Annotated in this window: 53 protein-coding genes (2 of these 53 cut by a window edge); 25 read left to right on the forward strand and 28 right to left on the reverse strand. The window is 60.9% G+C overall.

From position 1 onward, the window contains the following. From IFT59_RS18220 to IFT59_RS18230, 3 genes are all read right to left on the reverse strand, one after another. Window positions 1-878, reverse strand: the 5' portion of a protein-coding gene (locus tag IFT59_RS18220) for a sensor histidine kinase (protein ID WP_192087722.1). Its footprint begins 505 nt before the window's first position; only the first 878 of its 1,383 coding nucleotides appear in the window; the start codon lies at window positions 876-878; its stop codon lies beyond the left edge, outside the window. After that, complete coding sequence (locus IFT59_RS18225) at window positions 875-1,552, reverse strand: response regulator transcription factor (RefSeq protein ID WP_062454226.1); 678 nt, start codon at window positions 1,550-1,552, stop codon at window positions 875-877. The genes IFT59_RS18220 and IFT59_RS18225 overlap by 4 nt, the downstream gene beginning before the upstream one ends. Window positions 1,553-1,636: 84 nt before the next feature. After that, entirely contained in the window at window positions 1,637-2,143 is a 507-nt protein-coding gene (locus tag IFT59_RS18230; RefSeq protein ID WP_062454227.1) for a DUF1993 domain-containing protein, read from the reverse strand. A gap of 165 nt (window positions 2,144-2,308) precedes the next feature. Between IFT59_RS18230 and IFT59_RS18235 the strand changes: the two genes are divergently transcribed. From IFT59_RS18235 to IFT59_RS18250, 4 genes are all read left to right on the forward strand, one after another. Then, complete coding sequence (locus tag IFT59_RS18235; protein ID WP_092664027.1) at window positions 2,309-3,376, forward strand: ABC transporter substrate-binding protein; 1,068 nt, start codon at window positions 2,309-2,311, stop codon at window positions 3,374-3,376. A gap of 230 nt (window positions 3,377-3,606) precedes the next feature. Then, window positions 3,607-4,551, forward strand: coding sequence for a Bug family tripartite tricarboxylate transporter substrate binding protein (locus IFT59_RS18240; RefSeq protein ID WP_062454229.1), 945 nt, complete (start codon window positions 3,607-3,609; stop codon window positions 4,549-4,551). Next, the gene (locus IFT59_RS18245; protein WP_062454230.1) at window positions 4,548-5,036 is read left to right on the forward strand and encodes a tripartite tricarboxylate transporter TctB family protein; all 489 of its coding nucleotides are present in this window, start codon (window positions 4,548-4,550) and stop codon (window positions 5,034-5,036) included. The genes IFT59_RS18240 and IFT59_RS18245 overlap by 4 nt, the downstream gene beginning before the upstream one ends. A gap of 22 nt (window positions 5,037-5,058) precedes the next feature. Continuing rightward, a complete protein-coding gene (locus tag IFT59_RS18250; protein ID WP_062454231.1) occupies window positions 5,059-6,576 on the forward strand; it encodes a tripartite tricarboxylate transporter permease in 1,518 nt (505 codons plus the stop codon). An 80-nt stretch (window positions 6,577-6,656) separates the two neighbouring features. Here IFT59_RS18250 and IFT59_RS18255 read toward each other — a convergent pair whose 3' ends face one another. Genes IFT59_RS18255 through IFT59_RS18280 form a run of 6 tightly spaced genes read right to left on the reverse strand, consistent with a single transcriptional unit; the run spans window position 6,657 to window position 12,078 of the window. Continuing rightward, window positions 6,657-7,589, reverse strand: a complete 933-nt coding sequence (locus IFT59_RS18255; RefSeq protein ID WP_113165751.1) for a glutaminase — start codon at window positions 7,587-7,589, stop codon at window positions 6,657-6,659. Window positions 7,590-7,592: 3 nt separating this feature from the next. Continuing rightward, window positions 7,593-8,276, reverse strand: coding sequence for an ABC transporter ATP-binding protein (locus IFT59_RS18260; protein ID WP_446737843.1), 684 nt, complete (start codon window positions 8,274-8,276; stop codon window positions 7,593-7,595). Continuing rightward, window positions 8,276-9,025 (reverse strand): ABC transporter ATP-binding protein, encoded by a 750-nt coding sequence (locus IFT59_RS18265; RefSeq protein WP_192078019.1) that lies wholly within the window; start codon window positions 9,023-9,025, stop codon window positions 8,276-8,278. The genes IFT59_RS18260 and IFT59_RS18265 overlap by 1 nt, the downstream gene beginning before the upstream one ends. After that, complete coding sequence (locus tag IFT59_RS18270; RefSeq protein ID WP_192087723.1) at window positions 9,018-9,995, reverse strand: branched-chain amino acid ABC transporter permease; 978 nt, start codon at window positions 9,993-9,995, stop codon at window positions 9,018-9,020. The genes IFT59_RS18265 and IFT59_RS18270 overlap by 8 nt, the downstream gene beginning before the upstream one ends. A 13-nt stretch (window positions 9,996-10,008) precedes the next feature. Beyond that, window positions 10,009-10,932 carry a branched-chain amino acid ABC transporter permease gene (locus IFT59_RS18275; protein ID WP_192087724.1) on the reverse strand — a complete coding sequence of 308 codons (924 nt, stop codon included), beginning with the start codon at window positions 10,930-10,932 and terminating at the stop codon, window positions 10,009-10,011. A 9-nt stretch (window positions 10,933-10,941) separates the two neighbouring features. Next, complete coding sequence (locus IFT59_RS18280; protein WP_192087725.1) at window positions 10,942-12,078, reverse strand: ABC transporter substrate-binding protein; 1,137 nt, start codon at window positions 12,076-12,078, stop codon at window positions 10,942-10,944. Window positions 12,079-12,300: 222 nt separating this feature from the next. Here IFT59_RS18280 and IFT59_RS18285 point away from each other — a divergent pair, with 222 nt between their 5' ends. Beyond that, a complete protein-coding gene (locus IFT59_RS18285; RefSeq protein ID WP_192087726.1) occupies window positions 12,301-13,125 on the forward strand; it encodes an alpha/beta hydrolase in 825 nt (274 codons plus the stop codon). Window positions 13,126-13,135: 10 nt separating this feature from the next. On the opposite strand, the gene IFT59_RS18290 is transcribed toward IFT59_RS18285, so the two are convergent. From IFT59_RS18290 to IFT59_RS18305, 4 genes are read right to left on the reverse strand one after another with little or no spacing between them, the layout of a single operon-like run. After that, window positions 13,136-13,657 (reverse strand): winged helix DNA-binding protein, encoded by a 522-nt coding sequence (locus tag IFT59_RS18290; RefSeq protein WP_062454239.1) that lies wholly within the window; start codon window positions 13,655-13,657, stop codon window positions 13,136-13,138. A 55-nt stretch (window positions 13,658-13,712) separates the two neighbouring features. Continuing rightward, complete coding sequence (locus IFT59_RS18295) at window positions 13,713-14,696, reverse strand: TRAP transporter substrate-binding protein (RefSeq protein WP_192087727.1); 984 nt, start codon at window positions 14,694-14,696, stop codon at window positions 13,713-13,715. A 20-nt stretch (window positions 14,697-14,716) separates the two neighbouring features. Next, window positions 14,717-16,030, reverse strand: a complete 1,314-nt coding sequence (locus tag IFT59_RS18300; protein WP_062454241.1) for a TRAP transporter large permease — start codon at window positions 16,028-16,030, stop codon at window positions 14,717-14,719. 3 nt (window positions 16,031-16,033) lie between these two features. Continuing rightward, window positions 16,034-16,618, reverse strand: coding sequence for a TRAP transporter small permease (locus IFT59_RS18305; RefSeq protein WP_062454242.1), 585 nt, complete (start codon window positions 16,616-16,618; stop codon window positions 16,034-16,036). Window positions 16,619-16,815: 197 nt separating this feature from the next. On the opposite strand from IFT59_RS18305, the gene IFT59_RS18310 reads away from it, so the two are divergent. The 3 genes from IFT59_RS18310 to IFT59_RS18320 all read left to right on the forward strand — a co-directional run bounded on the left by IFT59_RS18310 (window position 16,816) and on the right by IFT59_RS18320 (window position 22,526). Further along, window positions 16,816-20,442 carry a hydantoinase B/oxoprolinase family protein gene (locus IFT59_RS18310; RefSeq protein WP_192087728.1) on the forward strand — a complete coding sequence of 1,209 codons (3,627 nt, stop codon included), beginning with the start codon at window positions 16,816-16,818 and terminating at the stop codon, window positions 20,440-20,442. Window positions 20,443-20,458: 16 nt separating this feature from the next. Continuing rightward, complete coding sequence (locus IFT59_RS18315) at window positions 20,459-21,670, forward strand: TIGR03862 family flavoprotein (protein ID WP_192087770.1); 1,212 nt, start codon at window positions 20,459-20,461, stop codon at window positions 21,668-21,670. 67 nt (window positions 21,671-21,737) lie between these two features. Further along, complete coding sequence (locus IFT59_RS18320; protein ID WP_192087729.1) at window positions 21,738-22,526, forward strand: YdcF family protein; 789 nt, start codon at window positions 21,738-21,740, stop codon at window positions 22,524-22,526. A gap of 18 nt (window positions 22,527-22,544) precedes the next feature. Here IFT59_RS18320 and IFT59_RS18325 read toward each other — a convergent pair whose 3' ends face one another. Further along, on the reverse strand, window positions 22,545-23,009 hold the full coding sequence (locus IFT59_RS18325; RefSeq protein ID WP_092664052.1) for a hypothetical protein: 465 nt from the start codon (window positions 23,007-23,009) through the stop codon (window positions 22,545-22,547). Window positions 23,010-23,130: 121 nt separating this feature from the next. Here IFT59_RS18325 and IFT59_RS18330 point away from each other — a divergent pair, with 121 nt between their 5' ends. Next, window positions 23,131-23,784 carry a trimeric intracellular cation channel family protein gene (locus IFT59_RS18330; protein WP_192087730.1) on the forward strand — a complete coding sequence of 218 codons (654 nt, stop codon included), beginning with the start codon at window positions 23,131-23,133 and terminating at the stop codon, window positions 23,782-23,784. Here IFT59_RS18330 and irrA read toward each other — a convergent pair. After that, window positions 23,781-24,197, reverse strand: a complete 417-nt coding sequence (gene irrA, locus IFT59_RS18335) for an iron response transcriptional regulator IrrA (protein WP_062454247.1) — start codon at window positions 24,195-24,197, stop codon at window positions 23,781-23,783. The two genes, IFT59_RS18330 and irrA, sit on opposite strands and share 4 nt — an antisense overlap. Before the next feature lie 306 nt (window positions 24,198-24,503). On the opposite strand from irrA, the gene fabA reads away from it, so the two are divergent. From fabA to fabI, 3 genes are read left to right on the forward strand one after another with little or no spacing between them, the layout of a single operon-like run. Then, the gene (gene fabA, locus IFT59_RS18340) at window positions 24,504-25,019 is read left to right on the forward strand and encodes a 3-hydroxyacyl-[acyl-carrier-protein] dehydratase FabA (RefSeq protein WP_062578496.1); all 516 of its coding nucleotides are present in this window, start codon (window positions 24,504-24,506) and stop codon (window positions 25,017-25,019) included. A 46-nt stretch (window positions 25,020-25,065) separates the two neighbouring features. After that, window positions 25,066-26,289 carry a beta-ketoacyl-ACP synthase I gene (gene fabB, locus IFT59_RS18345; protein ID WP_062454249.1) on the forward strand — a complete coding sequence of 408 codons (1,224 nt, stop codon included), beginning with the start codon at window positions 25,066-25,068 and terminating at the stop codon, window positions 26,287-26,289. 4 nt (window positions 26,290-26,293) lie between these two features. Beyond that, window positions 26,294-27,100 carry an enoyl-ACP reductase FabI gene (fabI, locus tag IFT59_RS18350; RefSeq protein ID WP_192087731.1) on the forward strand — a complete coding sequence of 269 codons (807 nt, stop codon included), beginning with the start codon at window positions 26,294-26,296 and terminating at the stop codon, window positions 27,098-27,100. A 37-nt stretch (window positions 27,101-27,137) separates the two neighbouring features. Here fabI and IFT59_RS18355 read toward each other — a convergent pair whose 3' ends face one another. The 7 genes from IFT59_RS18355 to IFT59_RS18385 form a co-directional block, all read right to left on the reverse strand. After that, on the reverse strand, window positions 27,138-27,785 hold the full coding sequence (locus IFT59_RS18355) for a tetratricopeptide repeat protein (protein WP_192087732.1): 648 nt from the start codon (window positions 27,783-27,785) through the stop codon (window positions 27,138-27,140). Window positions 27,786-27,868: 83 nt separating this feature from the next. Further along, entirely contained in the window at window positions 27,869-28,876 is a 1,008-nt protein-coding gene (locus IFT59_RS18360; protein WP_184654309.1) for a class I SAM-dependent methyltransferase, read from the reverse strand. A gap of 92 nt (window positions 28,877-28,968) precedes the next feature. Next, on the reverse strand, window positions 28,969-31,101 hold the full coding sequence (gene pnp / locus IFT59_RS18365) for a polyribonucleotide nucleotidyltransferase (RefSeq protein ID WP_192087733.1): 2,133 nt from the start codon (window positions 31,099-31,101) through the stop codon (window positions 28,969-28,971). Window positions 31,102-31,440: 339 nt separating this feature from the next. Continuing rightward, window positions 31,441-31,710, reverse strand: coding sequence for a 30S ribosomal protein S15 (gene rpsO / locus IFT59_RS18370; protein ID WP_062454254.1), 270 nt, complete (start codon window positions 31,708-31,710; stop codon window positions 31,441-31,443). A gap of 144 nt (window positions 31,711-31,854) precedes the next feature. Next, window positions 31,855-32,784, reverse strand: coding sequence for a tRNA pseudouridine(55) synthase TruB (gene truB, locus IFT59_RS18375; RefSeq protein ID WP_192087734.1), 930 nt, complete (start codon window positions 32,782-32,784; stop codon window positions 31,855-31,857). 16 nt (window positions 32,785-32,800) lie between these two features. Then, window positions 32,801-33,211: a 30S ribosome-binding factor RbfA gene (rbfA, locus tag IFT59_RS18380; RefSeq protein WP_062454256.1), complete on the reverse strand. Its 411-nt coding sequence runs from the start codon at window positions 33,209-33,211 to the stop codon at window positions 32,801-32,803. A 170-nt stretch (window positions 33,212-33,381) separates the two neighbouring features. Beyond that, window positions 33,382-35,070 (reverse strand): chemotaxis protein, encoded by a 1,689-nt coding sequence (locus tag IFT59_RS18385; RefSeq protein ID WP_192087735.1) that lies wholly within the window; start codon window positions 35,068-35,070, stop codon window positions 33,382-33,384. 349 nt (window positions 35,071-35,419) lie between these two features. Between IFT59_RS18385 and yghU the strand changes: the two genes are divergently transcribed. Both yghU and IFT59_RS18395 read left to right on the forward strand, forming a co-directional pair. Then, the gene (yghU, locus tag IFT59_RS18390) at window positions 35,420-36,319 is read left to right on the forward strand and encodes a glutathione-dependent disulfide-bond oxidoreductase (protein ID WP_192087736.1); all 900 of its coding nucleotides are present in this window, start codon (window positions 35,420-35,422) and stop codon (window positions 36,317-36,319) included. Window positions 36,320-36,355: 36 nt separating this feature from the next. Further along, the gene (locus IFT59_RS18395) at window positions 36,356-36,733 is read left to right on the forward strand and encodes a hypothetical protein (protein WP_062454259.1); all 378 of its coding nucleotides are present in this window, start codon (window positions 36,356-36,358) and stop codon (window positions 36,731-36,733) included. A gap of 76 nt (window positions 36,734-36,809) precedes the next feature. On the opposite strand, the gene IFT59_RS18400 is transcribed toward IFT59_RS18395, so the two are convergent. Next, window positions 36,810-37,928, reverse strand: coding sequence for a mandelate racemase/muconate lactonizing enzyme family protein (locus IFT59_RS18400; protein ID WP_192087737.1), 1,119 nt, complete (start codon window positions 37,926-37,928; stop codon window positions 36,810-36,812). A 29-nt stretch (window positions 37,929-37,957) separates the two neighbouring features. Next, window positions 37,958-38,950 (reverse strand): GntR family transcriptional regulator, encoded by a 993-nt coding sequence (locus IFT59_RS18405; protein ID WP_192087738.1) that lies wholly within the window; start codon window positions 38,948-38,950, stop codon window positions 37,958-37,960. 110 nt (window positions 38,951-39,060) lie between these two features. On the opposite strand from IFT59_RS18405, the gene IFT59_RS18410 reads away from it, so the two are divergent. The 8 genes from IFT59_RS18410 to IFT59_RS18445 all read left to right on the forward strand — a co-directional run bounded on the left by IFT59_RS18410 (window position 39,061) and on the right by IFT59_RS18445 (window position 47,775). After that, window positions 39,061-40,161, forward strand: coding sequence for an Ldh family oxidoreductase (locus IFT59_RS18410; protein ID WP_192087739.1), 1,101 nt, complete (start codon window positions 39,061-39,063; stop codon window positions 40,159-40,161). 63 nt (window positions 40,162-40,224) lie between these two features. Beyond that, window positions 40,225-40,938: a FadR/GntR family transcriptional regulator gene (locus IFT59_RS18415; protein WP_192087740.1), complete on the forward strand. Its 714-nt coding sequence runs from the start codon at window positions 40,225-40,227 to the stop codon at window positions 40,936-40,938. A gap of 65 nt (window positions 40,939-41,003) precedes the next feature. After that, window positions 41,004-41,975, forward strand: a complete 972-nt coding sequence (locus IFT59_RS18420; protein WP_062454264.1) for a sialic acid TRAP transporter substrate-binding protein SiaP — start codon at window positions 41,004-41,006, stop codon at window positions 41,973-41,975. Window positions 41,976-42,045: 70 nt separating this feature from the next. Beyond that, a complete protein-coding gene (locus tag IFT59_RS18425; RefSeq protein WP_062454265.1) occupies window positions 42,046-42,624 on the forward strand; it encodes a TRAP transporter small permease in 579 nt (192 codons plus the stop codon). Between the two features lie 4 nt (window positions 42,625-42,628). After that, window positions 42,629-44,035, forward strand: a complete 1,407-nt coding sequence (locus IFT59_RS18430; protein WP_113109244.1) for a TRAP transporter large permease — start codon at window positions 42,629-42,631, stop codon at window positions 44,033-44,035. 73 nt (window positions 44,036-44,108) lie between these two features. Further along, window positions 44,109-45,173: an L-idonate 5-dehydrogenase gene (locus IFT59_RS18435; RefSeq protein WP_192087741.1), complete on the forward strand. Its 1,065-nt coding sequence runs from the start codon at window positions 44,109-44,111 to the stop codon at window positions 45,171-45,173. Then, complete coding sequence (gene uxuA, locus IFT59_RS18440; protein WP_192087742.1) at window positions 45,170-46,369, forward strand: mannonate dehydratase; 1,200 nt, start codon at window positions 45,170-45,172, stop codon at window positions 46,367-46,369. The genes IFT59_RS18435 and uxuA overlap by 4 nt, the downstream gene beginning before the upstream one ends. Continuing rightward, window positions 46,366-47,775 carry a mannitol dehydrogenase family protein gene (locus IFT59_RS18445; RefSeq protein WP_192087743.1) on the forward strand — a complete coding sequence of 470 codons (1,410 nt, stop codon included), beginning with the start codon at window positions 46,366-46,368 and terminating at the stop codon, window positions 47,773-47,775. Before uxuA ends, IFT59_RS18445 begins: the two co-directional genes overlap by 4 nt. Window positions 47,776-47,866: 91 nt before the next feature. Here the strand turns inward: IFT59_RS18445 and IFT59_RS18450 are convergent, their stop codons facing one another. Together IFT59_RS18450 and IFT59_RS18455 are read right to left on the reverse strand one after the other, a co-directional pair. Further along, entirely contained in the window at window positions 47,867-49,453 is a 1,587-nt protein-coding gene (locus IFT59_RS18450; protein ID WP_249407642.1) for a gamma-glutamyltransferase family protein, read from the reverse strand. Between the two features lie 844 nt (window positions 49,454-50,297). After that, window positions 50,298-51,095 (reverse strand): hypothetical protein, encoded by a 798-nt coding sequence (locus tag IFT59_RS18455; protein WP_192087744.1) that lies wholly within the window; start codon window positions 51,093-51,095, stop codon window positions 50,298-50,300. A 155-nt stretch (window positions 51,096-51,250) separates the two neighbouring features. Between IFT59_RS18455 and IFT59_RS18460 the strand changes: the two genes are divergently transcribed. After that, window positions 51,251-52,720, forward strand: a complete 1,470-nt coding sequence (locus tag IFT59_RS18460; RefSeq protein ID WP_192087745.1) for a metal-dependent hydrolase family protein — start codon at window positions 51,251-51,253, stop codon at window positions 52,718-52,720. Between the two features lie 59 nt (window positions 52,721-52,779). On the opposite strand, the gene IFT59_RS18465 is transcribed toward IFT59_RS18460, so the two are convergent. Further along, the gene (locus IFT59_RS18465; RefSeq protein ID WP_192087746.1) at window positions 52,780-54,417 is read right to left on the reverse strand and encodes an alpha/beta hydrolase; all 1,638 of its coding nucleotides are present in this window, start codon (window positions 54,415-54,417) and stop codon (window positions 52,780-52,782) included. Between the two features lie 129 nt (window positions 54,418-54,546). Here IFT59_RS18465 and IFT59_RS18470 point away from each other — a divergent pair, with 129 nt between their 5' ends. After that, a complete protein-coding gene (locus IFT59_RS18470; RefSeq protein WP_192087747.1) occupies window positions 54,547-54,708 on the forward strand; it encodes a hypothetical protein in 162 nt (53 codons plus the stop codon). 267 nt (window positions 54,709-54,975) lie between these two features. Here the strand turns inward: IFT59_RS18470 and IFT59_RS18475 are convergent, their stop codons facing one another. Then, window positions 54,976-55,986: a zinc-dependent alcohol dehydrogenase family protein gene (locus IFT59_RS18475; protein WP_192087748.1), complete on the reverse strand. Its 1,011-nt coding sequence runs from the start codon at window positions 55,984-55,986 to the stop codon at window positions 54,976-54,978. A gap of 148 nt (window positions 55,987-56,134) precedes the next feature. Here IFT59_RS18475 and IFT59_RS18480 point away from each other — a divergent pair, with 148 nt between their 5' ends. Further along, window positions 56,135-56,490: the 5' portion of a LysR family transcriptional regulator gene (locus IFT59_RS18480; RefSeq protein WP_192087749.1), read on the forward strand. It continues 541 nt past the right edge of the window; the window shows 356 of its 897 coding nt (coding positions 1-356); its start codon is at window positions 56,135-56,137; its stop codon lies off the right edge, out of view.

Raw genomic sequence — 56,490 nt, forward strand, 5'->3', positions numbered from 1 at the left:
AGGATATGTTCGGCACCGGCGACCGCTTCATCCGCCTTGCGGACCGCCGTCTTTGCCGTGGCCAGATCGTCCGCCCGGTCCGCAAGTGCGAGCTGTGTGCGCACGATTGCGAGCGGAGTTCGGAGCTGGTGGCTGGCATTGCCGGTGAAGTGGCGCAGGGCATTCAACGCGCCTTCGAGCCGCACCATGAACGAATTGACGGTATCGACCAGGCCCTGAACCTCGTTCGGCACTCTTTCTCCGATCGGATGCAGATCGTCCGGGCTGCGTTCGGCGATCGCTTCGCTGAAGCGATAGAGGGGCCGGAGCGACAGCGTGACGGCGATCCAGACGATCACGGCGGCACCGATGATCATGAACAGGATTCGCAGCGCCGACCGGATCAGGATGGTGCGCGTCAATTGTTCGCGGGCCATGGTGGTTTCGGCGACCGTGACGACGAAGGGCACAGACCGGATGCCGGTCGAGGCGGATCTGGCGAGCACCGCCACGCGGATGGGCTCGCCGCGGAAGCTGGCGTTCTCGAACGCCACCGCCTGGCCCTCGCGCCGCGCGATTGAGGGAAGGTTCTGGTAGCCGGTGATGAAGGTGCCGGGCGGCCCGTCGACGCGGTAAAAGACCCTGTCCTGCGCAGCAGAGGTCAGCATTTCCAGCGCCACATAGGGGATGTCGACCTCGAGCGCACCGTCTTCCGCAACGATCACCCGTTCGGCGATCGCCAAGGCCGAACCCGCAAGCACACGATCGGACACTTCGTTGGCCGTATCGAGAGCCTCATCCCATGTATCGAACATGGCGACGCCACCGATCAGCGCCGTGGAGAGAAGGAGCCATGCAAGAAGGCGGCGGCGGAGCGAATAGGCGGCTGTCGGCGTCATTCCGGAGAGGCCATTTTCTCGAGATAATAGCCAATGCCGCGCGCGGTCTTGACGGTCAGACCATAGACGGCAAGCCGCTTTCTTAGTCGGCTCACATACTGCTCGATCGCATTGGACGAGAGGTCGTCGTCGAAGCCTGTCAGCGAACGAATGATCGCCTCCTTGGAGACCACCTTTCCGGCCCGCATGAAGAGGAGTTCGAGAAGGGCCACCTCGCGCGCCGGGATATCGAGCGGCACGCCCTGGCTCGAAAAGGTTCGGGAGGTCAGATCGAAAGTGACGCCGCCATAGGTGATGACAGAGCTTCGAAGGCCCGCCTGGCGGCGAAGAAGGACGCGGATGCGCGCCTCGAACTCCGGTACGTCGAACGGTTTCGTCATGTAATCGTCGGCGCCGAGATCGAGGCCTTTGACCCTCTCTTCCGGCGTGCCGCGGGCGGTGAGGATCATCACCGCCGCCCGGTTCTGGCGGGCGCGCATGGCTTTGAGGACATCGAGACCATCCATTTCGGGAAGGTTCAGGTCGAGGATGACCAGATCGTAGCTTTCGGCGGCGACCGTGGCTTCAGCCGACGTTCCATCGGCCACGAGATCCACCACATAGCCGCTGCCGCGCAAAATCGCGGCAAGGCCCGATGCGAGCGTCTGATTGTCTTCGACAAGAAGGATACGCAAACCGTCATTTCCCCGTTCCGGCTGACTCTTATCGCCGGGACGCGGGGTTGTCACTGGACAGAGCAGCGTCTGCCGATAGCTCGCCTAGCTACGGCCGAGATAATCGGTCTTGCCGATGGGTACGCCTTTGTGGCGGAGGATCGCGTAGGCGGCGGTGAGATGGAAATAGAAGTTGGGCAGGGCAAACCCGAGAACGTAGTCGGTGGCTGTGAATTTCATCTCGCCGGACCGGGTCTTCAGCACGACCTCGGCCTCGTCGCGACCGGACATGCTGGCGGGAACGACGGTCTTCAGGAAGGCGACCGTCTTGTCGATGCGGGCATGGAGATCCGCAAACGTGACTTCGTTATCCTCCATCGCGACGTTTTCGAGCTGGCCGACGCGCACCGGGACGAACTTGGCCGTGTCGCTAGCGCGCTGGATCTGACCCGTCAGCGGCAGCATGTCCTCGATCAGGCACGCTTCGAGAAGCTGGCTGTGGGGAATGCCCTTCTCGTCGGCGAAGGCTTCGGCCTTCTTCAGGATCTCGGAGAGATTGGCAAATCCACGGATAAAGGCCGGGACGGAGACGTCGTAGAGGGAAAGCGACATGGTTATGACCTCAAAGGGCTGGTGGGGAAATCGCCATTGACAGGTAATAACGACGACCGGCAATACAACAGGGGAGCGGTAAACCGCGAGCCCTGCATTCCGGACGCCAGTGATGGATTTCCAACGGCTTGCCGCAAGCGCCCGGGTCGGGCATTCTTGCCCGCAATGAAAAAGCTTCTCCTCTGTCTTTGTCTCATCGCTGCGCCGCATCTGGCCGTCGCGGAAGTGCTGATGTTTCCTGCCCTTTCGGGCAACAAGGATGCGCCTGTCCTTACCGTCTATTCGTCGCTGGACGAGCCTCTTGCCAAGCCGATGATCACAGGCTTCCAGTCGTCCAACCCAGATGTGGCGGTGTCCTACGAGGACATGCTGACGGGAGAGATCTACGACAGGATCGTGCGGGAGACCGACGCGGGCCACAAGACAGCAGATTTCGCGTTTTCGTCGGCCATGGATCTCCAGGTCAAGCTTGCCAATGACGGTTACGCCCAGGCGAGCGACCTGCCGATGAGCGGGCGATGGCCCGAGTGGGCGAACTGGCGCAATACGGTTTACGCGCTGACCTTTGAGCCGGCCGTGTTCGTCTACAACAAGCCGAGTTTCAAGAACGAGGCGCCGCCTGCCACCCGCGCCGAGTTCATCGCGTTTCTGGCGCGCCAGGGTGACCAGGCGCATGGCCGCATCGGCACCTACGATATCGAACGCTCCGGTGTCGGCTTCCTGTTCATGTCGCGCGACCAGGAACAGTTCGGGGACATCTGGTCGGTGGTGCGGGCGATGGGCGAGGCAGGCGTCAAACTCTATTCGACAAGCGGCGCCATCCTCGAGAGGGTGGCGGATGGCCGTTTCCTGATGGGTTACAATATCGTCGGTTCCTACGCCGCCGACTGGGCCTCGCGGAACCCGAATGTCGGGATCGTGCTGCCGAAGGATTACACGGTGGTCATGTCGCGTATCGGGCTGGTGCCGCAAGCCGCTCAACGTGCCGATCTCGGAAAGCGCTACCTCGAATTCTTCATGTCGAAGGAGGGCCAGACGATTATGGCCCGCGAACTGCAGATCCCGGCCGTCAGTCCCGAAGTGTCCGGCAACAACACCGCAACGACGATGCGCGAGATGCTGGGTGGCCAACTGAAGCCGGTGCCGGTCAGCCTCGGGCTGATGGTCTATCTCGATCAGGTGAAACGGGCGCGGCTGATCTCGAAATGGAACGAGGTCTTGCGCCAGCAGTGATCAATTCTGGCGATTTTGAGGCATTTACCCTTGTCAAACAGACGCAGTCAGGGAAATGTCAGGTAGATGTCAGCTTGTTATGCTGCCTTAGAACCATTCGAGACCCGTTCGGAGGCGGACTCGATCGGTGACGGGAGGAGATCAACGGACGGCACCAGTCCGCTCAAATCGATCCTACCGTTGCGCCATCAAAGATTTCGTCCAAAAGGACGTCAACGGAGGACACACCCTTGAAACATTTTCTCATCGCATCTTTCCTCGCGGGCGCAGTCGCCTTCCCGGCCGTAGCGGCTGACTATTCGGTCATGGCACCGGCAGCGCCGGGCGGCGGCTGGGACCAGACGGCCCGCACCATGCAGGTCGCCCTGCAGCAGGAGAAGATCTCCAACCGCGTCCAGGTCATGAACGTTCCGGGCGCCGGCGGCACGATCGGCATCGCCCAGTTCGCCAGCCAGCAGAAGGGCAACCCGAACGCTCTGATGGTTGGCGGTTACGTCATGGTCGGCGCAATCCTCACCAACAAGTCGCCGGTAACCCTGAAAGACGTCACACCGATCGCACGCCTCACCGGCGAATACGAAGTGATCGTCGTCCCGACATCTTCCGACATCAAGACGATGGCGGATCTGGTCACCAAGCTGAAGGCTGATCCGGGTTCCGTATCCTGGGGTGGCGGTTCGGCTGGCGGCACCGACCATATCGGCGCTGGCCTCATTGCAAAGGCTGCCGGCGTAGACCCGACCAAGATCAACTACATCGCGTTTTCCGGTGGCGGCGAAGCGCTTGCCGCGATCCTGGGCAGCCAGGTGACGGCCGGTATCTCGTCCTACGGCGAGTTCGAATCGCAGATCAAGGCCGGCTCGCTGCGCCTGCTGGGGATCTCGTCCGACAAGAAGATCGACGGCATTGATGCCCCGACGCTGAAGGAATCCGGTCTCGACGTCGTGCTGCAGAACTGGCGCATGGTTGCCGCTGCTCCTGGCATTTCCGACGAGCAGAAGAAGACCATCACTGCCGACATCGAGAAGCTGGTAAAGTCCAAGACCTGGCAGGATAACCTGAAGACCAAGGGCTGGATGGACACCTACCTCTCCGGTCCGGCCTTCGATGAGCAGCTCGCCAAGGATATCGCTGCGACGGAAACCATCCTGAAGGACATCGGACTGGTCAAATGAGTTCTGAAAACACGACTACCGAACAGCGCCGCCCTGATTGGGCGGCGCTTGCCATTGCAGCCGTACTCGCGATCGTCGCCGCCGTCATCTTCATCGATGTGTCGCGGCTGACGAGTACGACTGGCTACTCGCCTGTCGGCCCCGCCTCCGTGCCCTACTGGATCGCTTTCGGCCTGATCGGCCTTGCCATCTGGACGGTCTTTGCGGCATTCCGTCGGGATTTCCCCGCGCGCGAACGGCAGGAATTCGGTCCCGTCGCCTGGGTTGTCGCCGGGCTTCTCGCCCAGATGATCCTGATCCGGTTCGTCGGGTTCTCGATTGCGACGGGCCTGCTTTTCGCTTTCGCCGCACGCGGCTTCGGTGCCCGTCGGCTGCATATCAGCATTCCGATCGGCATCGCGATCTGTCTCGCCATCTGGTACCTGTTTGCGGGCGTCCTGCAGCTTTCCCTTCCCGCCGGTCCGCTGGAAAACCTGCTCCTTTAACTTGGAGCCAGAGAGTTAATCCATGAGCACTTTCGAATTCCTTCTTCAGGGTCTGGCCTCTGCCGCAGAGCCGATGAACCTGTTTTACGCGCTCGTCGGCGTAACGCTCGGCACGATGGTCGGCGTGCTGCCCGGCATCGGCCCGGCAACCACCGTCGCGCTGCTTCTGCCCGTTACCTACCAGCTGGATGCGACCGGCTCGCTGATCATGTTTGCCGGCATCTATTACGGCGGCATGTACGGGGGATCGACGACCTCGATCCTTCTCAACACGCCAGGCGAAAGCGCCTCGATCGTGACCGCGCTCGAGGGCAACAAGATGGCCCGCGCAGGACGCGGGGGGCCAGCGCTTGCAACAGCTGCGATCGGTTCCTTCGTTGCCGGCCTGATCGCCACGCTCGCGCTCGCCTTCGTTGCACCCTATATCGTCAAGCTGGCGCTGGTGTTCGGTCCGCGCGAATATTTCGCGCTGATGGTTCTCGCCTTCGTCACAGTCTCCTCGGCTTTCGGAAACTCGACGCTGCGTGGCCTGACATCTCTGTTCATCGGCCTTGCTTTGTCGCTTGTCGGCATCGATCAGCTGACCGGCCAGAACCGCCTCTCCTTCGGCGTACCTGACCTTCTCGACGGCATCGAGGTCACGACCATGGCGGTTGCCATGTTTGCGATCGGCGAGACGCTGTTTATCGCAGCCCAGGGTGCCCAGGCTCCCGACAAGGTGGAAGCGATCAAGGGCTCCGTCTGGATGACCGCCCAGGACTGGGCGCGCTCTTGGAAAGCCTGGTTGCGCGGGACCGTCATTGGCTTCCCGATCGGCGCAATGCCGGCCGGTGGTGCAGAAATCGGCACCTTCCTCTCCTATGCGACCGAAAAGCGTCTTTCCAAGCATCCTGAAGAGTTCGGCAATGGTGCGATCGAAGGTGTTGCCGGTCCGGAAGCTGCCAACAACGCATCCGCCGCCGGTACGCTCGTGCCGCTTCTGACGCTTGGTCTTCCGACGTCGGCGACCGCTGCCATTATGCTGGCCGGCTTCCAGCAATACGGCCTGCAGCCGGGCCCACTGCTTTTTGTCACTAACCCGCAGCTGGTCTGGGGACTGATTGCTTCGCTTCTCATCGCCAACCTGATGCTGCTGGTGTTGAACCTGCCGCTGGTCGGTCTGTGGGTGAAGCTGCTGACGATCCCGAAGCCTTGGCTCTATGCCGGCATTCTCGTGTTTGCGACGCTTGGCACGATTGGCGCCAATCCGTCGGTGTTCGAGCTTGGCATGCTGCTCGTCTTCGGTCTCGTCGCCTACATCATGCGCGTGTTCGACTATCCGATCGCGCCCGTGATCGTCGGCCTGATCCTTGGCCCGCTCGCCGAGCAGCAGTTGCGCCGTGCCTTGTCGATCAGCCAGGGCGACGTGACGGTGCTGTTCACCTCGCCGATCGCCGCAGGCCTGCTGCTCGTGGCAGCGGCTGCCCTGATCGTACCGCTGGTGCTGCGCATGCGCGGACGCGGCAACGTGCTGAACCAGATGGCAGCCAGCGAAGACTGAGGACCTCAGCCTTCCCCCAACGAAACAAGCCCGGTCTTCCGAAAGGAGGCCGGGCTTTCTGTTTTGAAGGGAGTGTTGTGTCAGTGCCCGAACACGGACCAGCCGGTTTCATCCGCCAGCATTTCGAGCGCCAGCGAACCGACCAGCGAATTGCCGTTCTGATTGAGACCTGGAGACCAGACGGCCATCGATGCGCGTCCCGGCGCCACGGCCATGATGCCGCCGCCGACACCACTCTTGCCAGGAAGTCCGACCCGATAAGCGAACTCGCCGGAGCCGTCATAGTGGCCGCAGGTCAGCATGAGGGCGTTGATGCGCCGTGCCCGCTGGCTTGAGACCACGGTGTGCCCGGTCATCGGGTTGCGGCCATTGGCGGCGAGGAATAGACCGGCCCGCGCCAGCTGGGTGCAGGTCATGGAGATGGCGCAGTGGTGGAAATAGACGCCGAGCACATGCTCGACCGGATGCGAGAGCTTGTTGAAAGAGCGCATGAAATTGGCAAGCGCAATATTTCGGTAGCCGGTCGCTTCCTCGGATTTCGCAACCGACGGGTCGATCGCGATCGTTTCGTCATCCGCGAGATAGCGGACGAAGCGCAGGATCTCCCCGATCGCCTCGCGCGGCGTATGGCCAGCAAGAACGAGATCGCTGACGGCAATCGCGCCGGCATTGATGAAGGGGTTGCGGGGCTTTCCGGCCTCCTGTTCGAGCTGGACAATGGAGTTGAAGGGAGAGCCCGACGGCTCCCGACCGACCCGGTTCCAGGTGGTTTCGCCATGCTTGCCGAGTGCGAGCGTCAGCGTGAAAACCTTCGACACGCTCTGGATCGAGAAAGGTTCGGCACAATCTCCGGCGCTATGGACCTTGCCGTCGACCGTGACGACCGCCATGCCAAACTTGCGTGGATCGACATGGGCAAGCTGGGGAATGTAGTCGGCCACTTTTCCCTCGCCCAGCCGGCTCTGCAGCTTGGCGTGGATCCGATCGACGATGGCCTGCAGATCGTCCGTCATTGCTCACACTCCGAGATATCGATCCTGCAACCCTGGTGTCAGATCGGCTGGGGCGCCGATCCAGACGCTTCTGCCGTTTTCGAGGATGACGCACCGGTCGGCAACCGGCAAGAGCTCGGACAGCGTCTTGTCGACCAGGAGAATGGACAGGCCCTTCGTCTTCAACTGGCGCAACGCCTTCCAGATATCCTGGCGGATGACAGGTGCAAGCCCCTCCGTCGCCTCGTCGAGGATCAGCAGGCGCGGATTGGTCATCAGCGCGCGCCCGATCGCCAGCATCTGCTGCTCGCCGCCCGAAAGCGACCTCGCCATCTGTGCATGCCGTTCCTCAAGACGGGGAAACAGGGCGTTGATCTCTGAGACGGTCCATTCGCCGGGTCGGGCCGCGGCGACCAGGTTTTCGTGAACGGTGAGATTCGGGAAACAGCGGCGCCCCTCGGGGACAAGCCCGACACCGAGCCGCGCCACCTTGTAGGGCGCCAGCTTCCCGGTGTCCTTACCATCGAAGAGGATGCGGCCGGTTTTCGGGGCTAAAAGATTGCAGATCGACTTGATGGTCGTGGATTTGCCCATGCCGTTGCGGCCCATGAGTGCCACGACCTCGCCTTCCGCCACCGAAAACTCGACACCGAACAGCGCCTGGCTGCTGCCGTAGTAGGTCGCGATATCCTGGACATCGAGCAGCATCAGGCGTGATCTCCCAGATACGCGGTGCGGACCGCCGGATCGCGCCTTATATCCTCGACGGTGCCGGTTGCGATGATGCGGCCGTAGACCAGAACCGAAATCCGGTCGGCCAGCGCGAAGACGGCATCCATATCGTGTTCCACGAGCAGGATCGGCGCTTCCTGGCGCAGCGTATCGAGAAAGCCTGTGAGCCTTTTCGAACCTTCCGGTCCCATCCCTGCCATCGGCTCGTCGAGAAGCAGGGCCTTCGATTGCAGGGCCAGCGCCATGGCGATCTCCAGCTGGCGGCGCTCGCCGTGGGAAAGCTCGGCCGCCGGCAGGCGTGCCCGGTCGGACAGACCCACGCGCTCGAGGATCGCCATCGCAGGATCGATCAGCGATCTGTCGCGCATGACAGGTCGGAAGAAACCGAAACTCGACCCCTGCCTCGCCTGAACCGCCAGCATGACATTACGCAGCGCTGAAAACTCCGGCGCCAGCGACGACACCTGAAACGTGCGACCGAGCCCCCGTCGGGCGCGAGCGGCAGCACTCAGTGCGCCGATGTCTTCACCCGCGAGGCGGATCGTGCCGCTATCCTGCTTGAGCGTGCCGCAGATCTGGTGAATCAGGGTCGATTTTCCGGCACCGTTCGGGCCGATAAGTGCGTGGATTTCGCCGGGCTTCAGGTCGAGCGTGATGCCGTCGGTGGCACGAAGTGCTCCGAAACTCTTAACGAGATTGTCTGTCTGGAGAACCGGCTCAACCATGTTTCGTCTTTCCGGCAAGCAGGCCCAGCAATCCGCCGCGGGCAAAGAGCACCACGCCGAGAAGGATGAGACCGAGGAAGAACTGCCAGCGTTCGGTTAGGCCACCCAGCGCGAACTCGAACGCCACATAAAGCGCTGCACCGGCGAGCGGCCCGAAAAGCCTGCCGGTGCCGCCGAGAATGATCAGCACAATCAGTTCGCCAGACATGTGCCAGGCAAGCATGGACGGGCTGACGAAGCGGTTGAGATCTGCGTAGAGCGCGCCGGCAAGGGCCGTGATCATGGCCGAGATGACGAAACCTGCGAGCCGGATACGGTAGTGGTCAATGCCGAGGGCGGCGACGCGGATCTCGTTCTGGCGCGTGGCAACCAGCGCCGCACCGAAACGCGACGCACGGATCAGTGCGAAAAGGCCGATGCCGGCCAGAAGCACTGCATAAGCGACAAAGAAGAAATTCAGCGGGCGCATCGTGTTCGTGCCCGGAAACTGGTTGCGCACCGCGATCGAAAGCCCGTCCTCGCCACCGTAAGCCGGCCAGGATATCGCAAAATAATAGACCATCTGCGCGAAGGCGAGCGTGATCATTATGAAATAGACGCCCGAGGTCCTGAGGCTGAGCGCCCCGATGGCGAGCGCCACCACACCGGCTGCGATGACCGCGACAAGCCAGATAATCGGCATCTGCGCCGTGCCCGAGAGATCGAACAGAAGCGGTTCGCCTGATAGCGCGTGGCTTGCAAGAATGCCGGCCGCATAGCCTCCGATGCCGAAAAAGGCTGCGTGGCCGAACGACACCATGCCGCCGAGGCCGAGCGCAAGATTGAGGCCGAGCGCTGCCAGCGCCAGAATGGCGATCCGGGTCGCAAGGGTTATGTAGAACGGCTGGCCGAGCGCACTCGCGGCCAGGGGCACGGCGAGCAGCAGGACGGCCAGCGTGAGATTGACTGCGTTTTCGCGGGTCAGCACCATCGTTGAACGGCCTTCATGCATGTGCTGGCGGAAACAGGCCGCGAGGTTTTACCGACAGGATCACGGCCATGACCACATAGATCAGCATGGATGCCGCAGCGCCGCCGATCATGCCCGCCTGGGACGGATCCATGAACAGGGTCAGCAGTTGCGGCAAAAGAAGCCGGCCGAGCGTATCGGTGATACCGACAAGCAGCGCGCCAATGAGCGCACCCTTGATCGACCCGATGCCGCCGATGACGATCACCACGAAGGCGAGGATGAGGACCGGTTCGCCCATGCCGACCTGGACCGATTGCAGCGGGCCGACGATTGCGCCGGCAAGCCCGGCCAGAGCCGAGCCCAGTGCAAAGACCAGCGTATAGAGCGTGCGGATATCGACGCCGAGCGCGCCGATCATCTCGCGGTCGCTTTCGCCGGCCCGGATGCGCATGCCGAGCCGGGTCTTGCCTATCAGCAGGTAAAGGCCGAGCGCCACCAAGGCACCGACGGCGATGATCGCCAGGCGGTAGACGGGATAGGTTGCATCGCCCGGCAGAGCGACCGCGCCCTGCAGCAACGGCGGAATATCGAGATAAAGCGGGAAGGAGCCGAACAGCCAGCGGGTGCCCTCGGAAAAGATCAGGATCAGCGCGAATGTCGCCAGAACCTGATCGAGATGGTCACGGTCATAGAGCCTGCGGATGACCACGAGCTCGACGATGGCACCGGCTGCCGCCGCACAGGCAAGGCTGGCGACAAGGCCGAGCCAGAACGACCCAGTCCAGGCGGCAACGGCCGCGCAGGCGAAGGCGCCGACCATATAGAGCGAGCCATGGGCGAGATTGATCAGGCCCATGACGCCGAAGATCAGCGTCAGCCCGGCAGACATGAGAAACAACATGACGCCGAGCTGGATGCCGTTCAGCAGCTGCTCGAGAGCAAGCGAGATAGTCACATGCTTCCCTTAGATCTTGCAGTCTTTGGCGTAGGCGTCGCCATGATCGGCAAAGATCTTCTCGACCGTCTTGTTGGTCAGAACGCCGTCCTTCTTCACCACTTCCGTCAGGTAGATATCCTGGATCGGATGCTGGTTGGTGTTGAACTTGAACTTTCCACGCGGCGACTTGATATCGGCTTTGAGAAGTTCGGCGCGGAAGGCCTCGGTATCCTTGACGTCTGCCTTGGCAGCGGCCGACGCGATCAGCTGACCGGCATCATAGGCCTGAAGCGCATAGATGGACGGCAGGCGATTGTATTCGGCCTTGAAGTCGGCGACGAATTTGCGGCTGACGTCGGTATCGAAATCCGGAGCCCACTGTCCGGACGCCTTGGCGCCGAGCGCCGCATCGCCGATCGCCGGCAGGACGTCCTGGCTGAAGGAGAAGCCCGGGCCCATGACGGGGATCTTCACGCCCGACTGGGCAAACTGCTTCATGAAGGAAATGCCCATGCCGCCCGGCAGGAAGACGAAGATGCCGTCGGCACCCGACGCACGCATCTGGGCGATTTCGGCAGCGTAATCGGTCTGGCCAACCTTGGTATAGACTTCGCCCGCAAGCTCGCCCTTGTAATAGCGCTTGAAGCCCGTCAGCGAATCCTTGCCGGCCGGATAGTTCGGCGCCAGGATGAACATCTTCTTGTAGGACTTGTTGGCATATTCGCCGACAGCTTCGTGAAGATTGTCGTTCTGATAGGCAGCGTTGAAATAGAGCTTGTTGCAGCCGGCACCGGCGAGCGCTGCGGGTGCTGCATTGGTCGAGACGTAGAACTTGTCCTGCGCGACCGCACCTGGGACGACGGCCATCAACAGGTTCGACCAGACGATGCCGGTAAGCAGGTCGACATTGTCGCTCTGAATCATCTTGTCGGCGATCTGGACGGCAAGTTCCGGCTTCTGCGCATCATCTTCGGTGACGACGGTGATATCCTTGTTGCCGGACTGCTTGATCGCCAGCATGAAGCCGTCGCGCGTATCGACACCGAGGCCTGCACCGCCGCCGGATAGCGTAGTGATCATGCCGATCTTGAGCGGCTCGGCGATGGCCAGACCGGATGCGCCGAGGCCGAGTGCCATCGTGGCGGCTGCCAGGATTTTCTTCATCGTCATTCTCCCCTTTTTTTATCCCCTGCTCCGCCAATCCGTCGATGGCGGTGAACCCGTTACCTTCCACATTCGCCGGGAAACTTCCACCGCGTGCAAGCGCAAAAAGCATCACAAAGCAAACTATGCCAACGAGGCGATGTCTGCGGAGACAAACGCAGGCTTTCCAGCGACACCGGGGGCGGGTTATGACGCTAGCCGGATCAATCATGGGACAATCACATGCGCCACGGGATCATCGACTGGGACGACGCCTATGCCAATGGCCCGAACATTCCAAAGGGTGAACAATGGCCCGCCGCATGGGTGGAGCCGGCAAGACTGTACCGCGAAACGCTCGCGGCCGACGGCCGTGCGAAGCTCGGAATTGCCTATGGCGACAAGCCGCGCAACCGGTTCGATCTTTTCCTTCCCGCCGGAAAGCCGGAAGGCCTTGTCGTCTATGTCCATGGCGGCTTCTGGATCGCGCTCGACAACAGCTACTGGTCGCATTTTGCCCATGGCGCGCTGGAAAGCGGATATGCGGTGGCACTCCCCGCCTATACGCTTGCGCCGGAAAACCGGATCGCTGAAATCACCCGCGAGATCGGCCAGGCCATCACGGCCGCAGCAGATCTGGTGGACGGGCCGATACGGCTTGCCGGGCATTCGGTGGGCGGGCATCTGGTGACGCGGATGATCACCACCACGTCGCCACTCGCAGAGACCGTCCGAGACCGCATCGTCAACACGGTGTCGATCTCAGGCGTGCATGACCTTCGCCCGATCATGAAGACGAAGATGAACGAGAAGCAGCGGATCGATCCTGACGAGGCGCAGCGCGAAAGCCCGGCCTTGCTGGAACCCCTGCCGAACACGCGCCTCACCTGCTGGGTGGGCGGCAACGAACGCTCGGAATTCCTTCGCCAGAACGCGCTGCTCGCCAATATCTGGAAGGGTCTGGGGGCCGAGACCGAAGCCGTCGAGGAGCCGGACAAAAACCATTTCACGGTTCTGGACGGGCTATCCGATCCTAACCATCCGCTGACGAGGGCGCTTCTGTCCTAGCGTTTCGTCGCTAGAGAGACGCGGCGCCGCGGGCGGCCTGATCGTAATGGCCGGACAGGGCGCGAAGGCGGGCTGCGACATCCGACAAGGAGTCTGCGGACACTTCGGTTGCCAAAACGGATTTGACGAGCAGGCTTTCACGCATCGCCTTGTAGCGGGCACAGGCGGCAGCGCCCGCTTCCGTCACCATGACCAGCTTTTCCTTGCCGCGCCGGCCGGACTTGATCAGCTTCAGCCGTTCCAGCTTTTTGAGAGCGTAGGTCACGACGTGGGTGTCTTCGATATTGAGGACGAGCGCGATATCGGCCAGCGTCTTCGGTTTGTTGCGGCTGTTGACGTTGTGGAGGACGAGAATGTCGACGGTCGAAAGGTCGGGCACTCCGGATGCCGCCATGCAGCGCACCATCCAGCGGCTGAACGCATGATTGAGCATGGTGAGGCCGAACTCGATTTCGGACAGAGCCGGCAGCGCGCCGCTTGCCAGGTGCTCCGAAGAAACGATCGGGCCAACAGTGTCTATCGGTTCGGACATGAGCTTCTCCGGAATGAGAGGGCGCCGCGGCACGATTGCCACGGCGCTTCCGAAATCACATCTTCTTGTAGGCGTCCAGAATGGCGGCGCCATCTGCGCCGGCTTTCTTGGACCAATCCTCGGTCAGCTTGGCGCCGATTGCGGAAAGGCCGGTCTTCAGTTCGGCGCTTGGTTCCAGAACCTGCATGCCGTTCTTCTTCAGCGTTTCCATGTAGGACGCCGTCTTTTCGGCGGCCATCGACCAGCCGCGGGTTTCTGCAGCGGCCGCGGCATCCGTCACGGCTTTCTGCGTGGCCGCGTCGAGGGCTTCGAACGCAGCCTTGTTGACGAAGATGACGTTCTTCGGGATCCACGCCTGGGTATCGTAATAGTGGGTCAGCGATTCCCAGATCTTGCTGTCAACGCCCGTGGCGCTGGAGGTCATCAGGCCATCGACCACACTGGTTGCCAGAGCCTGCGGCAGTTCGGCAGCCTGGACGGTGACAGGCTGCGCGCCGACCAGTTCTGCAATACGCGATGTGCCGACATTATACGCGCGCCACTTCAAACCCTTCAGGTCGGCGACGCTGTTGACGTCCTTCTTGGTGAAGAGGCCCTGTGGCGGCCATGGCGTCGTGTAGAGGAGCTTCAGACCCTGCTTATCGAGCGCCTGTTCGATAGCGGGCTTCGAGGCCGTGTAAAGCTTCTTGGACTGTTCGAAGCTGGTGGCCAGGAACGGCACGACGTCGATCCCGAAGACCGGGTTTTCGTTTTCGTGCAGCGAGAGCAGCACTTCGCCCGCCTGCGCCTGGCCGGTCTGGACCGCGCGCTTGATATCGGGGGCCTTGAAGAGGGAGGCATTCGGATGAACGGTGATCTTCAGCTCACCCTTCGTGGCCGCATCGATGTCCTTGGCGAACTGGTTGAGGTTCTCGACATGGTAGTTGGTCGGCGGATAGGCAGACGGCAGGACCCAGTTGGCTGCGAAAGACGATGCCGTGGACGCGAGGAGCGCGGCTGCGGCGATGCCGAGGCGGGCGAGTTTTCCAGTGACCTTCATTTTCAGTTCCCTCTTTGTGATTAACCCGGGAATGCCATTTTCGGCAGAACCATCACGATTTCCGGGAAAACCGTAATGATGGCGACGGTCGCCACAAGCAGGAAAAAGAATGGCAGCGAGGCTTTTGCCACCGTCAGGCTATCGCGGCCGCTCATCGTTTGCAGGACGAAGAGATTGAAGCCGACCGGCGGAGAGACCTCCGCCATCTCGACGATCAGCACCAGGAAGATGCCGAACCAGACGAGGTCGAAGCCGGCCTGCTGGATCATCGGCAAAACGACAACCGTGGTGAGGACGATCATCGAAAGACCATCCAGTGCCGCACCGAGCAGAATATACATGATCGTCAGCACGGCGATCAAAGCGTAGGGGCTGAGGTTGAAGCTATCGACCCAGGCAGCCAGCGCGTTCGGAATGCCGGTATATCCCATGGCAATCGACATGAAGCCGGCACCCGTCAGGATCAGCATGATCATGCAGGTGAGACGTGTCGCACCCATGACGCTGTCCCAGAAGGACTTCCAGCTGAGCGTTTTCGACCAGGCGGCAATGGCGAGCGAGCCGGCCACACCCCAGGCCGCACATTCCGTCGCCGTGGCCCAACCGAGCAACAGCGTTGCGAAGACGAGGATGATCAGGAGGCTGACTGGGATGAGGTTGGCCGATTCCTTGAGTTTCTCTTTGAAGCTCATTTTCGGCGGCGCAGGCGGCTGCTTGTCGGGGTTGAGCAGCGACCAGACGACGATATAGCCGCAATAGAGGACCATCACGATCAGGCTCGGCAGGAAGCCGGCGAGAAAGATCTGGATGATCGAGACGTTGGCGGCGACCGCATAGACGACCATGGTGATCGACGGCGGAATGAGAATGCCGAGCGTGCCGGCACCGGCCAGCGAGCCGAGACTGACCATTTCGTCGTAGCCGCGCTTCTTCAATTCCGGCAGTGCGATTTTGGCAATCATTGCCGTGGTTGCAGCCGAGGAACCTGAGATCGAGCCGAACAGGCCGCATCCGAGAACGTTGACATGCATGAGCCTGCCCGGGAGCCAGCCAAGCCAGGGTGCCAAACCCCGGAACATCTCTTCGGACAGCTTTGTCCTGAACAGGATTTCGCCCATCCAGACAAACAGCGGCAGCGCCGCCAGCGACCAGGACGCGCCGTTGCTCCAGGAGTTGGTGGCCAGCACCGCGCCAAACGGGATGCCCGGCACGAAAAGCATGGCAATCAGGCCGCAGATGAGCAGCGAGAAGCCGATCCAGACTCCGGCGGCCAGAAGCGCCAGCAGCGCGACGAGGACGACGCCGGCGATTTCAACGAGTTCAATCGTTCCCATGCGTCAGGCCCCGCTCTGCATTGCGCGTTCAATTACTTCTTCGGCCGTTTCCGCAGGCGGCTTTTCATAGCGGGGTGCCCCGCCGAAAAGCACATGCAGAAGCTCGTCCGTCATGGCGACAGCGAGGATGATTAGGCCGCCGGAAAAACCGATCTGGGGGATCCACAGCGGCATGGCGATGACGCCTTGGGCAAGATCGTTGAACCGCCACGAGGTGACGTTCATGTCGAAAGCGTACCAGGCGAAATAGAGGGCAGCGGCGGACCCAACCAGCAGGGCAAAAATCTCGACCATCTGGCGGGTACGGCCGGTGAACCTTTCCACCAGCAAGCCGACGCGGATCATTTCGCCGGAGCGGAATGTATGGGCGAGACCGAGGAAGGCAGACGCCGCCATTGCCCAGGATGCGAAATCGTCGCCTGCCGGAACGTCTATCCCAAGCGGGCGACCTGCGGAAAGCGCGAGCATGATGAGGAAGATCGCAATCAGGAAAAGCCCGGCCAGCCAGCCGGACACGAGGTACAAACCGTCCAACCCTTTGCGGAGCCATTCGGGGAAGATGCTGTGGCGTGGATCAACGGTGGACACGGTTTGCCCTCCGCACAAGAATGCGTAGATCGCTCATATGGCTTCCCCTCGGTTGCCTTTGCGGCGCGGCTCTTCTGGCCACTTTGCCTGTTATAAAGGCATGATGCCGTACTGGGCATTTTCCTGTCAATCGATCATTGACGTTTTATCGACGAAATGTTCTCGTGGCCTCAAATCGATCGTTACGGGGGCATAGCATGGCGCAGGACAAGTGGGATTTCTGGATCGACCGCGGCGGCACATTTACCGATATCGTTGGGCGCAAGCCGGATGGGACACTTGTGGCCCACAAGGTCCTTTCGGAAAATCCCGAAGCCTATCGCGATGCTGCCGTGCAGGGCATTCGCGAGTTGCTGCAGGTCGAAGCTGGGCAGCCGATACCCGCCGAACTGGTCGGCGCCGTAAAGATGGGAACGACCGTCGCTACCAACGCGCTGCTGGAGCGCAAGGGCGAGCGGACGCTTCTCGTCACCACACGCGGCTTCAAAGATGCGCTGGCGATCGGTTATCAGGCCCGAACCGACATCTTTGCCAAGAAGATCGTGAAGCCCGAACTGCTCTACACGGCGGTCGTGGAAGTCGACGAACGCGTGCGTGCCGACGGAGAAGTCGAGGCGGAGCCGGACGAGGCGACGGTGCGCGCGGACCTTCAGGCGCAGTTCGATGCGGGCTACCGTGCGATCGCTATCGTCTTCATGCATGCCTATCGTTATCCGGCTCATGAACAGCTCGTTGCAACGATCGCCCGCGAGATCGGCTTTGCTCAGGTCTCGGTCAGCCATGAGGTTTCGCCGCTGATCAAGCTGGTCGGCCGCGGCGATACGACCGTGGTCGACGCCTATCTGTCGCCGATCCTGCGCCGCTACGTCGATCAGGTGGCGAGCGAGCTTGGCACGGATGCGGAGACTGCCGGTTCTGAGGGACCCCAGCTGATGTTCATGCAGTCTTCCGGGGGCCTTACCGCGGCACGACTGTTCCAGGGCAAGGACGCAATCCTGTCAGGCCCGGCCGGCGGCGTCGTTGGCGCGGTCGAAACCTCGCGACTTGCCGGGTTCGACAGAATGGTCGGCTTCGACATGGGCGGCACGTCCACCGATGTTTCGCACTATGACGGAGAGCTCGAACGTTCGTTCGAGACCGAAGTCGCTGGCGTGCGGATGCGCGCTCCGATGATGTCGATCCACACGGTCGCGGCCGGCGGGGGCTCTATCCTGCATTTCGAAAACGGTCGGTTCCGCGTCGGCCCGGATTCCGCCGGCGCCAATCCCGGCCCGAAAGCCTATCGCCGCGGCGGCCCGCTCACCGTCACCGATGCGAACGTGATGCTGGGCAAGCTTTCTCCGGAACTCTTCCCTAGGATTTTCGGGCCAAACCGCGACGAGCCGCTGGATGCGGTCGCCGTGCGGAAAGCCTTCGAGGAGATGGCGACGGTGGTCGGCGATGGCCGCACGCCGGAACAGGTGGCGGATGGTTTCCTTGCCATCGCGGTCGAGAACATGGCCAATGCCGTCAAGAAGATCAGCGTTCAGCGCGGTTACGACGTCACGCATTATGCGCTGACCTGCTTTGGTGGCGCCGGTGGTCAGCATGCCTGCCTGACGGCGGACGCGCTCGGGATCTCGACGGTCCTGATCCATCCGTTTTCCGGCATTCTGTCTGCCTACGGGATGGGTCTCGCCGATATCCGCGCTACCCGCCAGCGTACGGTCTCGCGGCCGCTTGCCGAAGCACTGGCATCGCTTGACCCGGTTCGCGACGAACTGTCGACAAGCGTGCTTGCGGAAATGGGCTCGCAGGGCGTGGATCGAGCGCAGACCGAGGTGCTGCACCGTGCCCACCTTCGCTATCAGGGCACGGATACGACCCTCTCGGTCGCGGTGACAGATACAGCCGAGATGACGGCCGCGTTCGAGACTGTCCACCGGAAGCAGTTCGGCTTTATCTTCGAGAACCGCGAGATCATCTTCGAGGCCTATGAGGTCGAGGCGATCGGCGGTGGTGCCGATGCATCGGAGCCCGAGTTTGCGCTGGACGAAGCAGCTCCAACGGCTGCGGAGCACACGCGGTTCTATTCCACCGGCGCATGGCGCGAGGCACCTGTCTATCGCCGCGCCGACATCAATCCCGGTGCGCGCGCGAGCGGTCCCTGCCTGATCGTCGAGCCGCACCAGACCATCGTGATCGAGGACGGCTGGGCTTTCGAAGTGACCCGGCTCAACCACGTCGTCCTGAAGCGTATCGTCGAGCTCTCACGTGCCAAGGCTGTCGGCACCCAGGCCGATCCCGTTCTGCTCGAGGTCTTCAACAACCTGTTCATGTCGATTGCCGAGCAGATGGGCGTGACGCTGCAGAACACGGCGTCCTCCGTCAACATCAAGGAACGGCTGGATTTCTCCTGCGCCGTGTTCGACGAGAACGGCGCGCTGGTCGCCAATGCGCCGCATATGCCAGTCCATCTCGGATCGATGGATCGCTCCGTCGAAAGCATCATTGCGCAGAACCGGGGCAAGATCCGTCCCGGCGACGTCTTCGCGTTGAACGCGCCCTACAATGGCGGAACGCATCTGCCCGATATTACCGTGGTGACACCGGTGTTCGATGACGCGGGTGAGAAAATCCTGTTCTACGTCGCGTCGCGCGGTCACCATGCCGATGTCGGCGGCACAGCGCCGGGATCGATGACGCCGCTGGCGACGACCGTCGACGAGGAAGGCGTGCTGTTCGACAACGTGCTTCTGGTCGACCGCGGCCGGTTCGACGAGGCGGGCATCACCAACCTCCTGTCCGACCATCCCTACCCGGCCCGCAACGTTGCACAGAACGTCGCGGACCTCAGGGCGCAGATCGCGGCCAACGAAAAGGGCGTTTACGAAATGCGTCGGATGATCGCGCAGTTCGGGCTCGATGTCGTGCAGGCCTATATGGGCCACGTCCAGGACAATGCGGAAGAAAGCGTCCGCCGCGTTCTGGAAAAGCTCGGTGATGCGGAGTTTTCCTACGCGACCGACCAGGGCAGCACGATCAAGGTCAAGATCACCATCGACAGGCAAAAGCGCGAGGCGACGGTCGATTTTACCGGCACCAGCGAGCAGAAAAAGAACAATTTCAACGCGCCCGAGCCTGTGACGCGCGCGGCGGTTCTTTACGTGTTCCGCGTGATGGTGGAGAGCTCGATCCCGATGAATGCTGGGTGCCTGAAGCCTATCCGCATCATCGTGCCTGATGGTTCGATGCTCAAGCCGCAATATCCGGCAGCGGTCGTTGCCGGAAATGTCGAGACGTCGCAGCACGTGACGAATGCTCTGTTCGGCGCGCTGGGTGCGATCGCAGCAAGCCAAGGCACGATGAACAACCTGACCTTCGGCAACGCCACCTACCAGTATTACGAGACGCTGTGCTCCGGTTCGCCGGCCGGCCGGTTCAACGACGGTAGCGGCTTTGCCGGCACCGACGCTGTCCATGTGCACATGACCAACTCGCGTCTCACCGATCCGGAAATCCTGGAGACGCGCTATCCGGTGCTGCTCGAAGATTTCCACATCCGCGACAATTCCGGCGGGCAGGGGCAGTTTGCGGCAGGCGACGGCACGAAGCGGACGATCCGGTTTCTCGAAACGATGGATTGCGCCATCCTCTCCTCGCATCGGACGCTCCACCCGCACGGCCTTGACGGCGGCGGAGAGGGAGAGCTTGGCATCACCACCGTGCGCAGGCTCGACGGCTCGATCGAGACACTTCCGGGCTGTGCCCAGACTGTGATCGAGGCGGGCGAAGCGGTGACCGTGACCACGCCGACGGCTGGGGGCTATGGCAAAACGGCGTAATCTGCCGTAACCGGAGATCATGACTAGACAGGTTGCTATCATAGGCGGTGGGCCGGCGGGACTGATGGCGGCGGAGCATCTTTCCGCTGTCGGATTTTCGGTGACCGTTTACGAGGCGATGCCCACCTTTGGGCGGAAGTTTCTGCTGGCCGGAAAGTCCGGGCTCAATATCACCCATGCGGAGGAGTTTGCCCGGTTTTCCGGTCGTTTCAGCTCGTCTTCGTCGCGGATGCAACCGGCGCTCGACGCGTTCACGCCATCGAATGTTCGCGCCTGGGCACAGGAGCTCGGAACGGAAACATTCGTCGGAACGTCGGGCCGAGTTTTTCCGGTTGCCATGAAAGCATCGCCACTGCTGCGCGCTTGGCTTGCCCGACTAGGCAACCAGGGCGTCGTGCTGAAGACCCGCCATCGCTGGACGGGGTTCGAAGGCGGCGGTTACCGATTTGAAACTGTTGATGGCGACCTTCTCATCCGCCCGGATGCGGTCATTCTGGCGGTTGGTGGTGCAAGCTGGCCACGGCTGGGTTCGGATGCGGCCTGGGTGCCGTGGCTGAAGGCCGAGGGGATTGCGGTAACGGAGTTCCAGGCGGCCAATTGCGGCTTCGACGTTGCGTGGAGCGACGTGTTCGTCGAGCGTTTTGCCGGGGCACCGCTCAAATCCGTCTCGACGCGATCGGATGCGGGCACCTATCAGGGCGAGTTCGTGATTTCGAAACACGGGATCGAAGGCAGCCTTGTCTATGCGCATTCGGCAGTCCTGCGTGAGCTGATCAACAGGGATGGAAAGGCGGCTCTTGATGTCGACCTCGTGCCGGGCCGCAGCTTTGAGCGTCTCGTGCGCGACCTCTCGCGGCAGGATGCGAAAGCGAGCTTTTCCAACCGGCTGCGCAAGGGTGCAGGCCTCGACGGTGTCAAGGCGGCCTTGCTGCGCGAGCTGATACCGGATGTGAACCGGATGCCGCCGGAGGATCTGGCGCGGGCGATCAAGGCGCTGCCGATCCCGCTGCTGCGTCCTCGCCCGATTGCGGAAGCGATCTCCTCGGCCGGTGGCATCGCCTGGGACGAGCTCGATAGCGGCTTCATGCTGGAGCGGCGTCCGGGTCTGTTCGCGGCCGGCGAAATGCTGGACTGGGAAGCGCCGACCGGCGGCTATCTTTTGACTGCCTGCTTTGCCACGGGTCTTGCCGCAGCGCGCGGCGTTGAAGCCTATCTCAAGACAGAGTGACTGCTGCTGCGTTCACCATCGGCCCGCGACAGGATAGACTGGCCGGGACTCAAACAGACGACGGTCCATGTTTTTCATTTCCAAGCTGATCTGGCTGCTCGCGCAGCCGCTTTCCATCGCCTTCCTGCTTTCGGCGCTTGCCGCTCTCTTCGCGTTTTTCGGCCTGCGGAAGCTTTCCGGCATCTCGGCACTTCTGAGTGCGCTCACCCTGTTCGTCACGCTCTATACGACGGCGGGCGCATTGGCGCTGCAGTCTCTCGAGGCTCGCTACGCCAAGCCGGCAACCGATCCTGCAGACCTCTCCTGCATGATCATTCTCGGCGGCGCCTTCGAGAGCGAGGTGACGGCCGCACGGGGTGGCATCGAGTTCAACCAGGCGGCGGACCGGTTTATCGAGGCGGGTCGGCTGGCGCTGCAATTTCCGCAGTCGCGCATCCTGATTTCCGGCGGCGACGGATCGTTCAGTGGGGTCTATGAAGGCGAAGCGCAGGCGTCCGAACGGTTTTTCACGGCCTTCGGCATAGCAGCGGACCGGGTGGTGAAGGAAAACACATCGCGCACCACCTACGAGAATACGCTCAATACAGCTGAAATTCTGAAGCAGCGTGGCTTCAGCGATTGCGCGCTGATCACCTCGGCCTTCCACATGCCCCGTTCCGTCGCCCTGTTTCAGAAGGCGGGAATAGCGGTCCGGCCTTGGCCCACCGACTTTCGCACCAGCGGCATCGTATCCGCCAAGCTGGATTTCACCCAGCCGGCGCTCAATACGCAGCTGACGGCGACGGCCGCGCGGGAGTGGATGGCCGTTCTCGGCTATAGGTTCGCGGGCCGTATCGACAGCATCAAGGCGCCCTGATCCCTAAAGGGGCCGCGATTACTGTTTCGAGATCGTCACGAAACGACCGCCGCGGACGCGGACCCGCATGACGCACGGCGCGGCATCGGTGCGCTCGCAGAACCGCGGATGCATCTGCAGCATGAACACCATGTTGCCGAAATACTGGACGAAATCGTAGCCGTAGATCTGAGCGGTGGCGATCATGATATAGCCGCCCTCCTTCGCCTGGACGTAGAAGTTCTGCGGGCAGCCATCTGCATTGCATTTGGGGCCGCGAACGCCGTCGCACGTCAGGTCGCTGTGATCGGTGACGACGTCCGTTATGCCATCATTGTTGATGTCGAAACGTTTGACGAAGCCCGGACCGAACTCGACTTTTCCGCAGGTTTTCTGGAAATGGCTCTTTTCCGTGACTTCCGGATCGCTGAACAGTTTCTGCTGGGCTGACGCGAAGGTCGGCAGCAGGACGAGAGCGACCAGAAGTATCAAGACCTTATTCACCGCACCTACCCATATTCTCAAATCATCTGTTCATGACATCATCGGACCTGACCGGAGATGCCGTTGCCGTCGTTAGCGTGATCATCTAGAGCAATGCACTTGCGCGACGCTGGAGAATGGAATGTCCCTGCTGATGATCCTCGATTATGCCGGCATCGCGGTGTTTGCCGCAACCGGTGCGCTTGCGGCATCGAGAAAGGAGCTCGATCTCATCGGGTTTTTGTTCTTTGCAGCCGTGACCGGGCTCGGCGGCGGCACGGTGCGTGACATCATTCTTGGCCGTACCCCGGTCTTCTGGGTTCTCGACCCGACCTATATCCTGATCTGCGTCGTAACCGGCGTTCTCGTCTACCTGACGGCACACCGGGTCGAATGGCGCTATCGCCTGCTGATCTGGCTCGATGCGGTGGGCCTTGCCGCCTACACGGTGCTGGGTGCGGCCAAGGGTCTGGCCGCGACCGGATCACCCACGATCGCGATCATCACCGGCGCGCTGACCGCGGCATTCGGCGGGATCCTGCGCGATCTTCTCGCAAACGAGCCTTCCGTGCTGCTGCGCTCGGAAATCTATATCACGGCCGCGATCGCCGGCGCGGGCGCGTTCACGGCGGCACAAGCGCTCGGTTTTCCGCAATATGTCAGTTCAGGCTTCGGGGTATGTGTCGCCTTCGCCTTGCGGGGCGGCGCGATCCATTACGGCTGGACGCTGCCACGCTACAAGTCACGTCCGGGGCGACCGGCAGACGAGGCGATCAAGGGCAAGGCCAGGGATTAGCCGCGCTTTTCGCGCAGCCGGATGATGACGTCGACATGGGCGATTTCCATGCCCTCGGGCGCATCCGGGAGATTGCCGATTTCCAGATTGCTGATCGGTATATCCAAAACCTCGTTGCGCCCTTCGACAAAGAAGTGATGGTGATCGGAAATATTGGTGTCGAAATAGGTGCGTGCGCTCTCCACCGCGAGAACGCGGATGAGGCCTGCCTCGGTAAACTGGTGGAGGGTATTATAGACGGTTGCGAGCGAGACCGGCACGCCGGCTTCCGTGGCTTCCGCGTGCAGTTCCTCGACCGTCAGATGCCGATCACCCTTTGCAAACAACAGATCCGCCAACGCGACGCGCTGCCTCGTCGGTCGAAGGCCGCAATGGCGCAATCTAATCTCGATGTTCGGCATGGCATCCGCCATATGTGCTTCGGCTCCAACCGTTTCGTCACACGGGATCTAATCTGATTTCCGATATAACTTTTAAGATGAATTCTTTCAATAGTGTCCCTTAGCACGTCCTTCCGCGGTCGGCAAAAACGCTAATTTTCGGTGTTTTACCACTGGTTTGCGCTCTCCGCTTCCTATATGCGGACCTGAATGCGATGCTTCCGCAGCTGCAGTCTTCCCCAGACAGCACCTGTGTTGTCATGGCAAGACTTCAATTTCGGCCCATATTGCTCTAAAGCTTGGGAAACAAAAGCTTCAAACGGGGGGAAACGGAAATTCATGTCCACCAGACAGTCCAGCTTCAGCTACGAAGAAATCCTCGCTTGCGCCCACGGTGATCTGTTTGGTCCCGGCAATGCGCAGCTGCCGTTGCCGCCCATGCTGATGGTCCACCGGATCACGGAGATCTCGGAAACCGGCGGCGCCTTCGACAAGGGTTACATCCGCGCTGAATACGACGTCCGTCCGGACGACTGGTATTTCCCCTGCCATTTCGAAGGCAACCCGATCATGCCGGGCTGCCTTGGCCTTGACGGCATGTGGCAGCTGACCGGCTTCTTCCTGGGCTGGCTGGGTGAACCCGGCCGCGGCATGGCGCTTTCGACCGGCGAAGTGAAGTTCAAGGGCATGATCCGCCCGGACACCAAGCTTCTGGAATATGGCATCGACTTCAAGCGCGTCATGAGGGGTCGCCTCGTGCTGGGCACCGCCGACGGCTGGCTGAAGGCCGATGGCGAGACCATCTATCAGGCGACGGACCTCCGCGTGGGTCTGTCCAAAGAAAAGACCGCCTGAACTGCTTGAAAAGCGCAGCTGTCGCAAACAACAAAGGTTTGATGAAATGAGACGGGTAGTTGTCACTGGGCTCGGTATCGTGTCCTCGATCGGTAACGACGCAGCCGAAGTCACCGAGTCCCTGCGGCAGGCAAAGTCCGGTATTTCTTTCTCGCCGGATTTCGCCGAGCACGGCTTCAAGTGCCAGGTCTGGGGCAAGCCCAACATCGATACGACGGAACTCGTCGATCGCCGCGCCATGCGTTTCCTCTCCCAGGGTGGAGCGTGGAACCATGTGGCGATGAAGCAGGCGCTGGCCGATTCCGGACTTGAGGAAAAGGATTACAGCGAGAACGAGCGCACCGGCATCATCATGGGTTCGGGCGGTCCTTCCACCCGCACCCTGATCGAAGCGGCCGAAACGACAATCAAGAACAACAGCCCGAAGCGGATCGGTCCGTTTGCCGTGCCGAAGGCGATGTCGTCGACAGCGTCTGCGACGCTTGCGACCTGGTTCAAGATCCACGGCGTCAACTACTCGATCTCGTCGGCCTGCTCGACATCTGCGCATTGCATCGGCAATGCCGCGGAGATGATCCAGTGGGGCAAGCAGGACGTGATGTTCGCCGGCGGCCACGAGGACCTCGACTGGACCATGTCGAACCTGTTCGACGCGATGGGCGCCATGTCCTCCAAGTACAACGACCAGCCTGCAACGGCTTCGCGCGCCTATGACGCTGACCGTGACGGTTTCGTCATCGCCGGTGGCGCGGGCGTTCTCGTGCTTGAGGAACTGGAGCATGCCAAGGCGCGCGGCGCCAAGATCTATGCAGAACTCACCGGCTACGGCGCCACATCCGATGGCTACGACATGGTCGCACCATCAGGCGAAGGCGCCATCCGCTGCATGCGTCAGGCGCTTGCCAACGTTGAAGGCGAGGTCGACTACATCAACACCCACGGCACCTCGACACCGGTTGGTGATTCCAAGGAAATCGGCGCTATCCGCGAAGTGTTCAAGGACAAGATCCCGCACATCCAGTCGACCAAGTCGCTGACCGGCCACTCGCTCGGCGGTGCCGGAGTGCAGGAATCCATCTACGGCCTTCTGATGATGCAGGAACGCTTTATCGGTGAAAGCGCGCACATCCAGACGCTGGATCCGGAATTTGACGGCGTACCGATCGTTCGCAAGCGGATCGACAATGCCAAGATCGACACTGTACTCTCCAACTCCTTCGGCTTCGGCGGCACCAACGCTACGCTCGTCTTCCAGCGTCATAACGGATAATTTGATGTCCGGGATCATGCAGGGCAAGCGCGGCCTGATCATGGGCGTTGCCAACAACCACTCGATCGCCTGGGGAATTGCCAAGGCGGTCGCGGCACAGGGTGCGGAAGTTGCCTTCACCTATCAGGGTGAGGCGCTGGGCAAGCGGGTCAGACCGCTTGCCGCCGAACTCGGCTCAGATTTCGTGGTTCCCTGCGACGTCGAAGATATCGCGTCGGTCGACGCAACGTTTGACGCGCTGCGCGAACGCTGGGGCACGATCGACTTTCTCGTTCATGCCATCGGCTTCTCCGACAAGAACGAGCTGAAGGGCCTCTACGCCGACACGACGCGCGAGAATTTCTCGCGTACGATGGTGATCTCCTGCTTTTCCTTCACGGAAATCGCCAAGCGCGCCGCAGCCCTGATGCCTGATGGCGGCTCTATGCTGACGCTGACCTATAACGGTTCACAGCGCGTCATTCCGAACTACAACGTGATGGGCGTTGCCAAGGCAGCGCTTGAGGCTTCCGTGCGGTATCTGGCCGCCGATTTTGGCCCGAACGACATCCGCGTCAACACGATCTCCGCCGGCCCCGTGCGCACGCTTGCCGGCGCCGGGATTTCCGATGCACGGGCGATCTACGCCTGGAACCAGCAGAACGCGCCGTTGCGCCGCACTGCCACGATCGAGGATATCGGCGGCTCCGCGCTCTATCTGCTGTCGGATCTCTCCCGCGGTGTGACCGGCGAAGTGCATTACGTGGACGCCGGATACAGCATCACCTCACTGCCAAGCCTCGACAGACTGCGCAAGTCCGACGCTCAGTAGGGTTTAGCGCCTGCTATCCTAACATGGGCGGGCATTCTCAAAATGCGTTCAATTCTCGGATCGCGTCCGCATTGCCGGCGTTCGCTGCCTGCTTGAGCAGTTCTTTCGAGCGCCGTGGATCGCTCGCTCTGATCAACTGCGAAAGCTTCAGCTGTGCCCAGTGATCGTGGGTGAAAGGCAGGCTCTTTTCGAAATAGCGCTGCGCAAGGGCAAGGTCCTTTGCGACACCCTCCCCGTCCATCAGCATGAAGGCCAGCATGTGGTATGCCCACAGGTTGCCTTTGCTGGCGGAGCGTTCGTACCAATCGACGGCCCGTGACGGATCAACCTGCAGGCTCCAGCCCTTCTGATAGAACCAGCCGACCTTCAGCTCCGCATGCATGTCGCCAGCGTCGGCGGACTGGCGATACCAGCGAAGCGCTTCCGGAAGATCGAGTGGGACACCGGAGCCTATCTCATAAGCTTCACCGAGCTTGTATGCTGCCGCAGCGTTGCCGTTCCTAGCCGCGAGCCGGAAGTAATGCGCGGCGATGCGAAGGTCATCCGGCCCTTTGACCTTGTATTCGCGATAGGTTTCCGCGGTGTTGAACCATTCCCAGGTCAGGCGGACGCTGGCACGCGGCTGATCGGCGCTCGCCGTTTCAGTGGCGATCAAGAGCAGAAGTGCTGAAACAACGCCTTTCATACAAAAACCCCGACTGCTCCAACGCAACTTCAGTGTGCATTCGAACTGTCGGGGCGGGCAATCCTAGATTTTGAGGGGTGAAGCTACTTCTTCGCCCAGAGGATCTTGAAGCGGGCATTGCGGCAGGTTTCGCCGTATTCCCGGAACGCTTCCTCGAGCACCGGCTCGTATTGCATGCCGCGATTGGCGACCAGCATCAGTCTGCCGCCGCTTCTGAGCGCGCCTGCCGCCGTGCGGATCATCGTCTTGCCCAGTTCCGGGTCCGCAGCCTGCGTCTCGTGGAAGGGCGGGTTCATGATGACGAGGTCGTATTTTTCCTTTGGCGGCTCGGTTCCCAGATCCTGCCAGAAGAAGCGGGCTTCGAGATCCGGGCAGTTATGTGCAACGTTCTGCTTTGCAAATTCCAGCGCCCGGTGATCGGCCTCGAACAGGTCGATCCGGTTCACGCGGGGCGAACGCTCGGCCAGCATGACGGACAGATAACCCCAGCCGGCACCGAAATCAGCGGCATTGCCGTCGAAATCCGTCGGCAAGCGGCTTACCAGAAGTTCGGAACCCGGATCGATGCGGTCGTGCGAGAACATGCCGGGAGCGGCCTGAAAGCGACCATCGACCGTCACGGCCGTTTTTTTCAGTGCCTGGATCGCGCCGGACGCATCCTCCGGCCGGCCGAACCAGATGGCAACGCCGTGATACTTCGGCGCGTAGTCCAGCGTGATGCCGAGCTTCAGCAGCATCGTGCGAATGGGTGCGATACCGTCTTCCTTGCCGCCGGCAACGACGATCAGGCCGCCAACCTTTACCCGCGCAAGCGCTTCGGCAATGCGGTTTTCGTTCTCGCCGCGATGCTTGCCGCACAGGACAAGCGCACCGTCGTAATCCTCGCCCTCGGGCTCGGGAAACGCGTTGTCGCGCAGGCTGCGGAACAGTGGGCGGAACGGCTGGATGGCCGTGATCTCGGCATCAAACCCGTCAGGCAGGGCATTGCCCGCTTCCGCACCCAGAAACAGTATGCGCTCACCCTCGCCGGGCGTTTGGATCGCGTCGGTGGCGAAGGGATGGAAAAGGGTCTTCAGGGCTTCTCGGGTCATGATCGGATCTCGGGCGGTCGTGTCGTCGGTGAAAACAAAAAAGGCGCGGAAGTTATTCCTTCCGCGCCTCGATCTCTCGATAGGTCGAGGGCTTATTCGGCAGCTTCGCCGTCAGCCTTCTTGACTTCCTGGCCGGTGGCCTGGTCGACGGCCTTCATCGACAGGCGAACCTTGCCGCGCTCGTCGAAGCCCATCAGCTTGACCCAGACCTTCTGACCTTCCTTGACCACGTCCTGGGTCTTGGCAACACGGTCAGAAGCGAGCTGGCTGATATGGACCAGACCGTCGCGGGCGCCGAAGAAGTTGACGAAGGCGCCGAAGTCGGCGGTCTTCACAACGGTACCTTCGTAGATGGTGCCGACTTCCGGTTCTGCAACGATCGAATGGATCCACTTGCGGGCCGCTTCGATTTCCTTGCCGGAGGCGGAGGCAATCTTGACGGTGCCGTCGTCTTCGATGTTGATCTTGGCGCCGGTCTTTTCGACGATTTCGCGGATGACCTTGCCACCCGAACCGATGACTTCACGGATCTTGTCGACCGGGATGTTCATCACTTCGATGCGCGGTGCGAATTCGCCGAGTTCCGAGCGACCTTCGGTGATGGCGTTGGCCATTTCGGCGAGGATGTGCTTGCGGCCACCCTGTGCCTGGCCGAGCGCGACCTTCATGATCTCTTCGGTGATGCCGGCGATCTTGATGTCCATCTGCAGCGAGGTGATGCCGTCGACAGTACCTGCAACCTTGAAGTCCATGTCGCCGAGATGATCTTCGTCACCGAGGATGTCGGAGAGAACGGCAAAGCGTTCGCCTTCGAGGATCAGGCCCATGGCGATACCGGCAACAGGCTTTGCGAGCGGGACGCCAGCGTCCATCAGAGCAAGCGAGGTGCCGCAGACGGTTGCCATCGAGGACGAGCCGTTCGACTCGGTGATCTCGGAGACGACGCGCAGCGTGTACGGGAACTGTTCAGCCGTTGGCAGCATCGGACGGATAGCGCGCCATGCGAGCTTGCCATGGCCGATTTCGCGACGTCCTGGGGAACCCATGCGGCCGGTTTCACCAACCGAGAAGGGAGGGAAGTTGTAATGCAGAAGGAAGCGTTCCTTGTACATGCCGGTCAGGCTATCGACATACTGTTCGTCTTCGCCGGTGCCGAGCGTCGCAACAACGATCGCCTGGGTTTCGCCGCGTGTGAACAGGGCCGAACCGTGGGTGCGCGGCAGGATGCCGACTTCAGACACGATCTTGCGAACGGTCTCGAGATCACGGCCGTCGATGCGGCTCTTGGTGTCGAGGATGTTCCAGCGAACGATCTTCGCCTGCAGGTGCTTGAAGGTCGCGCCGATGACTTCGGCCGGGTACATCGGCTCTACGCCTTCTGGGAAGAAGTGTGCCTTGACCTTCGCCTTGACGGCGTCGACGGCAGCGTAGCGTTCAGCCTTCTGCGTGTTCTTGTAGGCGGTGCGCAGTTCGGCTTCGAAGTGCTGCAGCATTTCGGCTTCGAGCGCGGAATGATCTTCCGGCTGGAAATCGCGTGGCTCCTTGGCGGCAACTTCAGCGAGCTTGATGATCGCGTCGATAACCGGCTGGAAGCCCTTGTGGCCGAACATGACGGCGCCGAGCATGATCTCTTCGTTGAGTTCCTTGGCTTCCGACTCGACCATCAGGACGGCGTCCTGGGTGCCGGCAACGACGAGGTCGAGAACCGACTCGTCCATCTCGTCGAGATGCGGGTTCAGAACGTATTCGCCGTTGATGTAGCCGACGCGTGCGCCGCCAACCGGGCCCATGAAGGGTACGCCCGAGATCGTCAGGGCAGCGGAGGCTGCAACCATCGACAATACGTCCGGATCGTTCTCAAGGTCGTGCTGGATGACGGTAACGACGACCTGGGTCTCGTTCTTGTAGCCTTCCGGGAAGAGCGGGCGGATCGGACGGTCGATCAGGCGGGAAACCAGCGTTTCCTTTTCCGACGGGCGACCTTCGCGCTTGAAATAGCCGCCCGGGATCTTGCCGGCGGCATAGGTCTTTTCCTGGTAGTTTACGGTCAGCGGGAAGAAGTCCTGGCCGGGCTTGGCCGACTTGGCCGAAACAACGGTGGCGAGAACGACGGTTTCGCCGTAGGTGGCGAGAACCGCGCCGTCAGCCTGGCGGGCGATCTTGCCCGTTTCAAGCTTCAGCGGGCGGCCTGCCCATTCGATTTCGACGGAGTGGGTATTGAACATATGGTGTCCTTTAATGCGGGAGCACGCGCAGTGCCGTAGCCGGCGCAGTGCATAGTCGACCGCAATCGATGTGACAGATCACGGGCAAGACAACGGGAGGCTTCGGGTCGGCGACTTCGGTGGTCGACGTCTGATCAGGGTCTTTGAGTGATCCCTGGTCGAAAGCATCCGGCAATCCTGCCCCATGACAGGTCAACGGTTTGGTTTTTGCAGATCCGGCCCATCCGGGTCTGCGGGCATTCTTGCGGCGCGAGATAAAGCGCATCGCAAACATTGCATCGGACGCTTGGCCCGAATGAGAAACCGGCAGGCGCCCGATTGAGCGCCCGCCGGAAATTTTTAGCGGCGAATGCCCAGAGCAGCAATCAACTTGCTGTAACGGGATTCGTCTTTCTTCTTGACGTAGTCGAGAAGCGAACGACGTGTGGAAACCATTGTCAGAAGGCCACGACGGGAGTGGTTGTCCTTCTTGTGGCCCTTGAAGTGTTCGGTCAGATTGTTGATCCGCTCGGTGAGGATCGCAACCTGGACTTCCGGCGAACCGGTGTCGCCTTCAACGGTTGCGTATTCCTTGATGAGTTCGGCCTTGCGCTCTGCAGTGATCGACATCGTGTTATCCTTTCGAATATGAGGATTATGGGTCGCCTAAGGCCGGGATGTCGTCCAGTCTTGGCCGTGAAACGCAAAACAGGCGGAAAAGCCTGCTTTTGCTGGCGGTGCCTATAGACCATTCAAGGAGAGAATGGAAGAGGCTCAGCCAAACACCCGCTTGGGACGGAACTCTCCCTGGCCGATCTCGCCGATGGCGAGCAGCTTGCCGCGCACGGTCGCATAGGCTTCCGCTTCGTCAGCCGGTGCATCGCGGCCGCGCAGGATAATCGGATTGCCCATCTTGATGCGGTGGGCCTGATCGTCTGTGACAGGCAGATGCGGCAGGCTGGAAAGCGCTTCAGACGTGTTGATCATGAAGGCATCAAGCGCTGCAAGCCGTTCGTCGCGATCCTCGATCTGTTCCAGCGCCACAAGTTCGGCGAGCGGCACCATACGGTCTTCAGCAAAGGGCGCAACGAAGGTGCGGCGCAGTTCCGAGATATGACCGTAGCAGCCGAGATCGCGGCCGAAGTCGCGGGCGAGCGCCCGAACATAGGTGCCTTTGCCGCATTCCACTTCGAAATGCGCCTTGTCTGCCGTTACGCCGAGCAGCGTCAGGCGGAAGATCTGGACCTCGCGCGACGGGATCTCGACAATTTCGCCGTCGCGGGCGAGGTCATAGGCCCGTTCGCCGGCAATCTTGATGGCGGAAAACTGTGGCGGGATCTGATTGATCGTGCCGGTGTAGTTGGGCAGAAGTGCGCGGATCTGTTCTTCGCTCGGACGGCTGTCGGACGATGCGGTAACGGCGCCTTCGAGGTCGTCGGTCGACCTCTCCTCGCCCCAGGTAACGGCGAATTCGTAGATCTTCCGCCCATCCATGACATAGGGCACGGTCTTCGTCGCATCGCCGAGCGCGATCGGCAGCATGCCGGACGCAAGCGGATCCAGCGTGCCGGCATGGCCGCACTTCTGGGCATTGAACAGCCACTTGATCTTGGACACGGCTTCGGTCGAGCCGAAATCGATCGGTTTGTCGAGAATAAGCCAGCCGGAAACCGGCCGGCCCTTTGGTTTGCGGGGTTTGGACATCAATACTTCTTGATTGTTATTTCTGGTCTTTGGTTTCGTCGCTGTTGAGATCACGCTGGACCTCCGGCGAGCGAAGCAGCTCGTCGATCTTCTTGTAGTTGTCGAAGCTCGTATCGTCGCGGAAGCGCACTTCCGGCATGTATTTCATCTGACGGAGCTGGCCGGCTATTCGGCCGCGGATATACTTGGCATGCCGGTTAAGCGCTGCGATCACGATGTCATGGTCAGCGACGCCAAGGGGCGTCACATAGGCCGTCGCGACCTTCAGATCGGTCGACATGCGCACTTCCGAAACGGAAATCACGGTTTTCTCGAGCAGGTCGTCGCGAACTTCGCCACGTTGCAGGACCTGGGTGATGGCGGCGCGTACCTGTTCGCCAACACGAAGCATGCGCTGCGACGGCGCCGAGGATGTGGGCTTGGTCATGTTGTTTCTTTCGTATAACGCCGCCGGGGCTCGTCCCGATGGGGCGCTTCGTCAAATGAAGGCGGTCACATGACAAAGGCCCGGCGAAAGGTCAAGGTCCAGCGGGTATTTAATCGGTCTGACTTGGAGGCCGTCGATGCCGATGACACCTGAAAACAGCGTGTCGTCACTCATGCAACCGAGACGAGGGACGTTTCGCCAAGGGGTGCGGTTCCCATGATCTTTGCGTGCAGTTCACGTTCCAAACCCATTGTGTAAAGGGCGGAAATGCGAGCCCCGAGTTCGATGAGGGCAGGCTCGATGGCGGCCAGTGGCCGGGCGCTTGCGAAGGCTTCGCCCTCTTCCGCGCAGGCCCGCAAAACCTCACCAAGCTCAATCTTGAAATCAAGCCGAGCAAGCGAGGCATCGATTTCGCCGACGGCGGATCGGCTGTGTTCGCCAAGCAGCGACATTTCGGTCTCCCTGCGATCGCCGACAACGCGGATATTGGCGAGTGCCTGTTCGAGCCGAAGATCGAGCGAGCCGCCCGTATCTTCGCAGGCGCTGAGCTTTTGCGCAGATTCTTCCAGCATTCTGAGATGAACGAGGATCTTGTCGGCGGCACCATCCAGTTCGCCCGCGTAATTGCGCAGTTCGGCGGCAACCACGTTGATCGCCTTGCCCTGATCTCCGATCCTGCCGCAGCGCAGATTGGTATTGAGGGCCATGTAGTGAATATCGGTGCGGACCAGTTGCACGACGCCGATGCTGGTGACGAGCTCGCTTACGGTCTGGCCGGTCGACCGGCTGAGTTCCGACGCCTCGCCGGCAACGGCTTCGATCTGGCGAACCGCCTCGCGCGCAACTTCAACGCCGGTTTCAAGCTGGCGCATGGCGGTGTCGCCGCCCTGGCCTTCTGCCATCGTTTCCCGGATTACATCGATCTTCTGGAGATCTGAACGGAAACTCGCCACGCTTGCGACGATCTTTGCCGTGTCACGCTCGAAATGATCGATGGACTGCCTGAGCTGATGGGAGACAAGCCTCCGGATGACAGCGGACAGGTTGTCGCGCTGAGGACCGGTCAGCGGCGTAGCGTCCGGTGAGGCCAGAAAATCGTCGAGGAGCGTGAGCGTTGACTGACAATGCTCGATCCTCTGGCGGGTTGTGTCGCCGATCTGCATGGCAGACAGCGTCGAGGCGAGCTTGGTCTGGATGCCGCGCGCGATTGCCCGGACGCTTGCAGCCTGTTCGATCATCGATCTGCGATTGAGAGCGATCGCCTCGCCACCGTTCGACAGTCCCGCTGCGACTTGCGGGATGGCATCCTCGTAGGAGCTCACAATCCTCTTCCCTCTTGTGATCAGGGAACCCAGTCCCTGGCCGAGATACTGGACCTTGTCCGAGAAATCATTGACCTGACGGGTGCCGTCCTGAATCCTTTGCAGGATTTCCTCGGCAAATCCTGCAAAGTCGGCAATTCCGGCGCCGGTGATCTTTGCAGTAACTGCAAAGGTGCGCAGATAGCGGAGGGTTTCCTGCATGTCCTCGGCATGGCCCTTCAGGTGCCCCTGGGCGTCGGAAATGAGGACGAACTGGACCTGTCGGCCTTTCTCGTTTTCGCTCAGCTGCGAAAGCCGCGCGACCGTCTGGGTGAGCTCGGACAGGGATGCGTTCGCCGTTTCTTCGTCGAGCGAGCTCTCGGCCTGATCGAGCGAGGCGACCAAGCGGTTGAGAACGTCGAGAATAGAGAGAAGCGCTCGTCCGCCTTCGGTGAAGCGTTCCTCAAGGCGCGAACGGGCAGCGTCCAGCCGCGCGGCAAACGCCGAGGCGTCTGCGGAAACACCCTCTTCTATCGATACGACCGCTCTGACTGCCATGTCCACCACCTTTTCCAGCTTCGCCGCAACGTTGAGTTCGTCGCTGGAAAAACCGTTCGCCCTGTTTGTTGTGGGACACGTCTCCGCCTGAAGCAGGCACGGGTGTCCTCGAATAGCTGGACAGTGCCGGTGCAACGGTTAACTGAACAAGAACCGATCGCGGAGTTGCGTGTACGTGGTTAACCATTGCCGCTCGTTCGGAACACGATGGTGCAGCATAGAGAGATCCTGACCAGCACCAAGAAACGCGATACGATGGCGCTATAAAACGGGAAATCTCTTCTCGTTTTTCCTATATCGCAGGCATCGTTCGTATTTTAAGAGCAATTTTTCAGGAAGGACCGCCCTGATGACCGAGAAAACTCCTGCCGACAATTTTCCTGCCGGCTACGAGCCGCCGAAGATCTGGACCTGGGAAAAGGGCAATGGCGGCCAGTTCGCCAGTATCAACCGCCCGATCGCCGGCCCGACGCAGGACAAGGAACTGCCGGTCGGAAGGCATCCGCTGCAGCTCTATTCGCTGGGCACGCCAAACGGCGTCAAGGTGACGATCATGCTGGAAGAGCTTCTGGCAGCCGGTCACACACAGGCCGAGTATGACGCCTGGATGATCAATATCGGCAAGGGCGATCAGTTCGGATCCGGCTTTGTCGACATCAATCCGAACTCGAAAATCCCCGCGCTTTGCGACCATGCGCCAAAGGACGGCGGCAAGCCGCTGCGCGTGTTCGAATCGGCCTCGATCCTCGTCTATCTGGCGGAGAAGTTCGGCGCCTTCCTGCCGACGGATTTGCGCACCCGCACGGAAACCATGAACTGGCTGTTCTGGCAGATGGGTTCGGCACCGTTCCTCGGCGGCGGCTTCGGGCATTTCTACGCCTATGCGCCGATCAAGATCAAATACGCGATCGACCGCTATGCGATGGAGACGAAACGCCAGCTTGACGTGCTTGACCGGCATCTTGGCGACAACCGTTATATGGCGGGCGACGAGTATACGATTGCGGACATGGCGATTTTCCCCTGGTACGGCACGCTGGCGCTTGGCCAGGTTTACGGCGATGCAGGTGATTTTCTTGAGGTAAAGAGCTATGAGAACCTGCAGCGCTGGACGGCGGAGGTTTTCGCACGGCCTGGCGTCAAGCGCGGCCGCATGGTCAACCGGACATCCGGCGAGCCATCCGAGCAGCTGCATGAGCGCCACGACGCTTCGGATTTCGATACGAAGACACAAGACAAGATCGGCTAAAAGCCGATCAGCCGCATAGGACTTGAGGATACGAACATGGCAAACCTGCCTGAAATGACAAAACACCGAGGCTTTCCGGGCGGGATGCCAAGCACGGGGGTGCAGTTCACCATCCGCCGGGCCAATCCGAAAGGCGTGACGCCGATCAAGGCTCTGCCGCGCAGGGCTCGTCCCGGCACGAAAGAGCACAAGATCGACGGGGCATTTCTGCATGCGCTATGGCATCACTTCGGCACCGAACCCTTCGAGCGCGGCAATCTCGATGCCGCGCGTCTGAGCCTTCTGTTCGGGCGCGAAGTGCTGCCGGCCGACAAAACGTTTGATCCGCTTTCCTATGAGGCGATGCTTGTCATCAACGAAAAGCTGGCGCGGCAGAACTTTCCGGAATCGTTCGAGAATATCTTCGAGATCTGAGATCGACCGTATTCGCTGCTGTCGACGATCAACTAGATAAGGCCGCTGGCGATTGACGCCGGCGGCCTTTCTGCATCTAGCCGAGGCTCTTGCCGTATCGCTCGAAGCTTTCCTTCAGCACCGTCGTGCTGGCGCCTGGCTGCTGCGGCCGGCGGTAAATGCCGGCATCGACATTGGACGGTTCCTCGAAGTGATCCTTGATCCAGGGAATGTATTCGAGAATGGTCGACGCGGGATGCCAGTAGCTGAGATGGACGTGAACCTGGCTCATCTCGCCTGCATGCGGTACGACCGGCAACCGGTGGGCCAGTGCCAGATCCGCAACCTGGATATATTCGGTGACGCCACCGAGACGCGTGACGTCAGGCTGGACGTAGGACACGGCACCGGCTGATATGAACGCCCGGAACGCATCAACGGTATAGAGCTGCTCGCCAAGCGCGATCGGGATCGTGCTGCTTCTCGCAAGGGCCGCATGTCCGGCAATATCGTCGTACCAGAGCGGCTCCTCGAACCAGTAGATATCGAGATCGCGGGCCCGCTCGCAAAACCGCTGGCAAGTGGGAAGATCCCATTTGCCATTGCCATCGATGGCGATCCGCACGTCTGGGCCCAGCCGCTTGCGCACCGCTTCCAGGCGGCGCACATCGATATTGGGATCGTCATGGCCGACCTTGAGCTTGATCCGGGTGAAGCCTTCTTCCTCCACGGCGCGCGCCGACCCGGCCAGCAGGTCCTCCAGCGAAAACGACAGCCAGCCGATATCGGTATTATACGCCTCGAGACGATCGGTTCTTGCGCCACCGAGCAGGCTCCAGAGCGGCACGCCTGCCTTCTTCGCCTTGAGATCCCAGAGCGCGACGTCGACGGCGGCCAGCGCCAGATGGGTGATCCCCGCACGGCCGACCCATTGCAGGGACGGATAGCGTGCGAGTTTGGTCCAAAGACGCTGATGTTCGTTGGCATCCTCGCCGATCAGCAGCGGCGCGTAGCAATCCCTTATACAGGACGTGATAAGCCGGTCGGAGGCCAGATGGGCATGGGTGCCGGTAAAGCCGTAGCCCTTCAGCCCGTCGGTGGTTTCGATCACGGTGCCGACGACACCCCAATGGGTGATGCTGTGGGTGCTGTCGGAAATCGAGTCCGAGGTCAGCGGCAGATGCAGGATGAATGGCTGTACGGATTTGATCTTCATTCTTGGGCTCCTCCTCCCGGTGGTAGACATCAGTCTGTTTTGACGTGCCCCTGCCGCTCCAGATAAGGCAGGTCAGGCAAGGCGATGTTTCGCGATGCGGCAGCCCCAATGCGGGCGATTGCGCGGTCGCGTGAGATCCGCAAATGCCTCTCCAGCGCATCGCATGCGGCGCCGATATCGCCGGAAGCGAGCGGCGAAAGCACGTCGAGATGCTCCAGCAGGAATGGCTCGCCGTCATAGCCGGTGGCCTTCGGCTGATAGAGAAAATGGTGGGCGACGAGGATCGCCTGCGGCAGGCTGATTGCCTGCATCAGCGCGCGGTTGTCGCAATATCCGAGAAGCTCCGAATGCAGCTGATGTTCGACGCGGTCGAGCATGTCGCCGGTGACCGTCTCGGCGGCGGCGATCGCCTGCTCGACGAACTCGATGCATCCGGTCACGTAGCCATCGGGCAAATGCGGAAATGCCTGCGCGAGTGCCAGCGGTTCCAGCACCCAGCGCAGCTCGTAGAGCTGGCCGATATGGACAGGCGTCAGGCCCGGCGCCAGCCAGCGGCCGGCATCGTCCTTCAGCACCACGCCGCGTTGCTGCAGCCTTGCCATCACGTCCCGTGCTACGGTTCGGCTGACACCGTGGGCTGCGGCAAGCGCTGCTTCGTTGATACGCCAGCTGGCAAGCGAGGTGCGGGAAACGATCTCGATCTCGATCTGGCGGTAGATCAGTTCCCAGCTCGACAGGAAATGGATCTTCTCGTCGGAGCCGGCAGGATGGTCCGAGGGCGCGACGGGCGCGGCGCCGCTTTCCGAGGACAGGATCTGGTATCCCCTGCCCGGGACGCGCTGCATCAGGCCTCGCAGTTCAAGCTCGCCCAAGGCATGGCGCGCTGGCGCCCGGCTGATGCCGAAGCGGTCGGCAAGGCTGGTTTCGGTCAGATACGTGCCGGCAGACAGCGCACCGGAGGCGATCTCGGATGCCAGTATCTCGCACACACGTTGATGAAGCCTCGGGGACGGGCCAGCCATTCGGGTCTCCAGGACATGAAACGCAATCGATCGAAATCGCCGTGCATGGATTGCATCTTCCAAATCGGATGTCTAGTGTAGACAAAAGACATTGTGGAGGATGTCCTGACATGCCGACTGGGAATGACAGAGCGTGCGTTTCGCTTGTGGAGCTCGATCGCTTCTGCCGCGAGGTTCTTCTGGGATGCGGCGCCGACGCTGCGACGGCAGACGCTGCAACGCGGGCGATGATGCACGGAACCCGCCATGGCGTGGATAGCCACGGGGTGCGTCTTCTCGACCATTACGTGACTGCGCTTGAAGGCGGGCGCCTCAACAAGGTGCCGAAGCTAAAGCCCGCTGGCGGTTTCGGGGCGGTGGAAACGCTTGACGCGGATCACGCGCATGGCGCACTCGCGACCTATACGGCGATGGACCGAGCGATCGCGCTCGCCCGTCAGTTCGGCATCGGCGCTGTGGCGATCCGCAACAGTTCGCATTTCGGCCCGGCCGGCGCCTATGCGCTGGAGGCGGCCCGCCAGGGCGTGATCGGCTTCACCTTTTGCAATTCCGACAGTTTCGTGCGCCTGCATGAGGGCGCATCGCGCTTCCACGGCACCAACCCGATTGCCGTCGGCGTGCCGGTGGAAGGGCAGGATCCGTGGTTGCTGGACATGGCAACCAGCGCCATTCCCTATAACCGCGTTCTGCTCTACCGCAGCATGGGCACGACCCTGCCGCAGTCGGTCGCGTCAGATGTTTCGGGCATCGACACGCTCGATGCGGACAAGGCCGACATGCTGGCGCCGCTCGGCGGCGAATTCGGCTTCAAGGGCGCGGGTCTTGCCGGGCTTGCGGAAATCCTCAGCGCTGTCGTGACCGGCATGAGCCTGAGTTTCGACCTCGCCCCGATGGGCGGTCCCGATTTTTCGACGCCTCGTGGTCTCGGAGCCTTTGTCTTTGCGATCCTGCCGGAGGCGTTCGGCGATCGGGAGACGTTCGATGCGGGCATGACACGCTATCTGGATGTGCTGCGCAGTTCGCCGGCCCGCGCCGACTGCCGAGTCATGGCGCCGGGCGACCGGGAATGGGTGGTTGCGGCGGATCGACAAGCATCCGGCGTCACGCTCGATCCGGCGACACACGCCGCTTTCGGAGTTCTTGCGGGTCGCTACGGGGCGCAACTGCCGGTTTTGGAGATGCCGGCACAGTCACAGGTTGATGGCACTTGACTTCCCAAAATTGGTAAGACAATCTGACCGCATTGCGCGTCGGGAGGATGCGTGGAGGACACCATGTTCGTCGCCCTTGAGCCGCGCCGCCTTTACAGGCAGGCCGCGGAACAGCTTCGTACGCTGATCGAAGCCGGAGAAGTCCGGCCAGGTGAGCGGCTGCCGGCCGAGCGTGAGCTTGCCGAGCGCCTTGGCGTGTCCCGCCCCACCATTCGCGAAGCCCTGATCGTGCTCGAAGTCGAGGGTCTGATCCAGATCCGCATGGGATCCGGCGTCTATGTGAGCGCCAGATCAAACCGGCAGCCGGAAATCCTTGCCGCCGATGACAGCGATGGTCCTTTTGAAATCCTGCAGGCGCGCTGCCTGATCGAGAGCGCTATTGCCGAAGAGGCAGCCCGCAAGGTCGACAGCGAGAGCATCGCCAAGCTCAATTCGATCCTTGCGGAGATGGAGGGTTCGCTCGACGATTCGCACCAGGCGCTGGCGCTGGACCGGGCGTTTCATACGGCGATTGCGGACATGATCGGCAATTCGGCGCTCAACCGCTTTACCGGCCTGATCTACGACAAGCGGCTGTCGCCGTATTTCACCAAGCTGGCCAGCTATTTCGAAGGCCCGCACACCTGGAAGGCAGCACTCGAAGAACACAAGATCATTCGCGACGCGCTTGCTGCGGGCAACCCCGCCGATGCGCGCGAGGCCATGCGGCAGCATTTGACGCTGTCGCAGAAGAGATTCTCGGAAAGCTTCGGAGAGGAGCCGACGAGGAACGACTGATCCGACCGCGAGGAGGCGGCGGATCGAGACGATAGTTTGAGATTTCAATTCGGGAGGAGAAAGTTATGTTGAAGTTTACCACTATTTTAGGTGCCGCCGCCGTCGTCATGGCGTCGGCAATCGGCGCACAGGCGCAGACAGCGCTCAAGTGGGCGCATGTCTATGAGACCTCGGAGCCGTTCCATACGGAATCCGTATGGGCTGCGGGCGAAATCGCCAAGCGCACCGAAGGTCGCTACAAGATCGATGTGTTTCCCGCTTCGCAGCTGGGCAAGGAAGCCGACATCAACCAGGGTCTGAAGCTCGGAACGGTCGACATGATCATTTCCGGCTCCAGCTTCGCGGCCCGCGATTACAAGCCGATCGGCGTGACCTACTTCCCGTACATCTTTCGCGATCCGGCGCACCTAATCGCCTATGTGAAGAGCGACGTCTTCAAGCGTCTCTCCAAGGGGTATGAAGACAAGACCGGCAACGTGATCACCGCCGTCAGCTACTACGGCACGCGCCATACGACATCCAACAAGCCGATCGAAAAATGCGCCGACCTGAAGGGCGTCAAGATGCGCGTTCCGGACGTTCCGGCCTACCTTGCCATGCCACGGGCCTGCGGCGCCAACACCACGCCGATCGCCTTTGCGGAAGTCTATCTCGCCCTGCAGAACGGCACGGTCGACGCCCAGGAAAATCCGCTGACCACGATCGAGGCGAAGAAGTTCTTTGAAGTCCAGAAGAACATCGTTCTGTCCGGTCACATCGTCGACCATCTCAACACGGTCATTTCCAAGAGCCGCTGGGCAAGCCTGTCGGACGAAGACAAGAAAATCTTCACGGAAGTGACGCAGGAAGCCGCCACCCGCACCACCAAGATCATTGAGGAACGCGAAAAGGCGCTCGTCGAGGACTTCAAGAAGCGCGGCCTCAACGTTGTTGAAGTCGACAAGGCCGACTTCGAAAAGACGGTGCTCGAGAAGGTGACCTTCGAAGAGTTCGGCTACGCGAAATCCGATTGGGAAGCCATCCGCGCCATCAAGTAACGCGGATCACGCCAACGTTCGCGCGGCTCGCAAGAGCCGCGCCTTCCCTTCGTGAAACTGGATCGGATCCATGTCGACATCCCCGGAAATCCACACTCAGGTGACCCCTGAGGAGCTTGCCCATACATTCGACGAAGCGCCCGTCGATGTGGACCTTAAAATCTATGCCTTCGAGGACTGGGTCACGCTTGCCCTGTTCTGGGTGATGACGGGCTGCGTCTTCCTGCAGTTCTTTACCCGTTACGTCCTCAACGACAGCTATGCCTGGACAGAGGAAATCGCCGTCAATTGCCTGATCGGCGTGGTTTTCCTCGGTGCCGTCATGTGCGTGCGCATGTCGCGCCACATTCAGGTGGACGTTCTCTATCACTACCTTCCGCCGCATGTGACGCGCATCATGGCGACGTTGGTCGACATTATCCGGGTCGGTTTCTTTGCCTACGGATCATGGCTGATGTGGCGGTACATGGAAATCGTCGAGGGCGAGGAGATGGTCACCGTAAACCTGCCCCGCAACATCGTCTTCTACAGCGTGCTGGTTGCCTTCGTGCTGATGCTGCTGCGCTCCATCCAGGTTTTCGTCGCCAACATGCGCCGCGGTTATTCGGTGCTCGAGCGCCCCGAAGAATTCCAGAACGCCGAGGATTGATTTCATGCTGCTGCTTATCGGTTCGTTTCTTCTCCTGATGGTGCTGGGTCTTCCGGTCGCCATCTCCATGGCAACCTCGTCGGTCCTCTACATCGTCTTTTACAATGTTGCGCCTGACATCATCGTCGCGCAGCGGCTGATTGCCGGTGTCGAGAGCTTCCCGCTTCTGGCTGTTCCCTTCTTCATTCTGGCCGGCAACCTGATGAACAGCGCCGGCGTGACCGGCCGCATCTACTCTTTCGCAGTCGCGCTGGTCGGCTGGATGAAAGGTGGTTTGGCGCAGGTCAACATCATCGGTTCGGTCATCTTTTCCGGCATGTCCGGAACAGCGCTTGCCGACGCTGCCGGCATCGGCACGATCGAGATCAAGGCGATGAAGGACCACGGCTATCCGATCGAGGCCGCCGTCGGCGTCACCGCGGCATCGGCAACGCTTGGTCCTATCTTTCCGCCATCGCTGCCCTTCGTCATCTACGGGATGATGGCCAACGTTTCGATCGGCGCGCTGTTCATGGCCGGCATCGTGCCGGGCGTCGTCATGACGGTGCTGATGATGCTGACCGTTGCCATCTTCGCCTATGTGAAACGCTGGGGTTCCGATACGCCGTTCAGCTGGAGGAATATCCTCAGCGCATCGACGGAAGTCCTTGTTGTGGCGATGGTGCCGCTTGGTATCTATCTGCTGACGCTGATGGGACTGTCGCTCAACCTGTCGATCCTGATCGCGCTCGTCGTGCTTCTCGCCTGCGACTGGTATTTCGACTTCTCCGCCGTCATGGCGCTGATGACCCCGGTCATCCTGATCGGCGGCATGACGATGGGTTGGTTCACGCCGACGGAGGCAGCCGTTGCCGCCGTGCTGTGGTCGCTGTTCCTCGGCCTCGTGCGCTATCGCACCATGACCTTCAAATCGCTTGCCAAGGCAACCTTCGACACGATCGAAACGACGGCCTCCGTGCTGTTCATCGTGGCCGCGGCCTCCGTCTTTGCATGGCTTTTGACGGTCAGCCAGACGGCGCAGCTTCTGTCGACGGCGATCACCAGCCTGACCGACAGCAAGTGGGTGTTCCTGATCCTCGTCAACCTGTTGATGCTGTTCGTCGGCTGCTTCCTCGATACGATCGCCGCGATCACCATCCTGGTGCCGATCCTGCTGCCGATCGTGCTTCAGTTCGACATCGATCCGGTGCATTTCGGTCTGATCATGACGCTGAACCTGATGATCGGCCTCTTGCATCCGCCGCTCGGCATGGTGCTGTTCGTCCTGTCCCGCGTCGCGAAACTATCCGTCGAGCGCACTACGATGGCCATCCTGCCCTGGCTGGTGCCGCTGCTGCTCGCACTGGTGCTGATCACATTCGTGCCGGCAATCACGCTGTGGCTGCCGACTGAAATGGGCCTGATCCGCTGATACCGACAAACATTCCGCGTCGGGCAACCGGCGCGGAATGACCGATCGAAACGCATGAAACGAGGCTATCCCCATGCTTACCCGCGTCGTCCGCCTGCATGGCAAACGCGATCTCAAGGTCGAGAGCGAGGGTTATAAAGCTCCTCGCCCCGGTGAAGTGCTCCTGCGCATGGCGATGGGCGGCATCTGCGGCTCTGACCTGCATTATTACCAGGACGGCGGCTTCGGCCCGATCCGCGTGCGCGAACCGATCATTTCCGGACACGAAGCATCCGGCTTCGTCGAAGCGATCGGAGACGGCGTTTCCGGTCTCAGCGTCGGCACCCTGGTCGCCATCAATCCGTCCCAACCCTGCGGCCATTGCCATTATTGCGGCATTGGGCAGCCGATCCACTGCCTCGAAATGCGGTTCATGGGCAGCGCCATGCGCCTGCCGCACGAACAGGGCATGTTCCGCGATCATCTCGTGGTGCCGGCAATCCAGTGCCATCCCGTGTCGGCCGATGTTTCGCCTGAGGAAGCCGCCTGCGCGGAACCGCTCGCAGTCTGCCTTCATGCAGTCTCCCAGGCCGGCGATCTCAAAAACAAGCGCGTGCTGGTGACCGGCGCTGGACCGATCGGCCTTCTGACCGTTGCAGCCGCCCGGTATGCAGGCGCTGCCGAGATCATCGTGACGGATCTCGCCGATGCAGCGCTTGCCCGGGCTCCCACCATGGGCGCGACCGATACGGTCAACGTGGCCGAAAACGCGGAAGCGCTTTCGCCCTATCTCGAAGGCAAAGGCACGATCGATGTGGCCTTCGACTGCTCTGCCGCCGGCCCAGCGCTTCGCACCGCTCTTGCAGCCTTGAAGCCGAGAGGAACTCTTGTTCAGGTGGGCGTGACGGGAGACGTCACGATCCCGCTCAACATGTTGGTCGGCAAGGAAATCAACTGGCGCGGTTCGCAGCGCTTCGATCGCGAGTTTGCAGAAGCGGTGGATCTGATTTCTCGGCGCGCCATCGATGTGCGGCCAATCCTTTCGCATACCTATCCACTCGAGGACGCGGTGAGCGCCTTTGAACAGGCTTCGGACCGTTCCGTCGCCTGTAAGGTGCAGATCGCACTTTTCGACCATGAAACGGGAAGAACAGAATGAAGCATACCTGGCGGTGGTTCGGACCGATCGACAAGGTTTCGGTAAGGGATGCGGCGCAGGCCGGCGCGGAGGGCATTGTCAGCGCCCTGCATCACATCCCGACAGGGGCCGTATGGCCGGCCGACGAGATCGAGAAGCGACACGCGGAGATCAAGGCCGGCGGCCTTTACTGGGATGTGGTCGAAAGCGTGCCTGTCTCGGAAGAGATAAAGACCCAGACCGGCGACTGGCGCACCCATGTCGCCAACTGGCAGGAAAGCCTGCGCCGCCTTTCGCAAAGCGGCATTCGCACAGTCTGCTATAATTTCATGCCGGTCCTCGACTGGACCCGCACCGACCTGCGCTGGGAAACGCGGCACGGCGCAAAGGCAATGCGCTTCGACCTTACCAATTTCGTCGCCTTCGACATCCATATTCTGAAGCGACCGGATGCGGCCGCCGATTATCCGGAAGCCCTGCAGGACAAAGCGGCGAGGCGCTTCTCCGAGCTCGCGGACGACAGGATCGCAGCACTCGGCCGCAACATCGGTGCCGGGCTGCCGGGCTCGGCGGACGGCTACTCGCTCGACCAGCTTCTGGAAAAGCTGAGGACTTACCACGGCATCAACCGCGAAAAGCTGCAGTCGAACCTCGTCGATTTCCTTTCGCAAGTCGTCCCGGTGGCCGAACAGGTGGGGATCAACATCTGCGCTCATCCGGACGATCCGCCATGGCCGCTGCTTGGCCTGCCGCGGATTCTTTCGACCGAAGACGATTACGCCCATATGCTCAAAGCAGTCGACAGCCGCGCCAATGGCGTGACGCTCTGCTCCGGCTCGCTCGGCGCACGTGCGGATAACGATCTCCCCCGGATTGCCGAGCGTTTTGCCGACCGCATCCATTTCGTCCATCTGCGCAATGTGACGCGCGATGAGGACTCGTTGCCCTGCTCCTTCTTCGAAGACGAGCATCTCGAAGGCGGTACCGACATGGTGGCGGTCATCGCCGCCCTGTTGAAGGAAGAAAAGCGGCGCCATCGCGAAGGACGTGAAGACCACAGGATTGCCATGCGGCCGGACCATGGTCAGGAGATCCTAGACGATCTCACCCGTGGCGCTCAGCCGGGCTATCCGGCCATCGGCCGGCTGAAGGGACTGGCGGAACTGCGCGGCATCGAGCGCGCGCTCAGCCATCCGCAATTTGGAGCAAAGGAATGACCCTGCAGAGACTTTCATCCGCGACGGTGTTGCCTGAAACCGTAACCGGTCCGACATTCGACCGCACGAAACTTCGCCCCGGGATCGTGCATTTCGGGCTCGGTGCCTTTCACCGGGCGCATCAGGCGGTCTACACCCAAAAGGCGCTCGAGGCGGAGTTCGGTCCCTGGGGCATCGTTGCCGTCAACCTGCGCTCGCCGGAGCCGGTCAAAGCGATTGCCGAACAGGACGGGCTCTACTCGATCACCGTGCGCGACACCGAGGGCGATCGTTCCCAGGTGATCGGTTCGACCGTCGACTGGATCTGCGCTGCGGACCAGCGCGACCAGGTTCTGGCCTATCTCGCCAGCCCCGACATCCGGATCGTCACACTCACCGTCTCCGAAAAGGCCTACGGGCTGCATCCGACGACAGGCGGCCTCGATCCCGATCACCCCTCCGTTGCCGCGGATCTTCAAAACCCGCAGGCGCCGGTCGGCCCGATCGGTTTCATCGTCGAAGGGCTGGCGCTTCGACGCAACCTGGATGTCGCGCCTTTCACCGTGCTCTGCTGCGACAATCTTCCGTCCAATGGCAAGATCCTGCGGCGGCTGGTGCTCGACATGGCAAACCGGCGCGACCCCGCTCTTGCCGAATGGATTGCCGAGAACGGTGCATTTCCCTCGAGCATGGTGGACAGGATCGTGCCTGCCGCCACGGAAGAAACCCGGCAGCGCGCATCCCGACTGCTCGGCGTCGAAGACGCACTGGCGCTCGATACGGAGCCGTTTCTGCAATGGGTGATCGAAGACGAGTTCGTCTCCGGCCGACCGCAATGGGAAGCCGCCGGCGCCCTCTTTGCCGTCGATGTCGAGCCCTATGAAAAAATGAAGCTGCGGCTTCTCAACGGTTCGCATACGCTGCTTGCGCATCTGGGCCTGCTGGACGGGCTGGAATGCACACGCGACGTGATGACGGTCGAACGGCATGTTGACGATGTCGAGCGACATCTCAAAACCGTGGTCAAGACGCTTGACCCGGTCCCGGGAATCGACCTGTCGGCCTATATCCAGCAGCTTCTGCAACGCTTTGCCAACCCGACGATCGCGCATCGTTGCGCACAGATCGCGATGGATACGAGCCAGAAGATCCCGCAGCGGATTTTTGGTCCCGCAGCGGAGGTTCTCGCCGAGGGCGAGGATGGGGCGGCCTATGCGCATGTCGTCGGCGTGTGGCTGGCGGCCGTTTGCCGGCTACAGGACTGCAACGATCCGCGCCGCGACGAGCTTCTCTCCGCCGCTGCACGGAGTTCGGACGAGCACCCCTCGGCCCTGTTTTTCGAGATCCCGGGCCTGTTTCCGCAGGTTCTGATCGATTCCCAGGCATGGCGCGCGCTGGTGGACGCGGAAATGAAACAGTGGCGCTAGGGCGTTCCTCTGTCTGCTAGAACGACAAAAAGCCCGCACTCGGCGGGCTTTTTGCACTTCTGAACGACGGTAACGGAATACGCCGCCATGGCTAGAAGCCGAGCGCCATGCCGTCCTTGCGGCTGTCCGACCCGCCCTCGAGCAGGCCGTCGCGGATGCGAATGGCCTGACTGCCTCCGATCGGGCTGGTGACGATCTTCAGCACATGGCCCCTCGCTTCAAGATCTGCCCGCACCGCCGGGCTGACGGTGGGCTCGAGTTCCAGCACGCCGCCGAAGCCGAAACTGCGCGGCACGTCCATGGCCGCCTGCAAATCGAGACCTCTGTCGATCACGCCCGACAGGAAGGCCGCATGACCCGCTGCCTGGTAATGGCCGCCCATCACGCCAAACGGCATCACCGTTTTGCCAGCCTGCGTCACCATGCCGGGAATGATCGTGTGCATCGGGCGCTTCGACGGGCCGATCGCATTCGGATGCCCCTCGATCAGCCGGAAAGACGCGCCACGGCTGTGGAACAGCACGCCGGTCTTCGGGTCGAGACGCGTCGAGCCGAAGGGATGGAAGATCGAATTGATAAAGGAAATCGCGTTGCCCTGCGTATCGACGACGCAGAGATAGATCGTGTCCTTGTGTTCTGGCTCGTCCCACAGAACCGGCGGCAGTGCCTTCTTCATGTCGATACGGCTGCGGAGCGTCGCAACGACTTCGTCGGACAACAGCTGTTCGGCAACGCCCGCGCAATGGTCGGGGTCTGCGATCAGGGCGTCGCGGTGATGATAGGCGATCTTGGTCGCCTCCGCGTGGACATGGATCCGATCCGCCTCGTCCATGGCGGCGAGATCGAAGCCTTCGACGATCTTCAGGATCAGCAGCGCCGCCAGCCCCTGTCCATTCGGCGGGCACTCGTGGACGTCGAAACCCTTGTAGCTGGCGCTGACCGGATCCACCCAGTTCGCGCCATCCGTGCCGGCCTCGAAATCCTCGAGCGTGTGCAGACCACCGAGCGAGCGCAGATGGGCAACCATCTTTTCCGCCGTTTCCCCTTCGTAGAAGGCGGCAGCCCCGCCTGCAGCAATCTCCTCGAGGCGGTCTGCCAAAAGCGGCTGACGGATGACATCGCCTGCAACGGGCGCCTTGCCTTCAGGCAGAAACACCGCAGCGGCGTGGCTGTCGCCGGCGATGACTTTTTCATTGCCCTTCCAGTCCATCGCGACACGAGGCGTGACGGGAAAGCCGGAACGCGCATAGCCGATCGCGCGCATGAACAATTGCTCGAGCGGTAGAGTTCCATGGTCGGTGTGGAGACGGCACCAGGCGGAAATGGCACCCGGGACGGTGACCGAATGCGGGCTTGTCTGGGGAATCTCGCCGTTTATGCCGAGCTCTGTAAGGGCTGCAACGGAGGCGGCGGCAGGCGCGCGGCCCGAACCGTTGAGCGCCTTGACCGCACCGCCCGCAGGTGCGTAGAGCGCAAAGCAATCGCCACCGATACCGGTCATCAGGGGATCGACGACGCATTGGACGGAGACAGCCGCAATCGCTGCGTCGACAGCATTGCCGCCATCCTGCAGGACTTCCAGACCGGCTGCGGTGGCGAGCGGATGCGACGTGGCAATCATCGCGCCGGTCGAAAGGGTCGACGGGCGCTTCGCGGAAAAGAAATCGAAATCAGACATGTCATTCCTTTGTTTCACTGACAGCCTGTCATGGCCTCAGCGCCTACGGGTCCAAACGTCATCATATTCGGAGGGATGTCGGTCAGCGGCAAACCTTTCGGCAGCCCGCCGCCCTTGGATGGTAACCTCCATCAGGCAATCGGCTTTCACGATAGTGCAGCGAACGGCAAACCTGCAACCGCAAGGAAGGAAAGGCGGTCTCGCAACTTCGTTTGAGCACTGAAACCTGCGGGCGCACCCCTACGTTTGCGGCCGTGTCGTAAGGCTGTCGACACAAGCACCGTTGAAAGAGTTGTTTGGGATTGTCTGAGGGAAGCCCAGCAAAACCGATCCCATCTGCCGCCACCCGTCTTTGGCAGACACGGCGTAGGGTCGTTCATGCGGTTCGAATGTCCTGCAACTCAAAACACCCGCAGCTTATCGTTACGGGTGTTTTGAGACGATTTGGTTGAGGGGCCCGAGTGCACCGTGACTTGTAAAATCGACCACCTTGAACGGAATCGGACCGGCTACCCCGGAGTTCACTAACTTTGAGGCATTGTTGTTCTTTAGTTGGGCAACGACTGAGCTCCGGAACGGACGGAATGGGCCGTGAGAAGACTATCAGCTATAGGGACTTCTCTCGCAGAAAGCAGCCACCAGCGAAGCCTAACTCCCGAGGACCACGGCCGAGGTTGAAGTCGGAACAGCGCTCCACGAGAACATCGCTGGACCGTCAGCGCCAGAAGCGGATGCCCGCGCTGGCGCTATCCACGTCCATTTCGGGATCGCACGCTGTCTGTTGGACATCCAGACGTCCTCGCTGACTTGATCTCAGACGCAGATCACTGGGATCGAGACACCGTCAGAAACGCATGGAAAAGCCCAATACCGGGCCATGCTGGGTAACGTCCCAGCGAAATTTGTTTCCGGTGAAATCGTCCGTTTCGTAGTCTTGCGAAAGCACACGATACCCAACGCGCAAAATCGTTGGATGATTGAACATGTAGGTCCGGTATCCGAGATAGGCCTGGGCATTTATTGCGAGCTTCGAACCAATATCGAACCCGCCAATGTCGGCTTCGCCGGCTAGGTTCCACCGGTCGGAAAGGTCTGTGCTCAGACGCATGCCCACGAACGGGTCAAGCCAGTCCGCAGACTTGTTTGCCGAGGTGAAGCCTGCATCAGCATGCGCTTCGAGTTTTGTCCAACGGATGCCGACCGTAGGCTCGACGGTGAAATGCCGCGGTTCACCAAACACCGTGTCGCCCCCAAGTGCGAGGTCGTAGACGCGGTAGTAAGCGCCGGCTGCCAGAATAGTCGTCTTGATCTTCAAGCCGACCTCGAAGTCGGCGAGATCCTCGTCCTGGCTGGTCTGAACGTACTGTCCATCAAAGTAGAAGCCGAAAAGTCCGTTCGTCACTTCGACATTGCCCATGGCCGCAAGATCGAGGTGTTTGAAAATATCCGAAAACGGAATATCGACATTGCTGTCCAAACCTGCCAGCGACGCATCGCCATCCAGGGACGCAGCCCAGACATAGGGACTGACGATGATGCTCCATTCACGGTCAGCAAGTAGATCAGTCGCCTGATCTTCGGCGGATGCGGGAAGCGACGATGCGAGCGTAAGTCCAGCCGCGAGAATGATGTTGTAAAACATAGGTTTCTCCCATCGGAACCTGTGCGTACTTCCACGATATCACTATAGTTTTTGCTTGCAAGCAGTGGTTATTCACGCGTAACATATTTCGACTTTTCGTGGAAAACTGAATGCGGGCGTATGCTTGTGTCGTGATGCTCGCGGAGGGGGGAAGCATGAGATTTCGGTTTGGCACCAAGTACGATCATCTCACCAGCGACCTGCCGTGCAAATGTTGCGATCCCGTATTGCAGACGCTCACCCACCGAATGAATGCCGATCTCCGGCGCCGCGGATTTTTCGTCGGCGCCGCTGCGATGCTGGCGGGGTTCGGGATGGCGGGTCTGCCGAGCGCCGTGCGGGCTCAAGCAACGCCGACAAAAGCCGTGTTGTTCGAAAACGTGCGCATATTCGACGGTATGTCGGAAACGTTGTCCAATCCATCCAATGTGCTGGTGATCGGAAACCGGATAACGTCGATTTCACCGTCACCGATCCAGATTCCAGCCGACCTTTCCGTCACGCGAATAGCGGGCGGCGGGCGAACGCTGATGCCGGGCATGATCGACGCGCATACCCACATCATGTTTGCGACGGTTCCCCAATTGGCCGTCCTGACGTCTGATATCGGCTTCATCAATGTCGCGGCAGTGAAGGCGGCCAACGACACCTTGATGAGGGGGTTCACCACAATTCGCGATATGGGCGGCCCCTGCTTCGGGTTGAAGCGCGGCATCGATGCCGGGCTCGTTCCCGGGCCCAGGATCTGGCCATCGGGTGCGTTCATTTCGCAAACGGGTGGCCACGGCGACTTCAGGCTTCCGATCGACCTCCCCGCGCGGCCGGACGATTTCACCTACAGTGAGCGTGTGGGCGGCTCGGCCATTGCCGACGATCCCGGCACGGTCCGAAAGCGCGCCCGCGAACAACTGGCACTCGGCGCGTCGCAGATCAAGATCATGGCGGGTGGAGGCGTGTCATCCGCGTTCGACCCGCTCGATGTGACGCAGTTCACGCTTGAGGAAATGGAAGCGGGCGTCGGCGCTTCGGAGAACTGGGGGACCTACGCGACGGTTCATGCCTATACGCCAAAAGCAGTCGCCCAGGCGGTCGCCGCTGGCGTTCGGTGCATAGAGCATGGCAACCTGCTCGACGACGAGACGGTGGCCCTGCTCGCGGAAAAAGGTATCTGGTGGTGCCTACAGCCCTTTCTGGACGATCAGGACGCAACGCCCTTTGCCGAGGGGTCGCCAAACAGACGCAAGCAACTGCAGATGTTTTCCGGCACCGACGCCGCCTACGCGCTTGCCAAGAAGCACAAGGTCAAGACGGCCTGGGGTACCGACACGCTGTTCGATGATAAGGCAGCCGCGCGGCAGGGTGCACAACTCACAAAACTCACCCGCTGGTACAAGCCTGCCGAAATCCTGAAGATGGCGACGGGGGACAATGGCCAGCTACTCGCGCTCTCCGGCCTTCGGAGCCCTTACGAAGGGAAGCTGGGCGTGGTTCAGGAAGGCGCACTCGCCGACTTACTGCTGGTCGACGGCGACCCGATTGCGGACATCGCCTTGGTCGAGGACCCGGCAAAAAACTTCCTTGTGATCATGAAGGATGGGCAGTTGAACAAGAACATTGCTGCGTAGATCAGTTCGTCCTCTGGACGTCCCCTCCCACGGAGATCATTGCATCACGCCGATATCGGTCACTTGGCAAACCGCGCCTTGAGTTGCTCGACCACCGAGTGATCCATATTGGGCGGATCGGTCAACGCGATCCAACTGTCGATGTAGTCCTCCGGTGCATAGACGTGGCCAAACCCCATTGGCGATGTTGTGCCGATCGCCATGTCAAATGTCAGTTGCAGCATGGTCACCACGGGAAACCACCTGAGCCGCGGCGAGACATCCGGGCCTCTTTCCCCCTTCATCCAATCCGGCTCCTTGAACAACGAAGCAGTTTCAAAAAAGACGATCGGGTCACTGGCATATTGCAAGTAGACAAACCGTATCGGTCCCCAGGACGCATCAAACTGGACAGGAGGGGATGCCTGGTTCGCAAAGCGCACCAAGGAACCATCGCGAAACCTGGGAAGCCACGCAGGCGAAAGGTCTTGCCGCTTATCTGTGATTGTGCGCCATCTTTGACTGCGGAATGGGGGACCGGTCCAAAGTGCTCCCTGGAACGGATCGGCCACAACATCATAGATGTCCGTCGATAGCTGCGAATTGAGCGCACCGAGGCTCAAGCCATACAGATAAAGCTTCGGCCGCCGTTCACGCGGAAGCGTTTTCCAGTGGCTGTAGACTTCGGTGAACAATGCCCTCGCCGCAGCCTGACCATTGTCCGGCTCCACCATCAACGATAACCAGCTTGCAAGATAGGAATATTGGAGCGCGACGCTGGCCACATCGCCGCGGTGAAGAAACTCGAGCGTGTCCATGGCGGCGGGGTCGACCCAACCGGTTCCTGTCGGAACGATAATGACAAGGATTGATCGATCGAAGCCTCCCTGTCGCTGAAGCTCTCTCAGGGCGAGCGCGGCTCTTGCTTCCACCGTATCGCCGTTGTTGAGCCCGACATAGGCGCGGATCGGCTCCTCGGCTGTCTGCTGCCAGAACGCGCCGACGTCGGGCGCAGTGGGGCCAGAGCTGACAAAACGGCGCCCCTGCAGTCCAAGGCCCTCCCACGACACCAGTGAAGATGCGCTCCCGGTTTTCGCCTGGTCGGTCGGTTCAGGAGTGTCGTCGTCAATCAGCGCGTCCACTTTCTGGAACGAGGCATCCGTTGCGTCCAGCGCCCATCGCAGCAGCAGCCCCTGCCCGGCAGTCCAGAACAACAGGGCGGCCAGTGTTACGCCTAGGGCGTTCGCCACCCGTCGAGGAACGTACCTGTTGATCCACCCCGAAAGACCGCGAGCCGCAAGCTGAAAGACACGTCCTGTAAAGAGCAGCACGGCGAAGGCGAGGATGGCAACGGCCGCCAGTTTCAAAGGTTCAGCGCTATCGAGCGCATCCATGCCCCAAAGTGAGCGAATGGAATTTTGCCATTCGACCGCGTGCCAGAGAAAAACACCCAGGATGGCAATGGCAGCGATGAGGAATGCGACCTTCAGAGGTCGTTCCCTGCTCGAGGCGCGAGGAAGTTCCAGGTAGCGCCAAAGCCAAGCCACTGCCACGCCCGCCATATAGCCCACGGCGGCGCAGACGCCCGAAAGCGCTCCTTGCACCAGGTAAGACCGAGGCAAGAGACTTGGAGTGAGAGAGGCAGCAAAGAAAACAAGCGCGATGAACGTGCCTGTGTGGGACAAAGAACTAAGAAAACGTCGGACCATTTGGTACATCAAACCGCTCCTAACCGGAGTTTCGCTACCCATAGCATCACATCGCGGGAAATCGTCGCCGACATCATTGCCCTATGCTCAAAGCTGATTTTGCGGTGCGTGCTCGAAAGCGTCGAGACCCAATAGGAGATGGCTGTTCTTGCTGCCCTCAAGCCGCGTCTGATCAAGGGATACCTGTTCGGACTGCCCATGAGCGATAGGGATGCCAGCCAACTCATCGAAATTCAGCAGCAATCAAATGCAAATCAAACAGCATTACAAATCCAGTCAGCTCGAGGGATCAAGATTTGAACCCTTCACTGGATCCGACAGCGTAGTCTCCCCGTTTCAGATGCTGAGACAAGTGTTTCACAAAGCTATTGGCGGCTTGTCATCGAATGCGCAGCGAACGACTGGTTACGGGATTTAGGTCCAAGGTCGCGAATGACCGATTGGCGGGGCGCGGAGATTATTCCCGCATGCGGCCCGAAGCGTCTACCGGCGATCGTAGCGGTGTGCCGCTACGATCGGTTTTTGAGACATTGATACAGGTAATCCGACTGCTGACTGCGGCATCTTCTATTCGGCTACGTCGATGACGATTTTCCCAAATGCTCCTCGATCCAAATGGTCGAAGGCCGCTGGAAGATCGGGCAGAGAATAGCAGGAGTTCACAACAGGGACGATACGCGTCTGATCGATCGCTCTAACGAACCTTTCCAGCGCCGTCCTGCTCCCAGTTCCAATACCATGAACTGTTATGTCCTTGAGCATCAGCGGCATAGCTGCGGAACTGATGTCCCAACCGTCGAGCACGCCGATCTGACAGACTTGACCACCCACCGTCGTGACCTGGATGGATTTGCCGAAATGCTTGCCGCCAATAACCTCCAGGGCGACGTTCACGCCTCGGTCCGACGTCAACTGGTAAACCGTTTCCATCCAGTCGGTGCTTGCGTCGATGAAATGGTCCGCGCCCTGGGCCTTCGCGTAGTCTTCGTTTTCAGGTCGACCACAAACGATCACCCTTGCACCGTGAGCTTTTGCGATCTGCAGTCCGAACAGAGCAACGCCGCCGGTGCTCGGGATGAGCACCGTATCGCCAGCTCGAACGCCCGCCCGCTCGACGAGCGCAAACCAGGCCGTAAGACCAGCGACTGGGAGTGTGCAAGCCTGCCGGGCGGTGAGTGTCTCAGGTGCCACGACAAACCAGTCTTCCGGCATCGCGACGTATTCAGCCAGCACACCCGGATAAAAGCCACCTAATGTTTGATAGGCGGGCGTTCGGGCAGTGCCGTCGCGCAGACCGTCGATCCAGTCCGGCGTTGCCGTCGAGATGACGTTCGAGCCCAACCTCAATCGGGAAGCGCCCTGTCCGAGACCGACGACTTCTCCGGCGAGGTCCGAGCCCGGCGTGAAAGGGAAGGTGAGAGGAAGTCCTCGTCCTGTCTCGACAACCATCTTGTCGCGGTAATTCAGTGCGACCGCGTTCACTTTTATCAAGACCTCTTTCGGACCAGGTTTTGGCACTTCGACATCGTTCAGTTTCAGGTGCTGCCTGCCAACCGCGTCAATTTCCCAGCGCTTCATCGTCGCATCTCCGCTCGTTTCGGAAGACGACTGCGACCCGATAGTTCATCGGTCCGTTCACCCTGTCTTCTGTCACAGTTATGCAGCATGGCGATTGTGGTTGAATATGGTATCAATTCGGCATGACGTATTGCCTTTGAGGATCATAATGGACGGTGCGGAATTTTCCCAACTCAAGGCCTTTGTCGCAGTCTGCGATGAGCGGGCGTTCGGCCGTGCTGCAAAACGGCTGGCGATATCGCCTTCTGCTTTGAGCCGCATCGTCCGCGCGTTAGAGAGCCGTCTCGGGATACGCCTCCTTAATCGAACCACCCGCAGTGTCGGGCTGACGGAAGCGGGAAGCATGCTCTACGATCGCATCAAGCCGATGATTATGGGGATGGATGACGCCGTCTCGGCCGTCGGAGCCTACCAGAGTGAGCCGAAGGGCGTGGTTCGTGTCAATCTGCCGAGCATTGCCGCGCAGATTGCGGTTCTGCCAAGACTGCGCCAGTTCCGTCTTGC

It is taken from the genome of Rhizobium sp. CFBP 8752 (assembly GCF_014842035.1).
In the GTDB taxonomy this organism is placed as follows: Bacteria; Pseudomonadota; Alphaproteobacteria; order Rhizobiales; family Rhizobiaceae; genus Neorhizobium; species Neorhizobium soli.

What these genes read in the sequence shown, in the direction of transcription:
- IFT59_RS18230 (WP_062454227.1), bottom strand. Translation starts at nt 2,143, where the DNA reads ATGTCGCTTTCCCTCTACGACGTCTCCGTCCCGGCCTTTATCCGTGGA.
- IFT59_RS18235 (WP_092664027.1), top strand. Translation starts at nt 2,309, where the DNA reads ATGAAAAAGCTTCTCCTCTGTCTTTGTCTCATCGCTGCGCCGCATCTG.
- IFT59_RS18245 (WP_062454230.1), top strand. Translation starts at nt 4,548, where the DNA reads ATGAGTTCTGAAAACACGACTACCGAACAGCGCCGCCCTGATTGGGCG.
- IFT59_RS18250 (WP_062454231.1), top strand. Translation starts at nt 5,059, where the DNA reads ATGAGCACTTTCGAATTCCTTCTTCAGGGTCTGGCCTCTGCCGCAGAG.
- IFT59_RS18255 (WP_113165751.1), bottom strand. Translation starts at nt 7,589, where the DNA reads ATGACGGACGATCTGCAGGCCATCGTCGATCGGATCCACGCCAAGCTG.
- IFT59_RS18260 (WP_446737843.1), bottom strand. Translation starts at nt 8,276, where the DNA reads ATGCTGCTCGATGTCCAGGATATCGCGACCTACTACGGCAGCAGCCAG.
- IFT59_RS18265 (WP_192078019.1), bottom strand. Translation starts at nt 9,025, where the DNA reads ATGGTTGAGCCGGTTCTCCAGACAGACAATCTCGTTAAGAGTTTCGGA.
- IFT59_RS18270 (WP_192087723.1), bottom strand. Translation starts at nt 9,995, where the DNA reads ATGGTGCTGACCCGCGAAAACGCAGTCAATCTCACGCTGGCCGTCCTG.
- IFT59_RS18280 (WP_192087725.1), bottom strand. Translation starts at nt 12,078, where the DNA reads ATGAAGAAAATCCTGGCAGCCGCCACGATGGCACTCGGCCTCGGCGCA.
- IFT59_RS18285 (WP_192087726.1), top strand. Translation starts at nt 12,301, where the DNA reads ATGCGCCACGGGATCATCGACTGGGACGACGCCTATGCCAATGGCCCG.
- IFT59_RS18290 (WP_062454239.1), bottom strand. Translation starts at nt 13,657, where the DNA reads ATGTCCGAACCGATAGACACTGTTGGCCCGATCGTTTCTTCGGAGCAC.
- IFT59_RS18295 (WP_192087727.1), bottom strand. Translation starts at nt 14,696, where the DNA reads ATGAAGGTCACTGGAAAACTCGCCCGCCTCGGCATCGCCGCAGCCGCG.
- IFT59_RS18300 (WP_062454241.1), bottom strand. Translation starts at nt 16,030, where the DNA reads ATGGGAACGATTGAACTCGTTGAAATCGCCGGCGTCGTCCTCGTCGCG.
- IFT59_RS18310 (WP_192087728.1), top strand. Translation starts at nt 16,816, where the DNA reads ATGGCGCAGGACAAGTGGGATTTCTGGATCGACCGCGGCGGCACATTT.
- IFT59_RS18320 (WP_192087729.1), top strand. Translation starts at nt 21,738, where the DNA reads ATGTTTTTCATTTCCAAGCTGATCTGGCTGCTCGCGCAGCCGCTTTCC.
- IFT59_RS18330 (WP_192087730.1), top strand. Translation starts at nt 23,131, where the DNA reads ATGTCCCTGCTGATGATCCTCGATTATGCCGGCATCGCGGTGTTTGCC.
- irrA (WP_062454247.1), bottom strand. Translation starts at nt 24,197, where the DNA reads ATGGCGGATGCCATGCCGAACATCGAGATTAGATTGCGCCATTGCGGC.
- fabA (WP_062578496.1), top strand. Translation starts at nt 24,504, where the DNA reads ATGTCCACCAGACAGTCCAGCTTCAGCTACGAAGAAATCCTCGCTTGC.
- fabB (WP_062454249.1), top strand. Translation starts at nt 25,066, where the DNA reads ATGAGACGGGTAGTTGTCACTGGGCTCGGTATCGTGTCCTCGATCGGT.
- fabI (WP_192087731.1), top strand. Translation starts at nt 26,294, where the DNA reads ATGTCCGGGATCATGCAGGGCAAGCGCGGCCTGATCATGGGCGTTGCC.
- IFT59_RS18355 (WP_192087732.1), bottom strand. Translation starts at nt 27,785, where the DNA reads ATGAAAGGCGTTGTTTCAGCACTTCTGCTCTTGATCGCCACTGAAACG.
- IFT59_RS18360 (WP_184654309.1), bottom strand. Translation starts at nt 28,876, where the DNA reads ATGACCCGAGAAGCCCTGAAGACCCTTTTCCATCCCTTCGCCACCGAC.
- pnp (WP_192087733.1), bottom strand. Translation starts at nt 31,101, where the DNA reads ATGTTCAATACCCACTCCGTCGAAATCGAATGGGCAGGCCGCCCGCTG.
- rpsO (WP_062454254.1), bottom strand. Translation starts at nt 31,710, where the DNA reads ATGTCGATCACTGCAGAGCGCAAGGCCGAACTCATCAAGGAATACGCA.
- truB (WP_192087734.1), bottom strand. Translation starts at nt 32,784, where the DNA reads ATGTCCAAACCCCGCAAACCAAAGGGCCGGCCGGTTTCCGGCTGGCTT.
- rbfA (WP_062454256.1), bottom strand. Translation starts at nt 33,211, where the DNA reads ATGACCAAGCCCACATCCTCGGCGCCGTCGCAGCGCATGCTTCGTGTT.
- IFT59_RS18385 (WP_192087735.1), bottom strand. Translation starts at nt 35,070, where the DNA reads ATGGCAGTCAGAGCGGTCGTATCGATAGAAGAGGGTGTTTCCGCAGAC.
- yghU (WP_192087736.1), top strand. Translation starts at nt 35,420, where the DNA reads ATGACCGAGAAAACTCCTGCCGACAATTTTCCTGCCGGCTACGAGCCG.
- IFT59_RS18395 (WP_062454259.1), top strand. Translation starts at nt 36,356, where the DNA reads ATGGCAAACCTGCCTGAAATGACAAAACACCGAGGCTTTCCGGGCGGG.
- IFT59_RS18400 (WP_192087737.1), bottom strand. Translation starts at nt 37,928, where the DNA reads ATGAAGATCAAATCCGTACAGCCATTCATCCTGCATCTGCCGCTGACC.
- IFT59_RS18405 (WP_192087738.1), bottom strand. Translation starts at nt 38,950, where the DNA reads ATGGCTGGCCCGTCCCCGAGGCTTCATCAACGTGTGTGCGAGATACTG.
- IFT59_RS18410 (WP_192087739.1), top strand. Translation starts at nt 39,061, where the DNA reads ATGCCGACTGGGAATGACAGAGCGTGCGTTTCGCTTGTGGAGCTCGAT.
- IFT59_RS18415 (WP_192087740.1), top strand. Translation starts at nt 40,225, where the DNA reads ATGTTCGTCGCCCTTGAGCCGCGCCGCCTTTACAGGCAGGCCGCGGAA.
- IFT59_RS18420 (WP_062454264.1), top strand. Translation starts at nt 41,004, where the DNA reads ATGTTGAAGTTTACCACTATTTTAGGTGCCGCCGCCGTCGTCATGGCG.
- IFT59_RS18425 (WP_062454265.1), top strand. Translation starts at nt 42,046, where the DNA reads ATGTCGACATCCCCGGAAATCCACACTCAGGTGACCCCTGAGGAGCTT.
- IFT59_RS18430 (WP_113109244.1), top strand. Translation starts at nt 42,629, where the DNA reads ATGCTGCTGCTTATCGGTTCGTTTCTTCTCCTGATGGTGCTGGGTCTT.
- IFT59_RS18435 (WP_192087741.1), top strand. Translation starts at nt 44,109, where the DNA reads ATGCTTACCCGCGTCGTCCGCCTGCATGGCAAACGCGATCTCAAGGTC.
- uxuA (WP_192087742.1), top strand. Translation starts at nt 45,170, where the DNA reads ATGAAGCATACCTGGCGGTGGTTCGGACCGATCGACAAGGTTTCGGTA.
- IFT59_RS18445 (WP_192087743.1), top strand. Translation starts at nt 46,366, where the DNA reads ATGACCCTGCAGAGACTTTCATCCGCGACGGTGTTGCCTGAAACCGTA.
- IFT59_RS18450 (WP_249407642.1), bottom strand. Translation starts at nt 49,453, where the DNA reads ATGTCTGATTTCGATTTCTTTTCCGCGAAGCGCCCGTCGACCCTTTCG.
- IFT59_RS18455 (WP_192087744.1), bottom strand. Translation starts at nt 51,095, where the DNA reads ATGTTTTACAACATCATTCTCGCGGCTGGACTTACGCTCGCATCGTCG.
- IFT59_RS18460 (WP_192087745.1), top strand. Translation starts at nt 51,251, where the DNA reads ATGAGATTTCGGTTTGGCACCAAGTACGATCATCTCACCAGCGACCTG.
- IFT59_RS18465 (WP_192087746.1), bottom strand. Translation starts at nt 54,417, where the DNA reads ATGTACCAAATGGTCCGACGTTTTCTTAGTTCTTTGTCCCACACAGGC.
- IFT59_RS18470 (WP_192087747.1), top strand. Translation starts at nt 54,547, where the DNA reads ATGGCTGTTCTTGCTGCCCTCAAGCCGCGTCTGATCAAGGGATACCTG.
- IFT59_RS18475 (WP_192087748.1), bottom strand. Translation starts at nt 55,986, where the DNA reads ATGAAGCGCTGGGAAATTGACGCGGTTGGCAGGCAGCACCTGAAACTG.